Origin of the sequence: Acinetobacter sp. 1130196 (genome assembly GCF_000588095.1) — a bacterium.
Taxonomy (GTDB): Bacteria; Pseudomonadota; Gammaproteobacteria; order Pseudomonadales; family Moraxellaceae; genus Acinetobacter; species Acinetobacter nosocomialis.
On sequence record NZ_JFWX01000031.1, the window covers coordinates 1 to 47,401 of the forward strand.

44 protein-coding genes and 2 pseudogenes are annotated in these 47,401 nt (G+C 39.9%); 15 read left to right on the plus strand and 31 right to left on the minus strand.

The features are described from left to right. Window positions 1–27: 27 nt before the first annotated feature. The 4 genes and pseudogenes from J671_RS18400 to J671_RS18415 all read right to left on the minus strand — a co-directional run bounded on the left by J671_RS18400 (window position 28) and on the right by J671_RS18415 (window position 4,259). Complete coding sequence (locus J671_RS18400) at window positions 28–960, minus strand: IS5-like element ISAha3 family transposase (RefSeq protein ID WP_004812228.1); 933 nt, start codon at window positions 958–960, stop codon at window positions 28–30. Window positions 961–1,015: 55 nt separating this feature from the next. Further along, window positions 1,016–2,014: pseudogene (locus J671_RS18405) on the minus strand (saccharopine dehydrogenase family protein); the annotation flags it as partial. A 15-nt stretch (window positions 2,015–2,029) separates the two neighbouring features. Next, complete coding sequence (locus J671_RS18410) at window positions 2,030–3,268, minus strand: NADH:flavin oxidoreductase/NADH oxidase family protein (RefSeq protein WP_031983042.1); 1,239 nt, start codon at window positions 3,266–3,268, stop codon at window positions 2,030–2,032. A 160-nt stretch (window positions 3,269–3,428) separates the two neighbouring features. Further along, window positions 3,429–4,259: an alpha/beta fold hydrolase gene (locus tag J671_RS18415; RefSeq protein ID WP_000542615.1), complete on the minus strand. Its 831-nt coding sequence runs from the start codon at window positions 4,257–4,259 to the stop codon at window positions 3,429–3,431. 317 nt (window positions 4,260–4,576) lie between these two features. On the opposite strand from J671_RS18415, the gene J671_RS18420 reads away from it, so the two are divergent. Further along, window positions 4,577–5,473 (plus strand): hypothetical protein, encoded by an 897-nt coding sequence (locus tag J671_RS18420; protein WP_031983043.1) that lies wholly within the window; start codon window positions 4,577–4,579, stop codon window positions 5,471–5,473. A 52-nt stretch (window positions 5,474–5,525) separates the two neighbouring features. Here J671_RS18420 and J671_RS18425 read toward each other — a convergent pair whose 3' ends face one another. From J671_RS18425 to abaQ, 3 genes are read right to left on the minus strand one after another with little or no spacing between them, the layout of a single operon-like run. Further along, the gene (locus tag J671_RS18425) at window positions 5,526–7,100 is read right to left on the minus strand and encodes an aldehyde dehydrogenase (NADP(+)) (RefSeq protein WP_031983045.1); all 1,575 of its coding nucleotides are present in this window, start codon (window positions 7,098–7,100) and stop codon (window positions 5,526–5,528) included. Between the two features lie 11 nt (window positions 7,101–7,111). Further along, complete coding sequence (gene araD1, locus J671_RS18430) at window positions 7,112–8,110, minus strand: AraD1 family protein (RefSeq protein WP_031983046.1); 999 nt, start codon at window positions 8,108–8,110, stop codon at window positions 7,112–7,114. Window positions 8,111–8,120: 10 nt separating this feature from the next. After that, window positions 8,121–9,425, minus strand: coding sequence for a multidrug efflux MFS transporter AbaQ (abaQ, locus tag J671_RS18435; RefSeq protein WP_031983047.1), 1,305 nt, complete (start codon window positions 9,423–9,425; stop codon window positions 8,121–8,123). Window positions 9,426–9,594: 169 nt separating this feature from the next. Here abaQ and J671_RS18440 point away from each other — a divergent pair, with 169 nt between their 5' ends. Continuing rightward, entirely contained in the window at window positions 9,595–11,328 is a 1,734-nt protein-coding gene (locus J671_RS18440) for an IlvD/Edd family dehydratase (RefSeq protein ID WP_031983048.1), read from the plus strand. An 83-nt stretch (window positions 11,329–11,411) separates the two neighbouring features. Then, the gene (locus J671_RS18445) at window positions 11,412–12,128 is read left to right on the plus strand and encodes a FadR/GntR family transcriptional regulator (protein ID WP_000029961.1); all 717 of its coding nucleotides are present in this window, start codon (window positions 11,412–11,414) and stop codon (window positions 12,126–12,128) included. 63 nt (window positions 12,129–12,191) lie between these two features. Here the strand turns inward: J671_RS18445 and J671_RS18450 are convergent, their stop codons facing one another. Further along, the gene (locus tag J671_RS18450; RefSeq protein ID WP_031983049.1) at window positions 12,192–12,986 is read right to left on the minus strand and encodes a TorF family putative porin; all 795 of its coding nucleotides are present in this window, start codon (window positions 12,984–12,986) and stop codon (window positions 12,192–12,194) included. An 81-nt stretch (window positions 12,987–13,067) separates the two neighbouring features. Beyond that, a complete protein-coding gene (locus J671_RS18455) occupies window positions 13,068–13,982 on the minus strand; it encodes a LysR family transcriptional regulator (protein ID WP_031983050.1) in 915 nt (304 codons plus the stop codon). A gap of 100 nt (window positions 13,983–14,082) precedes the next feature. On the opposite strand from J671_RS18455, the gene J671_RS18460 reads away from it, so the two are divergent. The 7 genes from J671_RS18460 (at window position 14,083) to pcaD (ending at window position 20,469) form a co-directional block, all read left to right on the plus strand. Then, on the plus strand, window positions 14,083–15,189 hold the full coding sequence (locus J671_RS18460; protein WP_004747037.1) for a muconate/chloromuconate family cycloisomerase: 1,107 nt from the start codon (window positions 14,083–14,085) through the stop codon (window positions 15,187–15,189). Window positions 15,190–15,212: 23 nt separating this feature from the next. Continuing rightward, complete coding sequence (gene catC, locus J671_RS18465; protein ID WP_031983051.1) at window positions 15,213–15,503, plus strand: muconolactone Delta-isomerase; 291 nt, start codon at window positions 15,213–15,215, stop codon at window positions 15,501–15,503. Between the two features lie 160 nt (window positions 15,504–15,663). Then, a complete protein-coding gene (gene catA, locus J671_RS18470; protein WP_031983053.1) occupies window positions 15,664–16,584 on the plus strand; it encodes a catechol 1,2-dioxygenase in 921 nt (306 codons plus the stop codon). A 134-nt stretch (window positions 16,585–16,718) separates the two neighbouring features. Then, the gene (locus J671_RS18475; RefSeq protein ID WP_017394060.1) at window positions 16,719–17,390 is read left to right on the plus strand and encodes a 3-oxoacid CoA-transferase subunit A; all 672 of its coding nucleotides are present in this window, start codon (window positions 16,719–16,721) and stop codon (window positions 17,388–17,390) included. Between the two features lie 18 nt (window positions 17,391–17,408). After that, window positions 17,409–18,062, plus strand: a complete 654-nt coding sequence (locus J671_RS18480) for a 3-oxoacid CoA-transferase subunit B (protein WP_031983054.1) — start codon at window positions 17,409–17,411, stop codon at window positions 18,060–18,062. Between the two features lie 402 nt (window positions 18,063–18,464). After that, a complete protein-coding gene (pcaF, locus tag J671_RS18485) occupies window positions 18,465–19,679 on the plus strand; it encodes a 3-oxoadipyl-CoA thiolase (protein ID WP_031983056.1) in 1,215 nt (404 codons plus the stop codon). Window positions 19,680–19,689: 10 nt separating this feature from the next. Next, window positions 19,690–20,469: a 3-oxoadipate enol-lactonase gene (pcaD, locus tag J671_RS18490; protein WP_031983058.1), complete on the plus strand. Its 780-nt coding sequence runs from the start codon at window positions 19,690–19,692 to the stop codon at window positions 20,467–20,469. 63 nt (window positions 20,470–20,532) lie between these two features. On the opposite strand, the gene J671_RS18495 is transcribed toward pcaD, so the two are convergent. The 13 genes and pseudogenes from J671_RS18495 to J671_RS18550 form a co-directional block, all read right to left on the minus strand. After that, window positions 20,533–22,020 (minus strand): NAD-dependent phenylacetaldehyde dehydrogenase, encoded by a 1,488-nt coding sequence (locus tag J671_RS18495; RefSeq protein ID WP_031983060.1) that lies wholly within the window; start codon window positions 22,018–22,020, stop codon window positions 20,533–20,535. Between the two features lie 33 nt (window positions 22,021–22,053). Beyond that, window positions 22,054–23,271: a hypothetical protein gene (locus tag J671_RS18500; RefSeq protein ID WP_081404931.1), complete on the minus strand. Its 1,218-nt coding sequence runs from the start codon at window positions 23,269–23,271 to the stop codon at window positions 22,054–22,056. 142 nt (window positions 23,272–23,413) lie between these two features. Then, entirely contained in the window at window positions 23,414–25,729 is a 2,316-nt protein-coding gene (gene tynA / locus J671_RS18505) for a primary-amine oxidase (protein WP_081404928.1), read from the minus strand. A 208-nt stretch (window positions 25,730–25,937) separates the two neighbouring features. Beyond that, window positions 25,938–26,852, minus strand: a pseudogene (feaR, locus tag J671_RS0104820) (transcriptional regulator FeaR). A 198-nt stretch (window positions 26,853–27,050) separates the two neighbouring features. Then, window positions 27,051–28,007 carry a p-hydroxyphenylacetate 3-hydroxylase reductase component gene (locus J671_RS18510; protein ID WP_006580873.1) on the minus strand — a complete coding sequence of 319 codons (957 nt, stop codon included), beginning with the start codon at window positions 28,005–28,007 and terminating at the stop codon, window positions 27,051–27,053. 45 nt (window positions 28,008–28,052) lie between these two features. Further along, complete coding sequence (locus J671_RS18515; protein ID WP_031983066.1) at window positions 28,053–29,006, minus strand: PDR/VanB family oxidoreductase; 954 nt, start codon at window positions 29,004–29,006, stop codon at window positions 28,053–28,055. Between the two features lie 34 nt (window positions 29,007–29,040). Next, on the minus strand, window positions 29,041–29,778 hold the full coding sequence (locus J671_RS18520) for an SDR family NAD(P)-dependent oxidoreductase (protein WP_031983068.1): 738 nt from the start codon (window positions 29,776–29,778) through the stop codon (window positions 29,041–29,043). A gap of 10 nt (window positions 29,779–29,788) precedes the next feature. Then, window positions 29,789–30,274, minus strand: a complete 486-nt coding sequence (locus J671_RS18525) for an aromatic-ring-hydroxylating dioxygenase subunit beta (protein ID WP_031983070.1) — start codon at window positions 30,272–30,274, stop codon at window positions 29,789–29,791. 10 nt (window positions 30,275–30,284) lie between these two features. After that, a complete protein-coding gene (locus J671_RS18530; protein WP_031983072.1) occupies window positions 30,285–31,562 on the minus strand; it encodes an aromatic ring-hydroxylating oxygenase subunit alpha in 1,278 nt (425 codons plus the stop codon). A 29-nt stretch (window positions 31,563–31,591) separates the two neighbouring features. Further along, on the minus strand, window positions 31,592–32,119 hold the full coding sequence (locus J671_RS18535) for a nuclear transport factor 2 family protein (RefSeq protein ID WP_031983074.1): 528 nt from the start codon (window positions 32,117–32,119) through the stop codon (window positions 31,592–31,594). Between the two features lie 10 nt (window positions 32,120–32,129). Further along, entirely contained in the window at window positions 32,130–32,489 is a 360-nt protein-coding gene (locus J671_RS18540; RefSeq protein WP_000387550.1) for a hypothetical protein, read from the minus strand. Window positions 32,490–32,517: 28 nt separating this feature from the next. Continuing rightward, window positions 32,518–33,666, minus strand: a complete 1,149-nt coding sequence (locus tag J671_RS18545; RefSeq protein ID WP_081404932.1) for an acyl-CoA dehydrogenase family protein — start codon at window positions 33,664–33,666, stop codon at window positions 32,518–32,520. A gap of 36 nt (window positions 33,667–33,702) precedes the next feature. Continuing rightward, entirely contained in the window at window positions 33,703–34,812 is a 1,110-nt protein-coding gene (locus tag J671_RS18550; RefSeq protein WP_031983078.1) for an amidase, read from the minus strand. Between the two features lie 149 nt (window positions 34,813–34,961). Between J671_RS18550 and J671_RS18555 the strand changes: the two genes are divergently transcribed. The 3 genes from J671_RS18555 (at window position 34,962) to J671_RS18565 (ending at window position 38,560) form a co-directional block, all read left to right on the plus strand. Then, entirely contained in the window at window positions 34,962–35,429 is a 468-nt protein-coding gene (locus J671_RS18555) for a MarR family winged helix-turn-helix transcriptional regulator (RefSeq protein ID WP_022574408.1), read from the plus strand. A 411-nt stretch (window positions 35,430–35,840) separates the two neighbouring features. Next, window positions 35,841–37,190, plus strand: a complete 1,350-nt coding sequence (locus tag J671_RS18560) for a spinster family MFS transporter (RefSeq protein ID WP_031983080.1) — start codon at window positions 35,841–35,843, stop codon at window positions 37,188–37,190. Between the two features lie 113 nt (window positions 37,191–37,303). Beyond that, window positions 37,304–38,560, plus strand: a complete 1,257-nt coding sequence (locus J671_RS18565) for an OprD family outer membrane porin (RefSeq protein WP_031983082.1) — start codon at window positions 37,304–37,306, stop codon at window positions 38,558–38,560. A gap of 34 nt (window positions 38,561–38,594) precedes the next feature. Here the strand turns inward: J671_RS18565 and J671_RS18570 are convergent, their stop codons facing one another. From J671_RS18570 to J671_RS18585, 4 genes are read right to left on the minus strand one after another with little or no spacing between them, the layout of a single operon-like run. Continuing rightward, complete coding sequence (locus tag J671_RS18570; RefSeq protein WP_031983083.1) at window positions 38,595–39,338, minus strand: SDR family oxidoreductase; 744 nt, start codon at window positions 39,336–39,338, stop codon at window positions 38,595–38,597. A 15-nt stretch (window positions 39,339–39,353) separates the two neighbouring features. Next, entirely contained in the window at window positions 39,354–40,052 is a 699-nt protein-coding gene (locus J671_RS18575) for a histidine phosphatase family protein (RefSeq protein WP_031983084.1), read from the minus strand. Next, the gene (locus tag J671_RS18580; RefSeq protein WP_031983085.1) at window positions 40,049–41,170 is read right to left on the minus strand and encodes a phosphotransferase family protein; all 1,122 of its coding nucleotides are present in this window, start codon (window positions 41,168–41,170) and stop codon (window positions 40,049–40,051) included. The genes J671_RS18575 and J671_RS18580 overlap by 4 nt, the downstream gene beginning before the upstream one ends. 17 nt (window positions 41,171–41,187) lie before the next feature. Further along, window positions 41,188–42,429, minus strand: a complete 1,242-nt coding sequence (locus tag J671_RS18585; RefSeq protein ID WP_031983086.1) for an acyl-CoA dehydrogenase family protein — start codon at window positions 42,427–42,429, stop codon at window positions 41,188–41,190. Between the two features lie 88 nt (window positions 42,430–42,517). Between J671_RS18585 and J671_RS18590 the strand changes: the two genes are divergently transcribed. Both J671_RS18590 and pcaU read left to right on the plus strand, forming a co-directional pair. After that, window positions 42,518–43,438: a LysR family transcriptional regulator gene (locus J671_RS18590; RefSeq protein WP_031983087.1), complete on the plus strand. Its 921-nt coding sequence runs from the start codon at window positions 42,518–42,520 to the stop codon at window positions 43,436–43,438. A 42-nt stretch (window positions 43,439–43,480) separates the two neighbouring features. Next, a complete protein-coding gene (pcaU, locus tag J671_RS18595) occupies window positions 43,481–44,293 on the plus strand; it encodes an IclR family transcriptional regulator PcaU (RefSeq protein ID WP_000030961.1) in 813 nt (270 codons plus the stop codon). 89 nt (window positions 44,294–44,382) lie between these two features. On the opposite strand, the gene J671_RS18600 is transcribed toward pcaU, so the two are convergent. The 5 genes from J671_RS18600 to J671_RS25295 all read right to left on the minus strand — a co-directional run. After that, window positions 44,383–45,249, minus strand: a complete 867-nt coding sequence (locus J671_RS18600) for an MBL fold metallo-hydrolase (RefSeq protein ID WP_031983088.1) — start codon at window positions 45,247–45,249, stop codon at window positions 44,383–44,385. Between the two features lie 4 nt (window positions 45,250–45,253). Next, on the minus strand, window positions 45,254–45,667 hold the full coding sequence (locus J671_RS18605; protein WP_031983090.1) for a DUF6691 family protein: 414 nt from the start codon (window positions 45,665–45,667) through the stop codon (window positions 45,254–45,256). Between the two features lie 4 nt (window positions 45,668–45,671). After that, window positions 45,672–46,085 (minus strand): YeeE/YedE family protein, encoded by a 414-nt coding sequence (locus tag J671_RS18610; RefSeq protein WP_002048868.1) that lies wholly within the window; start codon window positions 46,083–46,085, stop codon window positions 45,672–45,674. A 134-nt stretch (window positions 46,086–46,219) separates the two neighbouring features. Next, window positions 46,220–46,687, minus strand: coding sequence for a DUF6438 domain-containing protein (locus J671_RS18615; RefSeq protein ID WP_002048825.1), 468 nt, complete (start codon window positions 46,685–46,687; stop codon window positions 46,220–46,222). A 398-nt stretch (window positions 46,688–47,085) separates the two neighbouring features. Beyond that, window positions 47,086–47,401 (minus strand): IS30 family transposase (locus J671_RS25295; RefSeq protein ID WP_032021853.1); only part of this gene is annotated, 316 nt, incomplete at its 5' end.

The window sequence follows — 47,401 nt, forward strand, 5'->3', positions numbered from 1 at the left end:
GCTGAGTTCTCCCCAATCCATTCAAATTTAAGACACAACTTGGGTGCGAGGTCTACCTAATTCCGTAAATCTATTCAGAACTGCCACACGCGCATGAATTTCATTGACCTGACTTTGAAAATGTCTTGCCGTCAGCCTATCACCTAATAATTTGATGCAATGCATCTTGGTTTCCACCAAACTACGACGGTGATAACCCGACCATTTTTTCCATAGGGTTCTGCCTAAATGTTTAACCGTTTGAAGTAACTCATTTCGTTCTATTGAACTTATTTTAGAATCTTTCCAGGGCTTGGCATTCTTTCTGGGTGGAATTACTGCATGTGCTTGACGATCTGAAATCACTTTTCTGCAGCACTTCGTGTCGTACGCGCCATCGGTATAGACAGAATCTATTCGCTCATCTAGTGGAATTTGATCCAGTAAATCACCTAGTACTTGTGAATCACTGACATTATTTGTAGTAAGCTGAACGGCACGTATTTGCAGTGTTTCAGCATCTATACCAATATGCAGTTTACGCCATTGCCGACGGTATTCAGGCTGATGTTTTTTACGCTTCCATTCGCCTTCACCTAAAAACTTTAAACCCGTAGAGTCGACAAGTAGGTGTAACCCATCATGACTTTTCTGATAGCTTATCGCAATATCAATATGCTTTTGTCGTCTACAAAGGGTGGAGTAATCTGGTGCTGTCCAATTCAAGCCACAGAGTTTAATCAGGCTTTGAACAAAGCCAGTAACCATACGTAAAGAAAGACGGAATAGAGATTTGATCATTAAACAGCATTGAATCGCTGTATCGGAATAAGTTTGATTTCGTCCTTGCTTGCCTTGTGGTTGTGCATACCATTGCGTCTTAGGATCAAACCAGATTGAAATATTTCCTCGCTTGATTAAAGCTTGGTTATACGAGGACCAATTGGTTGTACGATAGATTTTAGGTGTAGGCTTCTTCATCTGGAAATTATATTACTGAAGAAGCCTTCAAGAATAGCTTTGTGCAACAAAGCCGTGTATATGTACCGCCTTTCACGATATTTTTAAGTAAATAATTCACCACAGTCAGTGAGCCATTTACGGTAAGACTATAGGCGTTTTCCGTTTGAATACGGGCAGTTTTGATTTCCCCACGTGCATTTCTTGCTTCACCCCAAACATAGGTAGGTACTGTCGCGCGAAGCTCCTCATTTGGCCCCACAACCGTTTTTTCAATACGTGACTTAATAAACTTCTGCACAGCATTGATTTTTAATACTGGGCGTACATAGTTCAGCATTTTCGCGCCAAAAATCATTTTAGGAAATGCAGGTACAAACACCTCAATGTTTGGAATGCCGGTTGTATAGAATGCTGTCGATACGTCTCCCCAAGGAACACTCATGGCACTTTTTTTACCATCACCAAAATCAATAGTCCGGACATAATGTGCTAACGGAACAGTGGTAATTTTTCCGTTTTTACGAATTTTTCCACCTTCGGCCATGCCTTCTGTACTTGTTTTGGCTGTACCCGGTGAAAACCCTGTTCTAGAGTCAAAACCAAGCGCTAAATGGGTCGCATCTGGCAGTGCTTCTTTCAAGGCAGCAGCAACACAGTCTGTTGGAATTACATCGAAACCGACACCCGGACAAAGCACAATATCAGCTTTTTCGGCTTGGCTGTTCAGTGACTGTGCCAATTCAAATACAGCAATTTCACCAGTAATATCTAAATAGTGAGCACCAGCTTTTATACAAGCTTCCATCATGGGTTTTGATGTTGCTGAAAATGGCCCTGCACAGTGCATAACCAGCTTAAAACCTTGAAGTTGCTCACTTATTGCATTTACGTTATCAAGTCCAAAAGCTTTATAGTCAAGCCCTAACTCTTGAGCAAGTGCTTCAACCTTAGCTTTGTTACGGCCAGCCAAAGTCGGTTTTAGACCTTGGCGTACAGCTTCACGAGCGATTAATTCGCCCGTGTAGCCATTTGCTCCATAAACTAACCAGTTTGAATCGTTAAGATTTGTCATAACACAACTCACTTTTTAAGAAGCAAATGAATAGTCACGCATGCCTTTTTTATACTGGCGAGTACGGCATGACATCGCTGATTGTTGCAAAATTAAAGCCCAAGCTGGTGAAACATTTGGTTTTGTTTTTTTACCAGCACTTAAATTACGTAACTGGAATTTGACCACAGCCATATTGGCAAGTGAAGCCAATGTTTTATTTTCCCATGTAATTGGTTTGAGTTCAGGTGAAATATTTTGGCCTTGTTTCCAAGCATTCGGCAAATTAGGTTCAATCGCTAAAGCTGTGGCAATACCGACCATATCTACACCACTTTCAATTACTTTTTCTGCCACTTGTATACGGCGTATGCCACCTGTCACCATAACAGGCATTTTGGCAACTTTACGAATTTCTTGTGCAAATTCTAAAAAGTAAGCTTCACGGGCAAGTGTACGACCATCACGTGCTTGGCCTTGCATTGCAGGCGCTTCGTAACTACCACCTGAAAGTTCAACTAAATCGACTGCCTGCTCATTTAACATTTTAACCACTTGTTGAGCATCTTCAGCGCTAAAACCGCCACGCTGGAAATCGGCTGAATTTAGTTTCACTGCAACCGTAAACTGTGGTGAAACTACTTTACGAACTGCTTCCACAATCTCAATTAAAATACGAGCGCGGTTTTCTAAAGAACCACCCCAACGATCTTGGCGTTTATTGCTGAGTGGAGAAAGAAACTGGCTTAATAAGTAACCATGTGCTGCATGAATTTCTACACCAGTAAACCCAGCTTTTTCACCTAGACGCGCTGTGTTTGCAAAACGCTGAATCACTTCTGCAATCATGGATTCAGTCATTTCAATTGGTGTGTTAAAGCGATTTGACATTTTGCCAAGATCTAGTGAAATAGCTGATGGCGCCCAAGTCTGCTGACCTAGGTTAGCTTGCATTTGTCGACCCGGATGGTTAATTTGAAGCCAAACCTGAGCACCTTTGGAACGGCTAATTTGTGCCCATTTTTTGAAAGTATCTAGATGCTTTTCATCTTCAAGCACTACGCCGCCCGGTCCAGTCATCGCTCGGCGGTCTACCATTACATTTCCGGTAATGATTAGACCTACGCCACCATTTGCCCAAGCCTGATATAAACGCATTAATTCTTCTGATGGTGCATGGTTTAAATCAGCCATATTTTCTTCCATTGCCGCTTTAGCAATACGGTTAGGAACATATGAGCCATTTGGGAATACTAATTTTTCGAACACTTTCATTGGAATGACCTCATTCAGTATGGCTTTACTTTAAGATTAAAGCTAACTTTAATGTCAATACCTTTTATTATTTCTCTATTTATTATTTTTAATTTCAATTGTTTATAAATAAAAAAGAGGCACTTCATAGGCCTCTTTTTTTAAAGTTTAAAGCTTTAAATTATTCGCGAATAAATGCCAATAAGTCCGCATTAATCACTTCATGGTTTACGGTTAACATACCGTGAGAAAAACCTGGGTAGATTTTGAGTTGGCTATTTTGAAGTAACTCAGCAGATTTCACACCAGACGTCTTATAAGGCACGATCTGGTCGTCGTCACCATGTAATACCAAAACAGGAATAGTGATTTTCTTTAAATCTTCGGTAAAGTCAGTTTGTGAGAATGCCACAATACCATCGTAATGTGCTTTTGCACTGCCTGTCATACCCTGACGCCACCAGTTAGCAATAATACCTTCAGATGGTTTCGCATCTGGTCGGTTAAAACCATAGAATGGGCCAGATGGAAGGTCTCGGAAAAATTGTGCACGGTTGGTGAGAACCTGATTTTGAAGGTCATCAAAAACTTCTTTTGGTAAACCTTCAGGATTATTTTCAGTTTTAACCATAAGCGGTGGTACTGCACTGACAAGAACAGCTTTCTTCACGTTTTCTTGACCATGGCGAGCAATATAGTGAGCCACTTCACCGCCACCTGTTGAATGGCCAATATGAATTGCATTTTTAATGTTCAGATGTTTAACCACTTCTGCAACATCATCTGCGTAATGGTCCATATCGTGACCATCCCATACCTGACTCGAACGCCCATGTCCACGGCGGTCATGAGCAACTACACGAAAACCTTCTTTAAGGAAAAAAAGCAATTGTGTATCCCAATCATCTGAACTCAAAGGCCAACCATGATGAAAAAATAGAACTTGGGCATCACGTGGTCCCCAATCTTTATAAAAAATCTCTACACCGTCTTTTGTCGTTACGTATCCCATCTTTGTTCTCCTGTTAAACAACTACTTATAGATTGGTTATAAAATTTGAATATTGATACTAAGCTTAAAGTTAACTTTAAGGTCAATTACTTTAATTGTATTTTTAAAATAAAATTTATATGAAAGCACGGCCTTAAACTCTTCTCATCTTTCCCCTTTTTTATTTCATTTAAATGTCAAAGCCTTTAGCCATCAAAATTAAAATCTTGACTTTAAAGTGAACTTTAAACTTATAGTTTCTGTAGTGGTTCTAAATTAACACGTCTTCATATGGACAGCATTAGATACTCGGTCAATTAATGTAAAGGTGAATTTTCATGAATATAAAACAACAATTTACTGAGGTTGAATTTGGACAACAAAAAATCAAAGTACCCAAAGGTGGTTATTATGACCGTTTTAGAATGAATCCCGATTTAGATGAAGTCGCTCAAGACCCTGCTGCTGGTAATATCGACTTTTTCCGTCATATTCCTAAAAAAATTGTGGAGTCCCGTGTAGGTCCTGTTTGGGCACCCAACTTTTATTATCGTAGTGCAAATGTGCAACTGCTGATGCTTGCACCTATTAAACAGATTAAAGCAAAACTTCCTGCTGACTTAACACCATTACAACCATTTCCGGGCTATGGGTTGGTCGCTGTTACGTTCTTTACCTATTCGGTTTGTGACAATGACCCTTATAACGAAGTGTCGATTGCGATTGTGGTACGCAAGCCTAATGCACATGGGCCACATATTGCAGAACTAATGAAATCGATGCGCCAACGTCATTTTTATGCACATGTTTTAGCGTTACCTGTCGATACAGAAATTGCCAGAGTGCGGGGTGTATATGGTTATCAATTACCGAAATGGCTGACTAAAATTGACGTGAACATTAACTCAAAAAGCGTTAAAGCCAATATTTTTGATCTTAATGGTAAGTTAGATTTAAGTTTAGAGACTGCTGTCCCCCCTTTAAAACATGTTGACTCTGAAACACATATTAATAAAGCAACCATGCTACATGTTGTTGATGGCAAATGGCACCAGACAGAGGTTCAATCAAACATTCTTTCTTTCGCGCAAAAACTTTTTCCAAAGAAAGTACGACTTGTGAAAAACGAAGGCCCTTTAACAAAGCTATTAAATGAACTAGGTGCTTCAAAAATTTTGCGTTTAGATGTTATAGAAGATGCGCAAGTCGTCCTTAATTTGCCTACTCCGCTATAGATTTATTATTCGAAATACAAAAAGAGACCAACATATGGTCTCTTTTTATTTTTTAGATCGCTTCTCTAGTCATCTCACCATTCACCAGTCTTAAAATCTGCAATGGGTTGCTGTCTTTTAAGGCTTCTGGCAATAAACTTTGCGGATAGTTCTGGTAGCAAACAGGTCTTAAGTAACGGTCAATGGCCAAGGTTCCAACTGAGGTGCCTCTTGCATCTGAAGTGGCTGGGGATGGCCCGCCGTGTACCATCGCATCACAGACCTCAACACCCGTTGGGTAGCCATTTATAAGTAATCGACCGGCTTTTTCCTCTAAAACTGGCACTACATCTGCAAACTCGGTTAAGTCAGCTTCATCGGCAATTAAAGTCGCAGTCAGTTGACCATTCATGCTTTGTAGCGCCTGAATGAGTTGGGCTTTATCTTCAACTTCAATAATGACTGTGGTTGGCCCAAAGATTTCTTCCTGTAAAAGCTGGTCACCTGCCAGTAAAAGCTCAACATCCGCTTTAAACAGTTGCGGCTGCGCCTGATTACCTTGTTGAGCCTGACCTGCCAAATGCTTAATACCTTGATGCTGGGTTAAGTGCTCAAGACCAGCGGTATAACTTTTTAAGGTGCCGGCATTGAGCATAGTTTGCGCAGGCTTAGCGCCCATAATTTCAGTCAGGTTGCTAATGAGCTGGCTAAATTCGGCCGATTTAATACCCAAGATTAAACCCGGATTGGTACAGAACTGACCACAGCCTAAAACCACTGAATCTGCCAAGTCCTGTGCAATTTTTTCACCACGGTTTTTTAAGGCTTCATGCAACATCAGCATTGGGTTAATGCTGCTCATTTCAGCAAACACAGGAATCGGTTGTGGACGGGCTGCGGCCATGTCACATAAAGCTCGTCCGCCACGCAGTGAACCCGTAAAACCCACAGCCTGAATTAAAGGATGCTTAACCAGTGGTTCACCTACGCCATTACCATAAATCATGTTAAATACACCTTTAGGCATATTTGATTTTTCGACTGCATGTTCAATAGCCTGCGCTACGAAATCTGCTGTGGCCATATGTCCACTATGGGCTTTTACCACTACAGAGCAACCTGCTGCCAGTGCCGAAGCAGTATCACCACCTGCAGTTGAGAATGCTAAAGGAAAGTTACTTGCCCCAAAGACTGCCACAGGGCCTACACCGATTTTAATCTGACGCAGGTCTGGGCGTGGTAAAGGCTGACGCTCAGGTAAAGCAGTATCAATACGCGCCCCTAAAAAATCACCACGGCGCAACACTTTGGCAAATAAACGCATTTGTCCACTGGTACGGGCACGTTCACCTTGTAAGCGTGCAAGTGGCAAAGCAGTCTCCTGTGACACGATTTCAAGAAAATCTGTACCTAATGCATCGAGTTCATCGGCAATATTTTCTAGAAAAACAGCACGCTGTTCAGGAGACGTATGACGGTAAGTCTTAAACGCTTGACTGGCTGCTTCACAGGCCTGATTCACTTCCTGTTCGGTTGCATGGTGAAACTCATAAGGCAAAGTTTCACCAGTCGTAGCATTTACACTTTTCAATAAGCTTGTACTTTGTGCGCTACGTGAACCGCCAATAAAGTTGTGTCCAATGACCATTTTTATATTCCTTAGAGAGTAATAACTGAACCGATCGGTAACTCGGGTTGCATATGAGCAAGTTTATTTCTGAGTGGATAACCAAACTCTTTCATTTCTATTTCAAACTCATCATTAACTTGCGCTTGAATACCATCGGCAAAAGATAGAGTCGCTGTACCGAAATAATGGATATGAACATCGCCTGCTTTTAAGAATTGTTGATACTTAAAGTGGTGATATTCGAGATTTGCCAAGCTATGACACATATTGTCTTCACCTGACAAAAACTCTTTTTCCCAAATAGTTTGTCCATTACGACGCAAACGGCTGGTTCCAACTAAATGTTTTGGTAATTCGCCTGTCCGTAAAGCTGGACCAAAACTACAAAAACGTAATTTTGAATGGGCCAGATATAAATAATTACGACGCTCCATTACGTGATCAGAATATTCATTACCCAGCGCAAACCCGATTCGGTAAGGCTTTAGGTCTTCTCCAATAACATAGAGGCCTGCGATTTCAGGTTCTTCGCCGCCGTCTTCGGCAAATGGTGGTAAAGGTAATTCAGCTCCCGGTCTTACCACAATTGAACCATCGCCTTTATAAAACCATTCTGGCTGTGCCCCGATCTGACCTTCTGCTGGACGCCCCTTTTGTAGCCCCCATTGAAATATTCGCATGGTGTCGGTCACCGAGCTGTCATCACTTAAATTTTGTTGATGCATTTTGTCTCGTGCAGATGCAGAACCTAAATGGGTTAAACCTGTACCGGAAATTAAACAATGCGTTGGATCTGGATGATCTAAAGGCGGCAATACCTTTAAGTCTGCTAATAACGATGAATAATCATAAGTTTCGGACTCAAACCCTAACGCCTCAACTTGTTGTTCCAGTGAAACTTTATTGCGGATTGCTAAAAGTGCTAAATCACGAACCGATTGAATATCTTTAACCGGATATGCCATGTTGCCTTCTACTTTCGCGACGGCACGTTGATTTGCACGATTCTCAAATTGAATAATTTGCATGTTTTATTCCTTACAAAGACTTTTGAATATTCACTGTTTGTGTTTTTTGGCGTTCGAGCTTGGCATAGACGATGTAAGTCAGAATCAAGCCAAAAAGCATGACAATAGATAAGAAATACAAACCAGCAGCCATATTTCCCGTGTATTCTTTTAACAGTCCGATCCCAAATGGCCCGACATAGCCACCTAAATTTCCAACAGAGTTAATTAAGGCGATACCAGCCGCTGCACTTGCACCTGTTAAGAAACGACCAGGTAGTGTCCAAAACACGGCAGTTGATGAAAATAGACAGAACGCAACTACAGCCAAAGCTGCCAACTGCATAACCGGAGAATTTAGCCAACCACTTAAAAACATTGCACAAGCACCTAGTGCATATAGAAAACTTAAGTGTCCGTAACGATCGTTCAGGCGGTCAGTACTACGCGGAATAATGAGAAGTCCAATAATTCCAAAAATATAGGGAATGCTAGATAAGAACCCAATTTGAATATCACTACCTCCGCCAAATTGCTTAATAATGGTAGGAAGCCAGAGATTTAAACCGTAAATACTTAAAGTTACCGGTAAATAGTAGAGTGCTAATAAAAGTACGCGTTTGTCTTTCAAGGCATGTAGTGGATTGGCATGTCGAGTTTGGTCGTATTCAGCTTCATCTTTAACGAGTTCATTTTTAAGCCATTGTTTTTGTTCAACGCTTAACCACTTTACTTTATCAATGTTATCGGGCAGCCACAAAAATGTAGGTAAAGCCAATAAAACCGCGGGCAAGCCAACTGCAACAAACAACCATTGCCAGCCGTGCAAATTTGCAATGCCATCCATTCCAAGTAATAGACCCGCTAAAGGCCCTGCAATCATCATGGCAATCGGTTGTGAAAGCACAAACATTCCCATGATTTTTCCGCGATGCCGCACCGGATACCACTGTGTAATTAGGTATAAAACACCAGGGAAAAAACCTGCCTCTGCTACACCAAGTAAAAACCGTAAGAGATAAAAACTTTTAGGGCCTTGAATAAGCGCCATGGCCATGGTGATGAGGCCCCATGTTAATAAAATGCGGGTAAACCATTTACGAGCACCAAATTTGTCTAAAAGCAAATTACTTGGAACTTCAAAAAGAAAATATCCAATAAAAAATAAGCCAGCTCCTAGACCATAGGCAGCATCACCAATTCCTACATCGGCACCCATATGCAAATGAGCAAATCCGACAGCGGCCCGATCAATGTATGCTACCAGATATAGTATGACTAATGCAGGTATCAGCTTAAACGTGACCGTCCGTATTACATCCTTTTCGAAATCCATGTTCGACTCCATTTCCTATTATTTACTTATAGAGCATCTTGCTCGTAAATTATCCTTTCAATTTAAAATATAGTAATACTATTTAAATTTCAAACCTTTTAAAAATAAAATTTATAGTGTATTTTTAATTAAATTAATTCTAATAGTAATACTATATAGGGAAATTTATATGAATAATAAACAAGTTCTTCGTTCGGCTGCCTGGTTTGGTACAACGGATAAAAATGGCTTTATGTATCGTAGCTGGATGAAGAACCAAGGAATTCCAGATCATGAGTTTCAAGGCAAGCCCATCATTGGAATTTGTAATACGTGGTCTGAACTCACCCCATGTAATGCGCATTTTCGAAAAATTGCCGAACACGTAAAAAAAGGAATTTTAGAAGCGGGCGGCTACCCTGTTGAATTTCCAGTATTTTCAAATGGTGAGTCGAATTTACGTCCTACCGCCATGTTTACCCGTAACTTAGCCAGTATGGATGTCGAAGAAGCTATTCGTGGTAACCCTATTGACGGTGTGGTCTTACTAACAGGTTGTGACAAAACCACGCCTGCATTATTAATGGGAGCTGCAAGCTGTGATATTCCAGCCATTGTAGTGACTGGCGGTCCCATGCTGAATGGTAAGCATAAAGGTAAAGACATTGGTGCAGGTACTATCGTTTGGCAAATGCATGAAGAACTCAAAGCAGGCAAAATTGATTTAAATGAATTTTTATCTGCCGAGTCTGGTATGTCTCGTTCGGCTGGTACATGTAACACCATGGGCACAGCCTCTACAATGGCGTGTATGGCTGAAGCCCTAGGCACTTCCTTACCCCACAATGCGGCCATTCCAGCAGTAGATTCTCGCCGTTATGTGTTGGCTCATCTTTCTGGTATGCGTATTGTTGATATGGTCCATGAAGATTTACGCCTTTCTAAAATCTTAACCAAAGAAGCCTTTGAAAATGCCATTAAGGTCAATGCAGCTATTGGTGGTTCAACCAATGCCGTAATTCACTTAAAAGCAATTGCCGGACGCATTGGGGTTGATTTACAACTCGATGACTGGAACCGTGTTGGCCGCGGCATGCCAACCATTGTCGACTTACAGCCTTCAGGTCGTTTTTTAATGGAAGAGTTCTATTATAGCGGCGGCTTGCCAGCCGTGATTCGTCGCATGGGGGAAGCCAATCTCTTGCCAAATCCACAAGCTTTAACCGTAAACGGTCAAACCATTTGGGAAAACTGCCAGCAATCACCTATTTATAACGATGAAGTAATTCGAACAATTGATAACCCAATTCGACAAGATGGCGGCATGTGTATTTTACGCGGAAATTTAGCGCCTAAAGGTGCGGTGCTTAAACCATCTGCTGCCACACCGGAGTTGATGAAACACCGCGGTCGTGCAGTCGTATTTGAAAACTTCGATGATTATAAAGCCCGTATTAATGACCCAGATCTAGATGTTGATGAAACTTGTATTCTTGTGATGAAAAATGCCGGCCCTAAAGGCTATCCGGGCATGGCCGAGGTAGGAAATATGGGACTGCCACCAAAAATTTTAGCCAAAGGCATTACCGACATGGTCCGTATTTCCGACGCACGTATGAGTGGAACAGCTTATGGCACTGTAGTTTTGCATGTTGCTCCAGAAGCCATGGCAGGTGGCCCTTTGGCTGTAGTTCAAAATGGTGACTTTATTGAACTGGATGCCTATGCTGGAAAACTTCACCTAGAAGTGAGTGATGAAGAACTTCAGCAACGTCTTGAAAATTTAGCGCCTCCAGCTCCACCAAGTTTTATTGGCGGCTACCGTAAGCTCTATGTAGAACATGTTTTACAAGCCGATGAAGGCTGTGATTTTGATTTCTTGGTCAGTTGCCGCGGCTTGGAAGTTCCACGTCATTCTCATTAATATTTATTCTTGAAAAAGATGATCTTGTTAAAAGACAAGGTCATCTATACCATAGGATATTCAACATCTCGTAATAGTGAAATATGAGTAAAGCTGACTATAAAAATCCTATTCCAAGCAAAAGCCAACATGCATTAATTGTTCAACAATTGGGATTAAAAATCGTTTCCGGAGAAATCTCAGAAAATGAAAAACTCCCAAGTGAAGTTGATTTATGTGAAGAATATAAAGTTAGCCGCCCTGTCTTTCGCGAAGCCATCCGTGTTTTAAATGCTAAAGGTTTAACTTACTCAAGACCTAAAATCGGGACTGTGGTTAGACCGAAAGAAGAATGGCATTTACTCGATCCGGATGTATTGTTTTGGTTGATTCAAACGACACCTGAGCACGAGTTTTTTAAAACCCTTTCTACTGTACGACGAGTTTTAGAACCAGAGCTTGCTTATATCGCGGCAAGTACAGCAAATGAAGAGGATATTGAGCGCATTAAACAAGCCTATGAAGGCATGGAAAAAGCGACAACAGTTGAAGAGTTTATAGAACCCGATATTCAGTTTCACTTAGCAATTGCTAAAGCAACGCATAATGATTTGTTGGCTTATATGTCAAAAATGTTGGTTTTACCTTTGCAGCAATCAATTCAAGTAACAAGCCTACGTCCAAATTTACAAGGCCATTCGCTACCAAGACATAAAGCAATTTTGACAGCAATTGAAAATAAAGATCCGCTCTCTGCTCGCCATGCTTCACTCGTTCAGCTAGATGACACTAAGATGGCGTATGATTTAATTAAAAAATAATTTTGTATATGAAATTTTTAAAGCCTGATAACAAAAAGTGATCAGGCTTTTTTTATTTATAAATTAGAAAACTTTTTTTACAGAGACAGTAAAAGTTGAATCAATTGGATTTGAAATAGGTGCACCCGGCTCACCATTGCTATACTTTTTATAATAAGCATTTTTATCCCATGCCTTGGTATAGGCTAATCCTGTACTCCAACCATCACCTAAATCTTTAATTACTTCGGCTTTAACATCTTGAAAGTTCGACTCTGAAAAGTTTTTGATTCTTTCATAGCCATAGTGGGCACCAAAAGTCCAAGTTTCACTGATCGGCTGGGTAAAGTTAACATCTAAATAACTTGATCCTCTTGACCTTTTACCAGCAGGTCCACCCATGGTTTTAGAGTTATAACCAGCATAATCTGGCGTGTAAGTCACAAAGTATTTGAGGCTTAAAGGACCATAGCCAATTTGAGGTACGATTTCACCATAGTTATAACTCGTATTTCCCGTTTCTGGTGTACTTTTCGCGCCTGGATAGTAATAATAAAAAATAGACATACCAATCGAGAATTTATCGATTGTTTTTAAATAACCTGTATAAAAATCCCATTCAACTGAAGCATCTCGCAGATAGTTGGAACTTACACTTGATGCCCAAGTTCCTACAAAAAAACCACTAGGATTGGCATAATCCAGTCCACCTTGTAAGGCTGGTTTACCCCAAGTTTGTTGGAAACCACGTGAAATATATTGACTAGCAAAAGTCACATTCGCGCTATAAGGAGAAGTTTTTTCTTGTTCTTCTAATTGTTCCGCATGTAAAACGCTAGTAGACATAATAAGTGAAGCTAAACCTAAAATTTTTCTCATTCAATAATTCCTTTTACATATTACCTATAGGTTTAAAGTTTTAAAATAACATGAAATATCCAGTTTAAGAACCTTAAAAGTTTATAAATTCAAGTTTCTAGACACATCTTCTTCGCTATAGATCTCTTCAATGCAATCTAAAATTTTAGGAATATAGGAACTTTGGTCCATGTTGCGCATGGATAGAGAGATGGGACTATAGGCTTCTAGGTCTAAGATATTTAAATAAGTTAGATTCTTCATTCCAATGTTGCAGGCGCTTTCCGGAATAATACAAATACCCTCTCCGGACGCCACTAAGCCAAGTGCCATATGAATTTCTCGTACTTCAGTCAGCTTGGCTGGGACAAGACCTAATTTGGTAAATAAAGCTTGAATAGTGGTCGAAAAATTTGGTTTAGGTGTGGTTGGATAAGAAAAAATTGTCTCATTAATAATTTGAGATAAATAAATTCCTGACTCTTGGAAATCACTTAATGGGTGTTTTTTATGGATTGCGAGTTTTAATTTTTCTTTTCTGAGTAGAAGTCGCTTAATGGCTGGATCACTAATTGGTAATCGACCAAAACCTAAATCAATTTTACCGAGTTTTAATGCTTCTACCTGATCTCGTGTACCACATTCAATAAGCTCGACATGAATGTCAGGATTTTTTTGTCTAAATAGATAGATGACCTGTGGTAATCGCCCATAAAGAAGCGAACTCACATAACCAACTTTAACAACGTTCTCGACCAGCTTCATTTTTTTAGCCATCGAAGCAGCTTGAGCGGTGTGCGTCAAAATTTGCACCGCATGCTGGTAAAAAAACAGCCCTGCTTCCGTTACTTTTAATGGACGAGAGCCTTTTTCGAATAAATCGATCCCTAATTCTTCTTCTAGTTTTTTGATTTGGCGTGTTAAAGGTGGCTGAGCAATAAAAAGCTTTTCTGCGGCTTTCGTCAGACTCTGTTCTTCAACAACGGTAACAAAATAACGTAGATGTCTTAATTCCATTAATATACCTTTTTAGTATCTTAAAATACCGTTCTATATCTATTTTAGGCTATTACATTCTTCTATGGTATACAAACAAGTTCGTAATAGTTGAAACTTCATGTATAGAACCATAGAAACCATACTTGTGGATATTCCAACTATCCGTCCTCACCAGTTGTCTGTGACTACTATGCGTACCCAGACTTTGGTACTCGTTAAAATTACGACCACGGATGGTATTGTCGGTTGGGGTGAAGCCACCACCATTGGTGGGCTGAACTATGGTGAAGAAAGTCCTGAGAGTGTCAAAGCCAATATTGATACCTACTTTGCACCATTACTGACATCAGTTAAAGATTTAAATGTTGCACAAACACTCAAACTGATTCGTAAAAATATTAATGGTAACCGCTTTGCCAAGTGCGCCATTCAGACTGCCCTACTTGATATTCAAGCCAAACGTTTAGGTGTGCCATTAAGCGAAGTTTTAGGTGGACGTCTGCGTAATAGTTTACCTGTGCTTTGGACGCTTGCGTCTGGTGACACGGAAAAAGATATTGCTGAAGCTCGCAAAATGATTGAGCTAAAGCGCCATAACACGTTCAAACTTAAAATTGGTGCACGTCCTTTACAGCAAGATGTTGACCATGTGATTGCGATTAAAAAAGCATTAGGCGCTGATGTTAGTGTACGTGTAGATGTAAACCGTGCATGGTCAGAACTTGAATGTATTCATGGTATTCAACAGCTCCAAGATGGTGGAATCGATTTAATCGAACAACCATGTGCAATTCAAAATACCGAAGCACTTGCTCGCCTCACCCATCGTTTTGATGTAGCCATTATGGCAGATGAAGCTTTAACTGGACCTGACAGTGCATACCGTATTGCAAAAAATCATGGTGCAGATGTATTTGCCGTAAAAATTGAACAATCTGGTGGCCTGATCGAAGCGTGTGAAGTTGGCAAAATTGCTGGTTTGGCTGGTATCGACCTATATGGCGGCACCATGCTTGAAGGTCCTGTAGGAAGTATTGCATCGGCCCATGTATTTGCAACCTTTGAAACATTAGCGTTCGGCACTGAATTATTTGGTCCGTTATTACTGACCGAAGAAATTTTAAAAGAGCCGCTACGTTACGAAAACTTTGAATTGCATTTGCCAACAGCTCCGGGCTTAGGCATTGAAATTGATGAAGATAAAATTGAGAAATTACGTCGTTAAGGCAACAGGATAAGGAGTTTCCCATGTTATTTCATGTACGTATGGATGTGCATATTCCACTTGATATGCCAGCCGACAAAGCAAATGAAATTAAGGCCGTTGAAAAAGCTTATTCGCAAGAATTACAACGCCAAGGTAAATGGCGCCATATCTGGCGAATTACAGGCCAATACTCGAACATCAGTATTTTTGATGTAGAGAGCAATGAAGAATTGCATAACATTTTACAGGGTTTACCTCTCTATCCATACATGGACATTGAAGTGATGGCAATAAACCGTCACCCATCTTCTGTTCGTGATGATGATTCGTAAATCCAAAGAATGTTTTAAATGTGATCTCTGAAGTCCATTTATAAACCAAGCATATTATTCAGAAGGTAACAAGGAACGTGGTAGCAACTATTTGCTAGCAAAACAGAATGCCCGCAGTGCTACCACCCAAAACCGTATTGCATACTTAAGGAGTTTTAGTATGAACCGTCAACAAATTGATGCGCTTGTAAAACAAATGAATGTCGACACAGCAAAAGGTGAAGTCGATGCACGTGTTCAACAAATTGTAGTGCGCCTTCTTGGGGATTTATTTCAAGCCATCGAAGATTTAGACATCCAGCCTTCTGAAGTTTGGAAAGGTTTGGAATATTTTACCGATGCAGGTCAAGCAAATGAACTTGGTCTTTTGGCTGCTGGCTTAGGTTTAGAACATTATCTTGACTTACGTGCAGATGAAGCAGATGCCAAAGCTGGTGTTACTGGCGGCACACCACGTACTATCGAAGGCCCACTTTATGTAGCTGGCGCGCCTGAATCAGTTGGTTTTGCACGTATGGATGATGGAACTGAGACTGGCAAAATCGATACCTTAATTATTGAAGGTAAAGTAACTGACACGGATGGCAATATTATTGAAAATGCTAAAGTTGAAGTATGGCATGCCAACAGTTTAGGTAACTATTCATTCTTTGATAAGTCTCAATCTGACTTTAACTTACGCCGTACCATTTTCACTGATGCAGATGGTAAATATGTAGCGTTAACCACTATGCCAGTTGGTTATGGATGCCCTCCTGAAGGTACAACACAGGCTCTTCTTAACAAGTTAGGCCGTCATGGTAACCGTCCATCTCACGTTCACTACTTCGTTTCTGCACCGGGTTACCGCAAGCTGACTACTCAATTCAACATTGAGGGTGATGAGTACTTATGGGACGACTTTGCTTTCGCAACCCGTGATGGCTTGGTGGCAACAGCAGTTGATGTAACTGACCCAGCTGAAATTCAACGCCGTGGTTTAGATCACGCTTTCAAACACATCACATTTAACATTGAACTTGTTAAAGATGCCGCTGCTGCTCCTTCAACTGAAGTTGAACGTCGTCGCGCTAGCGCTTAATTGAAATTGTATGTGAGTTAAAAGTTCGCTTTTGACTCACAAAATTTACTCCATTTATTACTACCATTAAGAATTTCAATAAATTTTTAGCGGTAGTAATACATCACGTTACCTCATGCTCTAAGGTTTCTCACATGATTGACAAAAGTAAGTCCTCACTAAGCGAGGTTCTATCGCAGATTAAAGATGGTGCAACCATCCTGATTGGTGGTTTCGGTACCGCAGGACAACCCGCTGAACTCATTGACGGTCTGATTGAACTCGGTGTTAAAGATTTAACGATTGTCAGCAATAACGCCGGTAATGGCGATTACGGTCTGGCTAAACTGCTTAAGGCTGGTTCGGTTAAAAAAGTGATCTGTTCTTTCCCACGTCAGTCAGATTCTTATGTGTTTGATGAACTATACCGTGCCGGAAAGGTGGAACTTGAGGTTGTACCGCAAGGTAATCTGGCTTGTCGTATTCAAGCTGCAGGTATGGGTTTAGGTGCTGTATTTACTCCAACAGGCTTTGGAACTCTTTTGGCCGAAGGTAAAGAAACTCGTGAGATTGATGGTAAAGATTACGTACTTGAATATCCGATCAAGGCTGACTTTGCCCTGATTAAAGCTTATAAGGGCGACCGCTGGGGCAATCTGGTTTACCGTAAATCTGCACGTAACTTTGGCCCGATCATGGCCATGGCTGCGGATGTCACCATTGCTCAGGTTTCTGAAGTGGTGGAGCTGGGTGGATTAGACCCTGAGCACATCATCACCCCAGGTATCTTTGTACAGCATGTTGTACAAGTACAGCCCGCACAGTAAGCAATAAGGAGAAATAACATGAGCTATCAGAAACTCAGCCGTGACCAGATTGCACAACGTGTGGCACAAGATATTCCAGATGGTGCCTATGTAAACTTGGGCATTGGCTTACCAACCAAGATTGCCAGCTACTTACCTAACGATAAAGATATTTTCCTTCATTCTGAAAATGGACTATTGGCATTTGGCCCACCACCAGCTGCAGGTGAAGAAGACCCTGAACTGATTAATGCGGGTAAAGAGTTTGTGACCATGCTTGAAGGCGGCAGCTTTTTCCACCATGGTGACTCATTTGCGATGATGCGTGGTGGTCACCTTGATATTGCCGTGCTTGGTGCCTTTCAGGTGGCAGCGAATGGTGACTTGGCGAACTGGCACACCGGTGCGCCGGATGCGATTCCTGCGGTGGGTGGTGCGATGGATTTGGCAGTTGGTGCCAAGAAAGTATTTATCACCACAGACCACGTCACCAAACAAGGTGAACCGAAGATTGTGGCTGAGCTGAGCTATCCGGTAACGGGTAAACACTGTGTTGACCGTATTTACACCGATCTTTGTGTAATTGATGTGACCAAAGACGGTTTAAAGGTAATTGAGAAAGTAGAAGGTCTTAGTTTTGATGAGTTACAGGCTTTAACGGGTGCAACTTTGATTGATGCGACTCAAGATTAAAATTTAAAACAGCAGTAACTATTGTGACAGGCGACATGGATGTCGCCCGTTGGACAGGGAGGCATGGAAGCCTCCTCTGTTCAACAAAGGTTTTTGTTACTTTTGACCTTTCAAAAGTAAGGTATCGCTTATGCAACAGACCTATGGATATCACAGTGTATTACAGCCGTGATGTTATTCGTTGATATGAAAATTTATAAATCATTACGACGGAGTCTTATCTGTTTAAACCAGATGCCGACAGCTAATTCGTGTCACTTTTTTAAAAAAGTAACCAAAAACCTTTGTTACTCAGACACAACCTCCCTGTTGTGCTGAGCAACGAGGCGACATCCATGTCGCCACCGCGAAATACTTACGGAGAATGGCTAAAAAGGCCTGAAGTAAAGGACAAAAGTTAGAATGAAAAACGCTTATATCATCGATGCCATCCGTACTCCATTCGGCCGTTACGCAGGTGGCCTTGCTCCTGTCCGTGCCGATGACCTTGGCGCTGTGCCGATTAAAGCCCTCATGCAGCGTAACCCTAGTGTAGATTGGGAACAGGTCGATGATGTGATCTATGGTTGTGCTAACCAAGCCGGTGAAGACAACCGTAATGTCGGCCGTATGTCAGCACTGCTTGCGGGTTTACCTTATCAGGTGCCGGCAACCACTATTAACCGTTTATGCGGTTCATCACTCGATGCCATTGCCATTGCTGCCCGTGCCATTAAAGCAGGTGAAGCTAACTTGGTGATTGCAGGTGGTGTGGAAAGCATGAGCCGTGCACCCTATGTGATGGGTAAGTCTGACAATGCTTTTGGCCGTAGCCAGAAGATTGAAGACACCACCATGGGTTGGCGCTTCATTAACCCAAAACTTAAAGAATTGTATGGTGTAGACACCATGCCCCAGACTGCCGAAAACGTGGCTGAACAGTTTAACGTCAATCGTGCAGATCAGGACCAGTTTGCCTTGGTGAGCCAACAACGCACCGCAAGCGCGCAAGCCAAAGGCTTTTTTTCTAAAGAAATTGTGGCAGTTGAAATCCCTCAGCGTAAGGGCGATGCTGTTGTGATTGATACCGATGAACATCCACGTGCATCAACCACACTTGAAGGCTTAAGCAAACTTAAGCCTGTTGTGAAAGCAGATGGCACAGTCACTGCAGGTAATGCTTCAGGCATCAACGATGGTGCAGCCGCATTGCTGATTGCTTCTGATGATGCAGTTCAGGCTTACAACTTAAAACCACGTGCCAAGATCATTGCTTCAACAGCAGTGGGTGTAGAACCACGTATTATGGGTTTTGCTCCAGCACCCGCCATTAAAAAATTACTTAAACAAACCAACCTGACTTTAGAGCAAATGGATGTAATTGAGCTGAATGAAGCCTTTGCTGCACAAGCTTTAGCAGTCACCCGTGATTTAGGTTTGCTAGACAACTCTGACAAGGTAAATCCAAACGGTGGAGCAATTGCATTAGGTCATCCACTTGGTGCATCAGGTGCACGCCTTGTGACTACAGCCCTAAACCAGCTTGAACAAACAGGCGGCCGTTATGCCTTGTGTTCGATGTGTATTGGTGTAGGACAAGGCATCGCATTGATTATTGAACGTGTTGAAGCACTTTAAGGAGAAACAAATGCCATCTTTTCAATCTGCCGATGCACAAATTAACTATCAAACTTTTGGCGAACCTTCTTCCCCTGCTCTGGTGTTTTCCAATTCTTTGGGCACTAACTATGGTATGTGGCAAAAACAGTTTAATGAGTTAGAAGATCAATTTTTTGTGATCTGCTATGACACACGTGGTCACGGTTTATCCTCTACGCCTGACGGTCCATACACTGTAGAGCAATTAGGTGAAGATGTTGTCCGTTTACTCGACCATCTAAATATTAGCAAAGCTGCTTTTTGTGGTATTTCAATGGGCGGTTTAACAGGTCAATGGCTTGCGATTCACTACCCTAACCGTTTTAGTCATGTCATTGTTGCAAATACTGCCGCTAAAATCGGACAAGAACAAGCATGGCTTGACCGTGCAAAATTAGTACGTGAGCAAGGTTTACAGCCAATCGCAGCTACAGCAGCTTCACGATGGTTTACAGATCCCTTTATCCAAAGTCATCCTTCAATTGTCAACAACCTGTGTAACGACTTAAGTGCTGGCAGCGCAATAGGTTATGCCAATTGTTGCGAGGCTTTGGCTAAAGCGGATGTCCGTGAGCAGTTAAAAGATATCAAAATTCCTGTATTGGTGATTGCTGGAACTCAAGACCCTGTAACGACTGTTGCAGATGGTGAGTTTATGCAGCAACGCATTCCACAATCACAACTTGCAGAGATAGATGCTTCTCATATTTCCAATGTAGAACAGCCCGAAGCTTTTAATAAAATTTTAAAAGATTTTTTATTAGTTTAATTTTAATGATTCAAAAAATGGCCTATAGAGGCCATTTTTTTATATCTCGTAGAATCTTTGAACTTAATACCGAATCATGACCGATTTTAATTCGGTGTAATCTTCAATAAATGCATCTGAAAACTCTCTGCCAATTCCCGAAGCCTTCACTCCACCAAATGGAACTGAGGGATCTAAGAACGTATGCATATTCACCCATAAGGTGCCTGCTTCAATTTTAGGAATTAAACGTAAAGCTTTAGACAAATCATTTGTCCAAATACTTGCGGTTAAACCAAAGCGCGACTGATTCATCAGTTGAATAAGTTCTTCATCAGTTTCGAATGGCATTACCCCGACTACTGGACCAAAAGTTTCTTCTAAAAATAAAGGATCATCCGTATTTTTAAAGGAAATTAAAGTCGGCTGTACAAAATACCCTGTCTGATCTAGAGCCTCACCCCCTGCAATAATCTGGTTGTTGGCTTTAGCCATATCTAAATAATGTTTCACTTTATGAAAGTGTGGCTGATTAGAGAGTGGACCAAACATACTTCCTTCATCCATAGCCGATCCAATTTTGAAACTAGAAAGTGCTTTCGAGAGTTTCTCGACAAGTTCATCTTGTTTTGTATGATGTACAAAAAAACGCTCTGGGGATGCACAAACTTGACCTTGATGCACAAAAGTTGCTTGCAACAAAGTTGGTAAAATCTCATCAATATTTGCATCAGCTAAAACGGCAATCGCATTTTTTCCACCCAGCTCCAGACTTACGCGGGTTAAATCACTACTCATCGCGAGCTTACCAATCGCAATGCCGGTTGGAACTGAACCTGTAAATGAGACTTTCTTAACGAGCGGTGACTCAATTAAATATTGCCCTGTATCGCCCTTACCTGTAACCACATTAATTACGCCAGCCGGAATACCTGCCTCAATGGCAAGTTCGGCTAAACGTAATAAAGATAAGCTGGCAAACTCACTTGGTTTAAGCACAATGGTACAGCCTGTTGTTAAAGCTGAACCGATTTTCCAAACGCCAATCATCAGTGAAAAATTCCAAGGTACAATCCCTGCAACCACACCCACTGGTTGTCTTAAAGTAAAAGCTGTATATTTCTCACCTTGCATAGAAGGAATAGAGGGTTGCATGGTTTGACCATTAATTTTAGTTGCCCAACCCGCAAAATATCTCAAGAAAATAACAGATTGTGCGACTTCAAGATGCCGTGAAATATTGATAAGTTTTCCAGTAGATAACGACTCGAGCTGTGCAAGTTCTTCACCATATTGCTCAATTAAATCGGCTAGCTTGTTCAGTTTAACACCACGTTCATACGGCGTTGTTTCAGCCCAAGCATTTTGAAAAGCATGTTCAGCACTTTTCACTGCAATTTCAACGTCTTGTTGACTACCAATACTAATTTGAGCAACAACTTGTTCAGTCGATGGATTCACAATATCCACTTTATCTAAAAGCTCGGCAGCAACTAATTTTCCATCAATAAAATGTCCATGTTGACGTGCCATAAATTGCTGCACGCTTTGTAAAATCTGAACTTCACTCATTTTTATTTCTCTCAATTTATTTAAAAGGATCTATTAATAGATGTATTGCAGAATCAACTGCGCATAGACATTGGTCTTGTCATCGTAGTTTTGAGTACCGCCACTATGGATATCGTGTTTTGGTTTATAGAGTCCCACTAAAGGAATAACATTGAATTTTTTATTGACCGACCAGACTGAAAAGACATCCAGCTCATGTCCATCCACATTGGTTAAAGACTTATTTACCGTTTTGAACTTATAGGCCAAAGCACCCAACATAAAATTTTCTTTCAAGTTCATCATGTAAGAAACTTGATGAATATCTGCATTTTTATTGAATGGACCAGCATAGTTTCCGGCTACCTCCCCCTGAAACCACGTACCGAACCCGACCGTATTTCCATAAAACATAGGGTCATATTGGTCTGAAAAATGGCTAAAGCGGTAGCCTAATGAAGGCGTATATTTTGAAGATAAAAAGTTATAGTTCAGTGCTAAGTAGCCAGCATTTTCGTGGCCATCTTTTTTATCTTGAACTACAAACTCAGTTTTAACTTGTAGTTCTGGTAAGGGCTGATAATTCAAACGTAAAGCATAATTTTTAAGGTCTTGTCGTCCTGAAACCTGTTCAGTATCTTCTAGGTCTAATACATTTAAATAGGTAAACCCGACGCCCTTATCTTTAAGCTGATACATCAGATCAGTCACAAAGAGTTCTGGGGAAAATTGTGCTTGATTATCTGACTTTAAATAAGCCAGCTTTAGCGTTGTATTCTCTTGCGGTTTGTATTGAAGCAAACTTGTAAAATCAAAGCTTCGACGGGCTGCCAGATAATATGCGCCGCCCCGATCGAGTGCACCATCCGCCGGCACTTTACCGAGGTTTAATGCATCACCCGCGATAAAGAACCCGTCACCAATCATGATATTTTGTCGACCGATACTTAAATCATAAGTCGTCAACTCATCTTTATTGGTGCCATCTTTAAAGCCAATGACCCATTCATTTATATCTGTTTTACGTTCTTTGCCATTACTATTTTGGCCTGCGTCGCCATCACCAAATGTTGCCGAGCTAATACCGCTCAAGCTTGCATAGAGTTGATTGTTTTTAAAGGTATATTGCCCTTTAGCGCCATATTTAAGAAGGCCTTCTTGCCAATTGATTCTTTCATCCTCTAGGTTTTCACCGTTATAGCTTTTACCACTACTAAAAGCCCCAAAAGTTGCTTCAAAAGTTGGCTTAATTTCAAGCTCACCAGCATGCACAGTTGAAAAAAATGAGACAAAGAGAGTCCCTCTCATAACCTGAGAAAATAAATTTTTCATTTAGAAATTCCTTTTGCGAACGGCCTAACCGTGCTCACGTATGGGTAACCGATTCGTTACCCATCCTCGTTCATGTTTGTCTTTAGTGATGGTCGTGCTGCGTGCTTTGCTCTTCTTCACCCAAGTTTAAAGTCGGGGTGTTGTCAAAGAAGTTCCAAGGTTTGATTAGGGTATAAACCCATTCTGTCGGCATAATTGGCCATTCTTCAGCACGTGCCACATGGGTTGTGCCTGTTGTCATCCACACCACAAGGTCTTTATTTTCGATATTTTCGTTGTTACCAATGAACTGTCCTAAGCCTGTATCATGAGTTGATCGATTTGAATATTTCCCTTCAGGGTAGCGTTCATCCGGATTATATTGCGTCACCCAAATTTGTTTATCCATAAAGTTCAAACGTTTAAATAACCATTCATCTTTAGAGAAATTGGCTCCTTTCGCCACTGGGTGTGTTCCACCTGCAAAAGGAATGAGCTGGTAAGAAACAGGATTACCTAATTTATTTTCCTTGTTGAAATTCGTGAGTAAGCGAATAGTGGATGGATCAAATTTTTCAGCTGCATTTTGCTCATTCGTAATGACTTTACTGTCAATTTGCATTGAGCTTGTACGGACACCACTTTTGTCATTGGCTTTCACCACAGGGTCCATATGCATAAAGCTGTTGTTTTCCCCATCTACATCCATGTCTAAGCGGAAGTTATAGATGTGCTGATGCGTTGTACCCACAATATTATGGTCAATTAAAGTTCCATATTTAGTGTCTTCTTTTGCGGTACTGTCATGCATGGTGCGTGATTTAACACCTTTAACAGCTTCAATACCTGTTGCACCCGCATTAATCCCAATTACACCATTTTGGGCAAATACCCAGTCAAACATGTAATCGTAGTTTCCAACCGTACTAATCCAGCGCACGACAAGTTCACGGCGTGCTTCACTGGCATCTTGGTTACCAAAAATTTCGTGATGTTTATATTCAGGTCCGGCATAACGTTCAAACACAGCAATGGCATTTGGAATTACTTGTGGTTGGCCTTTGTAGTCTGCAATCACGGCATCAAGTAAAACAGCGTTGTCGGGTGCATCTGTTCCAGGAAGAATAGATGAAGTAAGTGTTCCCATACCATATTCGCCAGAGTCCAAATAAGATTTGAAGTACCAACCAATATCAGGGTCACCATATGGAACCACCATTCCACCGAGGTTACCTTCATACATGACTTTACGCTTCACACCTTTATCTTTGTAGGTCACGGTTGAAAGCTGTAAGCCAACACGAGAGTCTAACGCCACATGCAAACACCAATTCCCCCAATGTATGGTTTGACCGGTAATGCTAAAGTTTTTGCCCTCAGGTTCAATAATATTGAGTGGTTTTAGCTTACTTGCTACGGGCTTATTCGACATATAAGGTCGATTTGCCATTGGCACAGGAATGATCGCGCCTTCTTCAATCTTGATAATTTTTTCTTTATCTAAGTCGACTACAGCAACTAGGTTCTCAATAGGATGTGCCCAGTAGTTACCATCGCCGACATCGAGGTAAGCGACGACTTTTAATATATTGAGTTGTTTATCCAGACCATCTTTACCGCCAAAATATCCAACAGTTAGCGGAGTAGCAATCACTTTCTTCACATCAGTAATGCCACGTTTGCGTAACGCATCTTGATATTCTTTACTTGTCTCAATTACACGCTGCACGGCTTCAAAATTATCTAGCAGCACCATACCATGAGTATCTTTAAGTACATTCCATTTTGTGACTTGTTGAGTATTAAGATTAACTTCACCTTCAATCGCTTGATTGCCCTTTAATAAAATAAATGAGGCAATACGATCTTCTTTAAAATCTTTATGATTAATAAAGTAATCCCATACTTTGGCTTTTTCAGGTTCTTTAAGCTTTAACTCGGCAAAACGCATATTTTTATAAGCGTATTTCGAGCGATTAATCACATCAAAGGTCTTTTTGATTTCGTCAGAATTTAAGCTATTGAGCGGGTGAAAGGTATTTTCAACTTTAAAAGTTTGATCTAACCCCGACTGGAAGACTTCATTAAAAAAATCTTTTCCAATAACAGGTTTACCATCTTTAATTAATAAAGGCACACTGAGTTTGAAAGGTTTGCCATTCACCAAAACCTGATCTGAATTGGGTTTAGCTCGAACCACCATAGAACCTTTGGTAATTATATAGGTATTGGTAAAGTCATCTTTAACAACTTTAGCGCCTTGCTCACTCATGTTTTGATAAAGTGAGACCATTTCGGCATGTCCACCATGGGCAAACGCTTGAGTATTGAATCCCCAAAAGCTTGCAGCGATTGATAAGTTAAGTGCCAGTATTTTTTGTATGTCATTCAATAATCGTTGTTTACGCATTGGTTTCATCCTTTTCATCTATCCCTGTACTATCTGAATCAGACAGTTAAAATGCACTTTCCTGTGAGTGAAATTTATTAGACCAACTTAATAGTTTTATGGTTATTAAGCTTATCTAACCTGTTCTAATGAATTTAATTTCAACACAGTTACATTGGGCTAGCTTGTTCAAGAATGACGTCGAACTTGTCTAAAAATGACATTGAGAGTTAAAAATTTAAACTGACATACCCTCTCTAAATTCTTTAGGAGAGATACCATAAGTCTTTTTAAAGATTTTTGAAAAATGAGCACCGTCCCAAAAACCCCATTTCAAGGCAACTTGGGTAATTGAGCTTTGTTTGTTCTTTTTATCAAGCAAATCTGCTTTGACTTTTTCTAGGCGCTTAAGCTGTATATATTTATTAATAGATAAATTTTCTTGAAGGAACAAACGGTAGAGATGACGCAGTGACACTCCAATATGCTCTGCAATTAATTTAGGTGTTAAATCTGGTTTTGCTAAGTTTTCTATAATATATCGCTCGGCTTTTTCCATCAGGTTATTGGAGCTATTAATATTTTTATAATTGATTGTGGGTTTGATTAAAGCAATTAACGCATCTTCAAAAGCATTCCCATCTTCGGTTGCGTACCAAAGTTTGATGTTTTCAGCAGACATATTTTTCAAAATATTTTTAAGTAAAAAACCACTCATATTTTAAGTAATCAGTTTTCCAAAATATTCGGTGCTAATATTTTCTTTCAGTAATTTTTCACGCGACAGATGGACTGAAATCTGGCTCACCAAGCCTTGCGGATACATCGAAATAGTTTCGACTGGGTCGACCAAAACAATATCGCCTTCATTCAGACTTAGAGTCTCATTTTTATACTCGAGCAGCATTTTTCCCGAATACTGCAAAATCAAAAAACAAAAACGATTATTCACTCGATCGATTTCATCGGCTTTTCGGACAATTTTATTGGCATTGTTTTTAATAAAAGCAATTTCGGTATCGCCCAATAAAAAGCACTGAACTTCACCAATGAATAAATTACGGGTTCCGTCAAAATCGGTTTCAAAATTGCCGCACACATTTTTAATATGGTGCGTCCATGTGAGTAATGCATCGCTTACATATTGGTTCATCCCTTACCTCTCTATACATGTGCCACCGCTCAAAATTTTGCTTATGTGGTGGTGCACTGTCTTGGCATATTTGCAATCATGTTTTATTGATAAACAAATTGTGTGCCAAAAATTCCTTGTCCTTGGAATTGTTTTAATGATAGTCAGCTAAATGTAAAGAAGCTGATAAATCAATTCAATTTATCAGCTTAATGGGGCTTATGCTACTCCCGCAAAGTCTCGCAGCATGGTAATAAAAATATCCTTTTGTTCCTCAGAATACTTTTTAAACACTTCATTTTGGTGGCTATCAGCAATATCAAACAAATACTGCGCTGTTTGTTTGCCTTTCTCGGTTAGTGCATACAAATTATCGTGATCGACCAATAATCCTTCAAATTTTAAAATTTCAGCCGATCTTTCCACCTCTTGCATTGGCATAGCAATATCTCGTGGTAAATCCTCCTTACTTGAAGCAGTACCACTTGCCAAAACAAGCAAAAGACGTGATTCACTGGTACGGAAACCCGAAGCCATTTGCTTTGGAATATAGTCGGTTTGATAAGCTTTAAAAGCACGGCTCATTAAATAACATACATTATTATATAAATGCCCATAATGTGTTTGGTCTACACCGCTCTGTTCTGTTTGTTTAACTTGAAGGCTTGGATGCGGCATGACACAAGAATATGCACCTTGATGGTAAACCAACGGGCTTCGGCCTTGGTCATGGAAACGAACCACCTTACCAATAATAATCCAGTGGTCACCACCTTCAATCACTTGATAACGTTCGCACTCAAACACCGCAGAACAATTTTCTAAAATGGGTGCGCGTCCTGCGCCAAGTTGAAAATTTGTGTCAGCAAATTTATCAATATTGCGTCTCGAAAACTTATTAGACAGCTCAATTTGCGTGCCCGATAAAATATTGACTGCAAAATGTGTTGCTTGTTCAAATACTGAAAAACTTGAAGATTTTTTATCAATGCTCCACAAAATAAGTGGTGGGTCGAGCGATACCGAGTTAAAACTATTTGCAGTAACTCCTACTTTTTCACCTTGTGCATTTTGTGCGGTAACAATGGTAACGCCTGTTGCAAAATTTCCTAATGCCCGTCGGAACTGTAGTGGATCGACCGTAAACTCATCTATTTGTTGTAATACATTCATCATCTTTCTCCTAAACCTTCTCTTACATCCATATAAATCGCGAGAGCATTAGATATCTAAAACTAATCTCGGTGTTTTAGAGCGCGAACAACACACCAATATTTGTTCATTGCTGGCTTTTTCTTCATCAGTAAAATAAACATCTCGATGATCAGGTTCACCTTCAATCACATCGCACATGCAGGTTCCACATACACCTTGCTCACAAGACATTTCAATCTCAATGCCTTCTTTAGCCAAAGCCTGCAAAATGGTTTCGCCAGCTTCGACCATAATGATTTTCCCGCTACGCTCAGCCACCACCTCAAATGAATCTCCAGAGGTGTCAGTTTCAACTTGAAAGTATTCTTTGTGGATTTGCTGCTCAGGAAAATCGTGAGTCGTGGCAAGGTTAATCACCCAGTCCATAAAACCGACTGGACCACAGGTATAAATATGACTTTCAGGGTCAATATCTTTAATGGCAGATTCAAAAAATACTCTGTTGCTTGCACCTTCGGATTTAAAATGGAAAGTTGTGTATTTTGCTAACACACCATTTTTAATTTCATCAACAAAAGCACATTTTTCAGGGCTAGCACCACAGTAGTGAAGCTCAAATGATTCACCTTCATGTGCAAGTTGATATGCCATCGTAATTAATGGCGTAATCCCGATTCCACCGCCAATCAACACACTGTGCTTGGCTTTTAAAAGTGGAAATAAGTTTTTCGGCTCACTGACCTGAATTTGCATACCATCTTTAATTTCATCAAATGCAGAAATCGAGCCACCACGTGATTCAGGATCACGTAAAATTCCAAGACGAAACTTACCTTCATCATTTGGATTTTGGCAAAGTGAATATTGGCGCACCATGCCATTCGGTAAGTGCACATCAATATGTGCACCCGCTTCAACCTTTGGTAATGTAGCAGAAGTTGCAGATTCAAATTCCATAACTGCAATATTTCCACCTTCCACATGGCGATTTTTAACGACAACATCATAAAGTGTAGTCATGATTTAACTCCCTTTTCATGGTTAAGCGATTGGCTTAACGCATGAATAAACCACCGTTAATATCCCATGTTGCACCAGTCACAAAACTCGCATTTGGACTCGCAAGCAACCCACAAGTTTCAGCAATAAAATGCATACTTCCTAAGGCTTTAACCGGAATATTCTGGATGAACTGTTCCATTTTTTCGTCTGGCACCACACTATGAACGATTGGTGATTCCATCGGTCCCGGTGCAATCGCATTGACCGTAACACCTTTTGCCGCAAACTCTTTGGCAAAAATTTTGGTTAATGTCACAATAGCCCCTTTGGTTGCCGCGTAGTGTGCACCCGTTGCAGTACCGCCGTTTTGTCCCGCCAAAGACGCCATATTAATGATGCGTCCATAATCTTTTTTGGCCATGTATTGACCAATAATTTGACAAGCTTGAAAGGTGCCGCGTTGGTTAACTTGGGTCACCCAATCAAAATCGGCTGCGGTAATTTCTAATACGGATGTTGCTTTAGTGACGGTAGCATTGTTAATTAACACATCAAGTTTAGAAAATTTCTCTTCAATCCATTGCACCGCTGCATGAAAATCTGCCTCGACCGAAATATCCAGCTTTAAAGGAAACATATTTTGGGCATACTGACTTTGTGCTTTGGCATTTTCGGCTTTTTCAAGCGTACTTGCCGACAAAATCACTTGATGACCTTGGCTCGCAAAATATTCAGCAATCACATTACCGAGTCCAGAAGCAGCACCTGTCACTAAAACAACCTGTTTCATGTTACCGCTCCTAAAGAATGTAGCTAATACCAGCTAAGGTATCGGTTGAGTTAACCAAGTTAATGATTTTACGGTTAATCTTAAAACCAGTATCGGCATTACGGGTTAGATGGTACGTAATATCGGCCGTGTAATGCTTGAGGTTTTCTTTACGGAATTCACGTAAATTTTGAGCACAGCGTAAAACGATTTCATCATCTTGATCTTGAATCACTCGTACTCGCGAAATACTGCGTACCGTATTCGCCTTTGGTGCCGTCGAAATTGCCTCACCATTTTCGAGTCGTTCTACACGTAACTTACGCATATGATTATCGTCATAGGCATAATTTAAGTTGTTTTCGTAGTCTGTGAGGTTTGGGTCAATCGGAATGATATAAACACCCTTTTCATTCCATAAATTGAGCCATTCACGATACTCGCTATGGTCTAACATATCTGCTTCGGCCCAGATGAAAGCAGTGACTTCATTTAATAATTGCAGATTCATATTCATTGCTCTCTCCTTAAGCTGTCATCATCTTTTTCCATTGCTGATATGCTGCACGCATACCTGTTTCAGCACTGACATCACTTTTTAAGCCATCTTCAGTTTTGACTTCGCCCGGTAAACCGCGGTTGAGCATAATCCATAAATCATTACCCGCATTGGCACCATGTTGTACGCGTTCCCAAGCTTCCGAGTCATCTGGCGTACCAAAACCAAATGGACCTTGGAAATGTTCATGCAAACGTAAGCGGTATTGGTTGGCAATTTGTGGACCGCCGTCCATCGTAATCACCGAGTGATGAATTTCTGTTTCAGCAACTGAAATTGGCTGTAACACACGGAAGAACGCCATTGAACATGCAATATTCGGGAATAAATTTAAGTTAAAGCCAGAACCACCGACTGCACGAACAATACGGCGTACTTCTAACTCTTCATGACCTTCGTCGCGCAAAGCTTGAGCCAAGTCTTCAAAACGTTCTTGTATTGGTCGCTCCATTAAGTCTTCGTCTAGATCAACTAGTTCAGGAATCATCACCATAACACTGTGACCATTACCTAAGTCTTCAACAAAACCCGGCTGGTTTTCGAAGTTAAAGAGTTCTTCGGTTTTTTCATCTACAGAACTTAAGAATGACTTGTGTACCAATGGGAAGTGATAGGCATCGGTGGTATTTTCAAGCTGGATTTTCCAGTTACCCGGGAAACGGAAACGGTGTTCGCCCAACACTTTAATTGGATAACCCGCACCTTGTTTCATAAACAGGTCAATCCATTTTTTCGCCGGCCCAAGGAACTCTTCAAGCGGTTGAATGTCTTCTTTAAATGAAGCGAAGATCATACCGTTATATTCTTCTACCCGTAGGCTCACCAGCGGTAATTCTGACTTATCTAAACAATCGCCGTAACTTTTCGGAGATGGCACACCACGTAAACTACCATCAAGTGCATAACTCCAACCGTGATATGGGCATACAAAACTGTTGGTTTTTCCTTTTTTATGTTCGCATACGGTTGCTGCACGGTGACGGCAACGGTTTAAAAGTACATGGACTTTCTTTTTACGGTCACGTACCACAACCACAGGCTGTTTACCAATGTTAATGGTTTTATAGCTTCCGCCTTCCGGAATTTCGCTGGCATGCGCAACCCACACCCAAGTGCTATAAAAGATTTTTTCCATCTCTTCATCAAAAATGCGTTCATCTTTATAAAGAGAAGTATGGGCACGGTCACTTTTAACTAAAGCATCGTAATCAATGCCAATGTTATGCGTTGGTATAATACTGTTCATATCAATAGTCCTTTTAAATATGTCCTGGGTCATTCCTGGGAAGGTACCGGCAACTCGGCTTCACTGTGCCAATGCGATACGGGACGACTGAAAATATTCTGTGTTTGGAAATGCTTAATTTTCCATGTTCCATCTACTTGCTTTTGAAACTTCACATTGAGCTTTGCTGCATTCAGATGACTACGGCCATCTTGAAAAGTTGAAGTTTGCAACATCAGCCATGAAGCACTTGCATCATTTTGATTTACATAGATTTGTTCTGAATTTACAAAGTGTGCATTCATAACAAAGTGAGATTCTTTTTGTGTATAGCTTTTAAACATGTCGTAAATCGACTGCCAAGAATCATAGCGACCAAAGGATTTGGCATATTTGTCACCAATACCTTCCCAAATACAGTCTTGATCAAAAAGATTCATCAACTCATAAAGATCTGTATTTGCATTGAGCTCGTCGCAGATCTCCATATAACGGTTTATGCAGTTACGGATAGCATTGCGTGCTTCCAACTGTTCTAGCCGTTCTATGATTTCTGCAATATTCACTTTGTCAGTCATTGCGGTCGCCTTAACGTTGAATAATCAATTCACGCCCAACACGAGCTTCAACTTTGCAATATTTCCAAAGTTTGTATGGCCCTTCACCCACCACGGTCGTTCTAAACAAGTTACAAGCTGCATGTACTGTCTCAATATCCGGAACATCTGCAAGCAAATAAGTGGTCCAAGGCCAGCCCGTACTTGCACCCACCATGCTTTGATCATCATCAAGATTCCCGAATACATGCACACCAGGTAGGTCATGAATGCCATTCCACATTTCACCAAATGCTGCCCAAACCGCTTTTGCTTCAGCAGGTTCTGCATCAAAAAAGTTCTGGTTAATACCCATGCAAAACAACACGCGTAATGGTTTTTTAGCTTCCATCTCAATATTCCTTTTTCAAAATTTAAACTTATAGATAACCTGGGGTTGGCTTTAACCCAAAACTGACTAAACCTGCATTTTGTAAAGTTGCATCACCCATAAAGGCATGCTGGGTCACCACGTTGGTGTCATTCACAAAACGGCTAAATGGATTGTTGGTATAAATCGCTGTCATACCCGCGAGCATTTGCATTTTTCGGGTCACTTTGGCGCAAACGCGAGCTGCATGCGTACATGCCAGACGCATATCGCTAATCTGTTCAGCAGTTGCTACACGACCAGCAATAATTTCATTCCACACAATATCCATGGTTTGATAAAACCAAGACTTTGCAGCCTGAAACTCTGCATCAGCTTGAGCAAACTCATATTGAGTCACTGGGCGGTTGGCAATTTCTGAACCACCCGTAATAGATGCTTTACCCGGTGCTAATTTTTCAAATTCTTCTAATGCAGCAGCTGCAACCCCGATACCCACCACGGTTAAGACTTGAGTGGCTAAAGACAATGATGGATATTTAAAAAATGGCTCGCTGAGTTTTGAAGGTTCACCACGTACAAAGGTCCATTTCTTTTCGACCAATACATCTTCAACCACTAAATCATGGCTTCCGGTACCTTTTAGGCCAACAGTGTCCCATGTCATTTCGATTTTGGCTTTGTTGGCAGGCATCACAGCCATACGTGGTAAACCTTGCATTTCATTGTTTTTAAGAGGTGAAATCCCCACACCAACAATGTCAGCGCCCATACAGCCGCTGGAAAATTTCCAACGTCCACGCACCACTACACCTTCATCGGTAATTTCGGCAGGCTGCGGCGGAAAAATACCTCCGGCAAACACGACATCTGGCCCATTTTGGTACAACTCTTTCAGCGTTTCTTCCGGCAAACTTCCTAAATACGCAGGGCTCATACCGAAACTTGCCACCCAACCCACTGAACCATCAGCTTTAGATAAAGTTTCGATCAACTCACAAAACTGCCGCGGTGACCATTCTTCACCACCAAAACGTTTAGGCACTAAGGCACGGTAAACACCAATTTTTTTAAGCTTTTCGATAATGTCTTGGCTCACATAGGCCTGATTATCAAATTCACCTGCACAGGCACGCTCACGAATTTCTTGACACAAAGCATCTAAGTCTACGGCTTGGTCTTGAGAAGCAAACTCCATTTTAGACAACTTATTCATCATCTAACTCCTTGTAATTTATTGCATTTCATCAACACAAAATTTGGCTATTGCGCATAATTGCTCATCTTTTTGATGCTTTGATACGATCTGTAAGCCCACAGGCAAACCTTCACTGGTTTCAAGTGGCACTGAAATAGCTGGATGTCCTGATAAATTAAATGGTCGAACTAAACCGGTTAGGTTCAAAAAAGCGACCGTGTTTTCAGCTTCAGAAACTTTGGGTGGAATTTGCGGTAGTGTCGGCAGAATCAATGCATCATATTTGTCTAATAGTGCATCGAGTTCTTGGGTGAGCTGCGCTCTCACAACTTCTGCTTGTTTTACTTGCTCTAAAGTGGTGTGTGCTGCTTTTAATAACCGATTATTTACATCAGAACCAATTAAGCCAGTTTGGGTTAATTCACCAAAAGCTTGCCAGTTTTCATAGTTAATAATCTGCATACCTGCATCATAAGCTGCTTCAAAATGTTCAACTTTTTCTAAAACGGTCTCTAAATTTGCTTTTTGAAGTGCTTGATATATACAGTTCCAAACAATCTCATCTGCTTTGACATCGAGCAGCGCAAGTTTTGGTGTATGCGTATATTCAGCTGGCTTAAAAGTTGGATCAATAATTTGCATGGCTTTTTCAATCATCTCGACTGAATTTGCAAAAGGACCAACGCAATCTAAAGAACTTGACGGCGGGGATACGCCTTTGCGACTTACCCGACCGAAAGTCGGTTTTAAACCAAAAACTCCACAGCATGCAGCGGGCATACGAATAGAGCCGCCTGTGTCTGTCCCTAAGCTAAAGTCAGCTTGTTTTGCTGCAACTGCTGCGGCTGAACCACTCGAAGATCCGCCCGGAATAAGTTCAGGATATTTAGGATTGATAGGTGTACCAAAAGCGTGGTTAATGCCTGTAATTCCAAAAGCCAATTCGTGCAAATTTGTCTTACCAATAATTTTGCAATCAGCTTTTAAGATGTTTTTAACCACCTCAGCATCATCGTGCGCGGGTTCAACTTCTAATAGAGCTTTACTGCCAGCAATGGTTTTTAGACCTTGAATATCTATAGTGTCCTTCACCATCACCTTAAGTTTGCCGCTTCCTTTTTGCACACTTTGGCTAATAATATTCATTCACTTTTCCATGTATTTTTATCCATTAATTAAAATATCAGAAAATTTGATGGAATTGTCAAGTAATTTTTCTAATGTGTGTTCAGGGAAATATGCAAAATTTTGTTTATAATAGGATTACCCTTTTTTTACTAAGTTATTGCTTAGCTATGCTTGATCATTTAGAACAATTTCTTCCCAATAAAGAACCGTCGAGTATTCAAAACTTCCCCTTTTTCTGGGTTTCCCAAGTTAATGGTAAATATTCACAACTTATTGAAAAATCTATAAAGAAACTTGGCATTGATAATACTCGCCGTAAAATTATTTTAAGTACCAATGCGCTTGGGGAAGCCAGTATCACTGACATTGCCAATCTTTCTACTTTAAAACTCACGACAGCGACAAAGGCTGTATATCGATTGGTAGAAGATGGAATTGTGGAAGTCTACTCCTCTACCACTGATGAACGGATTTCGATGGTGAAATTAACGGCCAAAGGTGTTGAGCTGGTTGAACAGATTAATCAAATTAGTGTGGTTACCTTAGCTGGGATCCTCAATGCTTTTTCAGAAGACGAGCTACACAATTTAAATTCTCAGTTAAAAAAATTATTTGATCTCATGCCATCCAGTTAATTATTTCCATCGACACTAAATTAACTTGGCTCTAGAGCAGTTAAAGCTAGTCATTCTTTAGCTGCTTACTATAAAAAGTCCAATACTAAAAATAAAAATAAGTAAAATCATATTTTTATTTAATTAAATTCTTCCAGTAGCTCACTTAACATACTTTTTAAGTATCTAAACATACTCAATAAGTAATGGAATTTTACATATAAAAAGAAAATAATTATTCAACAATCTACCCAATCTTACTATTTCCGTTTGTACTAGGATCTCTTCTTCAAGGTCCTTTACCAAACCAAATTCAATCATTTCTAGCCGTTTCATTATTCATTTCAAATGGGGACGTATCAAAAATTTTGAGGATGAATAGAAGCTAGAAATCAATTTCTTTAAAGCGTTTTATACATAAGGATTAAGTGTATGAACCAAAGTAATATCGCTGTTGAAAGGATACAAAAGAAAACCAATGCATATGCATGGTATGTGGTCATACTTTGTATGTTGGCCTATATATTTTCATTTATTGACCGTCAAATTCTGGCGTTGATGATTGAACCCATCAAAGCAGACCTTCAACTTTCAGATACTCAATTTAGCTTGTTACATGGCCTTGCCTTTTCACTATTCTACGCTGTGATGGGCTTACCATTAGCCTATATTGCCGACCGTTTTTCCCGACCAAAACTCATTTCAATCGGAATTATTGTCTGGAGCTTGGCAACGGCCACTTGCGGTTTAAGTAAAAACTTTATTCAACTATTCCTAAGCCGTATGGCTGTGGGCGTTGGTGAAGCAGCTTTATCTCCAGCGGCCTATTCAATGTTTAGTGACATGTTTAGTAAAGACAAACTAGGCCGCGCGGTCGGGATCTATTCAATTGGTGCTTTCTTAGGTGGAGGTATCGCTTTTTTAGTTGGCGGTTACGTGATTAACCTGCTTAAAGGCGTGACACTCATTCAAGTTCCTTTATTGGGTGCACTTAAAGCATGGCAAATTGCCTTTTTAGTGGTGGGGTTACCCGGCATTATTATTGGTTTGTTATTTATTTTGACAGTTAAAGACCCTGCACGTAAAGGGCAACAGCTCAACCAAAGTGGACAAGTTGACCAAGTTAAATTCACGCAGTGCCTTCAGTTTATCAAGAAACATGCAAAAACTTTTGCTTGTCACTATTTAGGTTTTACCTTTTATGCAATGGCACTCTACAGTCTGACTAGTTGGACACCAGCATTTTATATTCGTAAGTTTCAACTCGCACCGACTGAAACAGGCTATATGCTCGGCAGTATATTGCTAGTTGCAAATACTTTAGGTGTATTTTGTGCAGGATGGCTAAACGACTGGTTTATTAAAAAAGGACGCCAAGATGCACCGATGTTCACGGGTGTGATTGGTATTATTGGCCTGATTATTCCAATTGCATTTTTCACCCAAACAGATCAACTCTGGCTTTCAGTAACTTTGCTCATTCCTGCAATGTTCTTTGCCTCCTTCCCCCTTGTGATCTCGGCAACAGCATTGCAAATGTTAGCACCCAACCAATTTAGAGCACGCCTTTCTGCCCTATTCCTTTTGGTGAGTAACTTAATTGGACTAGGTGTTGGTACAACATTAGTGGCAATTATTACAGATAAGGTTTTTGGCAATCCATTAATGGTGGGTTCTTCTTTATCTATTGTGGGTGGTTTGTCCTGTGTACTGGCTTTGGCTCTACTTTTTAAAGGCTGCAAATCCTTTAGTGAAAGCATGAAGCTTGAAAAATTACATTAATTGAAGCAACAGCCACTAAAAACAGGAGTTCCCTTTAAACAATTTAGGGAACACCACACCAATATTTCACAATACGTAATGCCGAGGACTGGCATATATCTTGGAAATGGATTATGGAATTATTTCACCGCTTTCAACCACATACTTTAGCTGTTGCCACTTTAATACTTATGTGTAGCAGCTCATGGGCTGCAAATCCAAATCAGCAACCTGAAGATGAATGGAAATTCACTTTAAAAAATGCCTATATCAACCGCGATTTTGATAATGACGCCCTTAAAGATACCGGTAGCTGGTCTCAGGCAGCATCTTTATTTTATAAATCGAAAATGCATGACACTCCACTAGTCATAGCAGATAAACCGATTACGATTGGGGCCGATGCTTCTGTGCAATACGCCGTGCGTTTAAGTTCTGACAAACATGTCGCAGATACGGTTCTACCTTTTAATAAAGAAACGCAATCTCAAGCATCTGACTATCTAAAATACGGCGCGACCTTAAAGCTAGGTTATGACAAAACACTTTTAAGTATCGGTGAACTCTGGTTAGATTTACCTGTAACAGCAGTCGATGCTAGCCGTCAGTTACTCACTTCCTATTGGGGCACTAACCTTAAGTCACAGCTTTCAGATCAGCTCTATGCAGAAATTGGTCGAGTTGAAAAAGTATCTCCGCGAAATGAAGAAGATTTTAAAAAATTTTCTTTCACATCCAATGGAATTACTAAAGAGTCTGATGGCTTAAATTATATTGACTTGCGCTATCAATTCACGCCGTCACTCAAGGGTGAATATTACTTTGGCAATTTAGAAGATCTGTATAACAAGCATTATATTGGACTTGAGCATACGTGGAAACAACCAACTTTTGCTCTAACTTCCAAATTTAAATACTTCAATGCGAAAGATGACGGCAATACTTTTAATATTGATGCCCAGAACATTGGTTTACTTGAAACTGTTAAAGTAAAAAATCATACTTTTGGTTTGGGTTACCAACACATTATTGGAGAGTCGGCTTACCCGCTACCAGATGGTTTCTTACCAGAAACCTATTTCATTAACTGGAATGCCACAGGCTTTTTCAAAGAAGATGAAAAGTCTTACCATGTCATGTACGGCTATGACTTTAAAGATTATGTACCCGGCTTAAACGCGATGGTGAAATATGTTTACGGTCATGATTTTAAAGCAGCCAATGGTGAGAAAAACCATGAAACCGAATCAAACATCATTTTGAACTATGCATTTCAACAGCCTTTCTTAAAAGGCTTTGCCCTGCAATATATTCGTATTGACTACAACGTTAAACACGGCAATGACTTTGGCGAAGACCGTTTATTTGTCAATTACACCAAAAAATTCTAAATAAAAATTACCCCCTAAATTTTGGGGGTATTTTTTATCCTAATTTATTAACCAACTTTAACGGCAAAACTTTCATGGCAATACTCATTGGTAGCCATGGCCATTGTGGTACATACGCTTTGACAGGTTGTTTTTCAATCGCTTTGACTAAAGCTTTACATCCTGTTTTTGCGTCAACTTCAAAAGGTAAATGTTTTGCACCTTCGTTCAATTCAGTACGAATGTAACCCGGAAAAATGGTTGAGACTTTAATTGGAGTATCCAGTAACTCAGCGCGAATACCTTCGGCCAAGTGAGCAACTGCAGCTTTGCTTGCTGCATAAGTCGATAAGTGTTTTGGTAACCCACGCATCGCACTCATGGATGATATCACGACCAAATGACCTGCATTTTGCGCTCTAAAAATTTCAATCGCTGCCTCACACTGCGCTAAAGCAGAAATAAAGTTTGTTTCAGCTGTGGCTCTGTTAATTTCAAAATTACCTTTACCAATACGGCGGCCATTTCCGACTCCGGCATTTACAATAATTCGGTCTAAATAGCCAAATTCTTGTTTAAAGGCACGAAATACTTCAAAAACCTGATCGTAATTAGTTACATCCAAGCTTTTTGCAATTACTTTAATACCGTACTGATTTTCAAGTTCAGTTTTTAAAGTTTCTAATCTGTCTAAACGGCGTGCACAAATCGCCAAGTTATAACCTTTCGCTGCAAATTCATGCGCCATACCTGCGCCTAAACCAGAACTTGCACCTGTAATTAAAATTGTCTTTGCCATGCTTTATCCTTATTTTTAAATCCATGTCAGTAAATCTGGACGCTCAGCTTTTATAAAATGATGTTCATTTAAACTTAAAACCTGAGCTTCGTTGCCAACTAAACGTAAAGTGGTGAGGCTTGTATTGGTAATTGCCCAATTCAAAGCAAAAGTTCGATTGGTGCTCAGTTCAAGCAGCTTGCCAATTGCTACGGAAATCACCCCACCAGAGGTAAAAACGACTGCATAACGAGGTTTGGTTTTTGCCAACTCATCACAAAGTTGCTGTAGTGCTGTTTCAACTCTGCTTTTAAAATGCGGCCAAGACTCATCATATTCATGATGAAAATCTCCGTCGGTCCATCGTTCAATCGCACCTTCAAATATTTTTGCAAGATACGCGCGAGGGTTATGCTCTTTTGCGACATCGGCTTTTAACAGTTCAGGCTGTTCAAAACGTGGCTCATAACGGGCAAAAACCTGTTGATGGTTAAACTCATTCCATAAATTATTATGATGAATTACCGCATCTGGAAAACATTCTTTTAGTGCGAGCTGTGCAGTTTGTTCATGGCGCTGCATAGTTCCTGCAACTACATAAGGTTGTTCTTTCAATATTTTCTTAAAATATTGGCCTAATAAAGTCGCTTGAGCTTCACCATTTTCAGACAACTCATCATAGTTACTTTTACCAAATGATGCCTGTCCATGTCTTACCAGATAAATTGTGGTCATCTTCTTAAAATACCCTGTATTTTTTGTAGAGATTGCTGAGCAAATTCCGATTCTTGCAATTTTTGCTGCGCGATAAGTTTTAAAGCTCTGATATGTAGTGCATGGATCACGATCCAGAAATCTTTAAATGCAGGGTTTCGGGTCTGTTTATGGTAATAACGGTAATAGATTTGCTGAGCGATCACTGCTAAACGGAATACACCGAAGACTTCATAAAAAGTCCAGTTTTGAGGTTCCAGACCAGTTTTTTGCAAATAATAGTCAACGACTTCTTTGCGAGAGAACATTCCCTTTAGGTGAGTAGGCTGACGGCGTGTTGACCTGAAGATCATATTATCCGTAGGCTCAACCCAATAGGCCAAAGCACTACCTAAATCCATTAAAGGATCACCTAAAGTCGCCATTTCCCAATCTAGCACCCCAATCACTTCAGTTGGATGTTTTGGATCTAAAATTACATTATCAAAACGCCAATCATTGTGAATAATGCAAGTTGTAGAGTCTTGAGGAATATTATCGTTTAGCCATTTTCGGACATATTTAAATGAAGGAACGTTAATTGTGCGGACTTTTTCATAACGTTTATCCCAACCCTCAACTTGTCTACGGCAATATCCTGTACCTTTGCCAAGTTCAGCTAAAGGTGTGTTCTCATAAGGAACTTGATGCAGCTCAATGAGCTTATCAATAACATTTACACAAAGCTCATGAACATCTTCTTCATTAAAGCCAAGCTCAGGCGGCAATTTTGCACGAGGAATGATGCCTTCTATGCGTTCCATGACATAAAAATCACAGCCAATGACCGCTTCATCCTGACAAAGTGCCACCATTTTAGGAAGTACTGGATAATAAGGAGCAAGGTTTTTCTGCACCATATATTCACGGGCCATATCGTGGGCTGACTTGGCTTTTGTTCCTTTTGGTGGACGTCGTAAAATTAAATCCGTATTTTCATACTTTAAACGATAAGTCCAATTCGATGCCCCGCCTGTATATTGAGTAACGACTGCTGGGCCAACTAGCTCAACACCTTGGTTTTTTAACCAGTTTTCAACTGCCCCAATATCAAGTTCTTCACCTTCACGTACTTCACCGCCTACATCAATTACCGACATATTGTTTTCCTTTAAACTTATACTTTCTTATGACGACCATAACCACGTTTGGCCAACTCTAATTTGGCAATCATGCCTTTATGTACTTCATCTGGACCATCAGCTAAACGTAAACTGCGTGCTTGAGCAAAGAAACCTGTTAATGGTGTATCTCGTGAAACGCCTGCACCGCCATGCAGCTGAATTGCCATGTCGACTACTTTTTCTAATACACTTGGAGCGACCACTTTAATTGCAGATATTTCTGTTAAAGCGGCCATATTTCCTAAAGTATCCATTTTATAAGCAGCATACAAGGTTAAAAGTCTAGCTTGATCTATGGCTACTCGCGCATCGGCTACACGTTCGAGGTTCCCACCAAGTTTTAAAATTTCTTTGCCAAACGCCGTTCTAGACATGCCTCTATCAATCATAAGTTCTAGTGCTTTTTCAGCAGCTCCGATACAGCGCATGCAATGGTGAATACGTCCTGGCCCTAAGCGACCTTGTGCAATTTCAAAACCTTGGCCTGCACCACCAATAAAGTTTTCAAGAGGTACTCGAACATTGTTAAAGTGAACTTCACCATGTCCATGTGGTGCATCATAGTCACCAAACACAGGTAACATACGCTGAATTTCAACACCCGCTGTATCAATCGGTACTAAAACCATAGAGTGTTGGTGATGGCGATCTTTGGTTTCATCTGGGGTATGCGCCATAAAAATAATGACTTTAGCATTTGGATCACCTAAACCAGACGACCACCATTTTTTGCCATTTAAAACAATTTCATTACCGTCAATGAGTGCAGTTGCTTGCATGTTGGTTGCATCGCTTGACGCAACATCAGGTTCAGTCATGCAAAAAACCGAACGAATTTTTCCGTCCAATAAAGGCTCTAACCATTGCTGTTTTTGCTGCTCACTGCCATAGCGCCATAACACTTCCATATTTCCCGTATCTGGTGCATTACAGTTAAAAACCGTGGGCGCCAATAAACTACGACCAGTTAATTCAGCAATATGCGCATATTCTTGAACTGATAACCCTGCACCTAGCTTTTCATCGGGTAAAAACATATTCCAAAGACCAGCTTGTTTAGCTTTAGATTTTAGAGTTTCTAAAAGCTCGGGCCACTGCCATTTTTTCCAGTTTCCATCTGGATTTAACTCATGAACTTCTTCCCAAAATTTTGCTTCGACAGGTTCTATTTCTTCTTGAATAAATTTTATTGTTCGCTCAGTAAAATCCTGAGCTTTTTTTGAGAGTTCAAACATTCTTTTTCCTTTACATCGTTATCTGGTCTTTACATCAACATAACTTGAAACTTAATATGAATGAAATGATTTTATTAAATAATGTCTCATGAATAATATTCATAACCTACATGGCCTAGACTTAAGTTTTTTTCACCGAATTGATATCAATTTATATCCGCTTTTTATCGCGATTTATGAGCAAAAAAGTATTTCAAATGCAGCAAGCAGTCTCAATATTACACAGTCAGCAGCAAGCCATGCTTTGCAGCGTTTACGCCAGCAAATTGAAGATGATGTATTTATACGTGTAGGTAATAAAATGTCTGCAACGCCTTTTGCAGAACAAATTTATCCAACTGTTAAGCAAGCACTTTTAACCATTCAAAATATTAGCCAACAGAAACATGTGTTCGACCCAACAAGTTTAAAAAGCTTAAAAATCGCCGTGCATGATGAAATTGAACCGATTATTCTTCCAAGATTGGCTCAACATTTTCAAAATCTTAATTTAGATTTGAAGTTTGTGAGTATGAAACTCGATCGAAAACATATTATGACTGACTTGGCGACACAACAGCTCGATTTCGTAATTGACCTAGAACAATATTTATCTCCAAAAATTACCTTTGATCTTCTGGTCACAGATGAGTTCGTTATTTGCAGCCAACTTAAAGAAGTCGATTTAGCTAGTTATATTAATGGACGGCACATTGGTGTTTCATCACGCCGTACGGGTGCTTTACTTGAAGATATTTATTTAAACCAACACCAAAAAATTTCAAGAAATGTATTTCTGCGCTGTCAAAACTACTCAACCGCGTTACAAGTCTTGGGAGCCCAAGCCGACGCAATACTCACCATGCCCCGTATGATTTTGCAGCATTTATCTTATAGCCCTAAGATTCGGTTACATTCTCTACCTTTTGAGATGACCAATATTAAAATGGGTATGTTTTGGCACGAAGATTTAAGGGATAATTTAAGGCATCAATTTTTGCGACATGAAATTATTAAACTTTTTCAGTAAAGCAAATTGATCTACTAAGCTTCTATCGTACAAGGACCAGTAATGAGTAAAGATGAACGGATAATCCAGAATCAGGACAACAAAAAAACGATTCGTCATGAAGATTACATTGCTGGCATTGGTAAAGGCATGGCGATTTTAGATAGCTTTAGTAGTAATCAACATCGTTTAAATATTTCTATGGCGGCTGAAAAAACCGGACTCACCCGAGCAGCAGCAAGACGTCACTTATTAACTTTAGAATATTTAGGGTATCTTGAGTCAGATGGCCACTATTACTATTTAACTCCAAAAGTACTCAAATTTTCAGGAGCTTATTTAGGTGCAGCTCAGCTTCCAAAAGTATCTCAGCCTTTATTAAATCTTCTAACTAACCAAACCTCTCTCATTTATTCAGTGATGGTACTTGATGGTTATGAAGCCATTACCATTGCCCGTAGTGCTGCCCACCAACAAACTGACCGTGTAAATCCATATGGTTTGCATTTGGGTAACCGCTTACCTGCTCATGCAACTTCGGCGGGGAAAATTTTATTGGCACATTTAAGCCAAGAAGAACAATTGGACTGGCTCCAAAAATATCCACTTCAGCGTTTAACTAAATATACGCATGTCGAAAATGATAAATTTTTAGAGTTACTAAAAGAAATCCGAGAACAAGATTGGTGTTATTCGCGTGAAGAACACGAATTAGGTGTTCATGCGCTCGCCGTACCGATTTATGGACAAGACTTTAAAGTGGTGGCTGCTTTAAATATTGTTTCTCCAACCATGAGAACAACTGAAGAATATTTAATTCAACATATTCTGCCATTATTGCAAGAGACTGCGAGGGATTTAAGGCAAGTTCTTTAAATCTTACTTAGGCTATTTTCATAAAATGAATTTTATTTGCTTAGGCTATTTGAGAACCTAAAATGATTGAATGAATACTTAGGCTATTACTAAAAGTAATTAAATGGGATTTTTAAATAGCGGATACCATTTGCTTCAGGTTCCGGAAATTTTCCACCGTTCATATTAATTTGAATTGAAGGCAGAATTAATTTTGGCATTGCCAAAGTCGCATCTCTTTCCTGACGCATTTTTATGAATGAATCTTTGGAAACTCGTCGATTTAAATGGATATTGCTTTGTTTTTGAGTTTTTATATCAGTTTGACAGACATATTCATCACGACCTTCGGGCTTATAGTCATGACATAAAAACATACGCATATCGTCGGGAAGTGTGTAAAGTTTTTGTACCGAATCATAAAGTGCAGCAGCACTTCCTTTAGGAAAGTCGCATCTGGCCGAACCATAATCAGGCATAAATAAAGTATCACCTACAAAAACAGCATCACCGATCACATAGCTTAAGCAAGCGGGTGTATGCCCTGGTGTAGGAATGTTATAGGCTTCTATCTCCCCTATTTTGAAATGTTCATAATCTTCAAACAAATAGTCAAAGGGCTGATTTTCATTAAATTTCTTAAAATCAAAATTATAAATAGCCGAAAATGTTTCTTGTACAACTGAGATTTTTTGACTAATCGCAACTGTACCACCCAATTTAGATTTTAAATATTGAGCCGCAGTCATATGGTCGGCATGTACATGGGTTTCTAAAATCCATTGTACTTTGAAGTTTTGCGCCAAGACATAATCAATAATTAAATCAGCATTAGTCGTTTTTGTAGTGGCCGACGCGGGATCATAGTCAAGCACACTATCAATAATGGCGCATTGACGAGTCGCTAAATCCGCAACAACATAGCTAAAAGTATTGGTATTTTCATCAAAAAAATCTTTTACTAGAGGTTGTTGCATATCTTTAATTTCCTTTATTTAAAATTCGGAAAATAAACATTCCTACTAACATCGCGACAATAAAATAAAGTGCTTCAAAATGTCCTAATCCAACAAGAGTTAAGGCAGGCGCTGGACATATACCTGCTATTCCCCAGCCTATACCGAAAATAAAAGCGCCTACAATTAACCTTTGGTCAATCTGTGTATTCATTGGTAATTGAATTTGTTCATTAAAAATCGTTTTTGGTTTTTTAATAGCCCTTTGAAACGGAATAAATGCCACAGCAATTGCACCTAGCATCACAAACATTAAGCTAATATCCCATTGCCCAAAAATATCTAGAAACCCTAAAACCTTTGCAGGGTTAGACATACCAGAAATCATTAACCCCAATGAAAACAAACCACCAAATATAAAAGCAAAGACATTTTTCATAAGATTACCCCAACACATGGCGAATGATATAAACGGTTAACATGCCAGCAAACATAAAAACTGCTGTCGCTATTATTGAGCGTTTTGAGAGCCGACTCATACCACAAATACCATGACCACTTGTACATCCAGAGCCTAGCCGTGTTCCAAAACCAACAAGTAACCCTGCCAGAATAAGTGCAAATGAATTGGCTTTAATTTCAATGTCGGGCTGATAAAAATAACTGTATATGAAAGGCGTAATTACGAGACCTGCAATAAACCAGAATGCAGAACTTTTAAAAGTATCTTTAGTTGGTCTAATAAGTTGTGCCATCAAACCACTAATTCCGGCTATACGACCATTTATATATAAATATCCAACTGTTGCGATGCCGAGTAATAAACCACCCAAAAAAGCATAGACAATATTTGACATATAGCTACTCTTAACAATATATGTTTTTGTAATCTGTATTATACGCTGATTCTTTTAGAAATACTTAATATAAAACTTTTAAGTCTATAATTCTTCTTAACAAGAAAAAGCCCCAAGATTTTGGGGCTTTATCATTAAATTAGATCTTTAATGCCTAATTGTTCAGGTAACTTTTCCATGACTTTATTTAATCTATTATTTGCTGGAGAGATACAACCTGTGTAATGGCTTAATTTTGTTTCTGTACCATTTGGTTGAATCCAAGTAATGTAATAGCTAGACATGTCAGTTGCAGTTTGCTGGCAACCCGCAGTTTTAGATTGAGTTCCTGTTTGTGGACGATAAGTTTTTAATTCATCAGCAAGTTTTTGATAATCTTTTACGCTACCTTGGATTTCTTTAACACCAAGTGTTTTTGTATATTGTTTACCTTCAAAACGAATTAAGCCTGTAGGCGCCACTTCTACTGAATAAATTGGACATGCGCCGAAACATGGACTAGAAGCATAACGAATGGTTTCTTGTGTATTAGGTGCTTGCTGAACAGAAGCACAACCCATTAAAGCCAAACCGGATAAAGTTGCAAGAACTAAAAATCTCATTACATCACCTATTATTATCAAGTGGCTTTAATCTAACAAATCAGATCCAAATTGTCATTAAAGACTCATTTTTCATATTTTTATTTAATAAGACTAGGCTATTTTTAATTTTATAAAGAAATTGTAATACAAAGCACATAAAAAAAGGCCCATCGTTCGATGAGCCTTAAGCCAATTAAAGCTTAAATTCCTGAAATACAAATTATTACTGGGTAGTAATAACCTGCGCCAACCATTCTATAGTAATGCAATACATTATTTAAATATAATATAAGTATATATTTACGCTTGTTTTTCCAACAAAAAAAACATGTTTTTCAAGCCTAAAAAGCTAATAATGTTTATTTTTAATTAAAATTCACAATCTTAAGTTAAACAAAACTTAATAAACGGCGAATTCAAACATGAGGTGCGACAGTTTCAAAAGCCATATGATAATCAACAAGCTGAGCAAATTTCTCTAATGGTGTAAGCCAATCTAACGCCTTTCTAGGACGAGTATTCAGTGACATGGCAACTTGATTTAAATAATGCTGATCTGCCTGATTTAAATCAATCCCTTTAGGTAAATATTGCCTAATTAAACCATTCATATTTTCGCATGTGCCTTTTTGCCAAGGTGAATGTGGGTCACAGAAATATACATCTATGCCTAAATCTTCTTCGAGTATTTTATGTTCTGACATCTCGCGTCCACGGTCATAGGTCAACGTT

Bases quoted from the DNA above. Each gene is read 5' to 3' on its own strand.
- J671_RS18400 (WP_004812228.1), bottom strand. From the start codon at position 960: ATGAAGAAGCCTACACCTAAAATCTATCGTACAACCAATTGGTCCTCG.
- J671_RS18410 (WP_031983042.1), bottom strand. From the start codon at position 3,268: ATGAAAGTGTTCGAAAAATTAGTATTCCCAAATGGCTCATATGTTCCT.
- J671_RS18415 (WP_000542615.1), bottom strand. From the start codon at position 4,259: ATGGGATACGTAACGACAAAAGACGGTGTAGAGATTTTTTATAAAGAT.
- J671_RS18420 (WP_031983043.1), top strand. From the start codon at position 4,577: ATGAATATAAAACAACAATTTACTGAGGTTGAATTTGGACAACAAAAA.
- J671_RS18425 (WP_031983045.1), bottom strand. From the start codon at position 7,100: ATGGTCATTGGACACAACTTTATTGGCGGTTCACGTAGCGCACAAAGT.
- araD1 (WP_031983046.1), bottom strand. From the start codon at position 8,110: ATGCAAATTATTCAATTTGAGAATCGTGCAAATCAACGTGCCGTCGCG.
- abaQ (WP_031983047.1), bottom strand. From the start codon at position 9,425: ATGGATTTCGAAAAGGATGTAATACGGACGGTCACGTTTAAGCTGATA.
- J671_RS18440 (WP_031983048.1), top strand. From the start codon at position 9,595: ATGAATAATAAACAAGTTCTTCGTTCGGCTGCCTGGTTTGGTACAACG.
- J671_RS18445 (WP_000029961.1), top strand. From the start codon at position 11,412: ATGAGTAAAGCTGACTATAAAAATCCTATTCCAAGCAAAAGCCAACAT.
- J671_RS18450 (WP_031983049.1), bottom strand. From the start codon at position 12,986: ATGAGAAAAATTTTAGGTTTAGCTTCACTTATTATGTCTACTAGCGTT.
- J671_RS18455 (WP_031983050.1), bottom strand. From the start codon at position 13,982: ATGGAATTAAGACATCTACGTTATTTTGTTACCGTTGTTGAAGAACAG.
- J671_RS18460 (WP_004747037.1), top strand. From the start codon at position 14,083: ATGTATAGAACCATAGAAACCATACTTGTGGATATTCCAACTATCCGT.
- catC (WP_031983051.1), top strand. From the start codon at position 15,213: ATGTTATTTCATGTACGTATGGATGTGCATATTCCACTTGATATGCCA.
- catA (WP_031983053.1), top strand. From the start codon at position 15,664: ATGAACCGTCAACAAATTGATGCGCTTGTAAAACAAATGAATGTCGAC.
- J671_RS18475 (WP_017394060.1), top strand. From the start codon at position 16,719: ATGATTGACAAAAGTAAGTCCTCACTAAGCGAGGTTCTATCGCAGATT.
- J671_RS18480 (WP_031983054.1), top strand. From the start codon at position 17,409: ATGAGCTATCAGAAACTCAGCCGTGACCAGATTGCACAACGTGTGGCA.
- pcaF (WP_031983056.1), top strand. From the start codon at position 18,465: ATGAAAAACGCTTATATCATCGATGCCATCCGTACTCCATTCGGCCGT.
- pcaD (WP_031983058.1), top strand. From the start codon at position 19,690: ATGCCATCTTTTCAATCTGCCGATGCACAAATTAACTATCAAACTTTT.
- J671_RS18495 (WP_031983060.1), bottom strand. From the start codon at position 22,020: ATGAGTGAAGTTCAGATTTTACAAAGCGTGCAGCAATTTATGGCACGT.
- tynA (WP_081404928.1), bottom strand. From the start codon at position 25,729: ATGAAACCAATGCGTAAACAACGATTATTGAATGACATACAAAAAATA.
- J671_RS18510 (WP_006580873.1), bottom strand. From the start codon at position 28,007: ATGATGAATGTATTACAACAAATAGATGAGTTTACGGTCGATCCACTA.
- J671_RS18515 (WP_031983066.1), bottom strand. From the start codon at position 29,006: ATGACTACACTTTATGATGTTGTCGTTAAAAATCGCCATGTGGAAGGT.
- J671_RS18520 (WP_031983068.1), bottom strand. From the start codon at position 29,778: ATGAAACAGGTTGTTTTAGTGACAGGTGCTGCTTCTGGACTCGGTAAT.
- J671_RS18525 (WP_031983070.1), bottom strand. From the start codon at position 30,274: ATGAATATGAATCTGCAATTATTAAATGAAGTCACTGCTTTCATCTGG.
- J671_RS18530 (WP_031983072.1), bottom strand. From the start codon at position 31,562: ATGAACAGTATTATACCAACGCATAACATTGGCATTGATTACGATGCT.
- J671_RS18535 (WP_031983074.1), bottom strand. From the start codon at position 32,119: ATGACTGACAAAGTGAATATTGCAGAAATCATAGAACGGCTAGAACAG.
- J671_RS18540 (WP_000387550.1), bottom strand. From the start codon at position 32,489: ATGGAAGCTAAAAAACCATTACGCGTGTTGTTTTGCATGGGTATTAAC.
- J671_RS18545 (WP_081404932.1), bottom strand. From the start codon at position 33,666: ATGGAGTTTGCTTCTCAAGACCAAGCCGTAGACTTAGATGCTTTGTGT.
- J671_RS18550 (WP_031983078.1), bottom strand. From the start codon at position 34,812: ATGAATATTATTAGCCAAAGTGTGCAAAAAGGAAGCGGCAAACTTAAG.
- J671_RS18555 (WP_022574408.1), top strand. From the start codon at position 34,962: ATGCTTGATCATTTAGAACAATTTCTTCCCAATAAAGAACCGTCGAGT.
- J671_RS18560 (WP_031983080.1), top strand. From the start codon at position 35,841: ATGAACCAAAGTAATATCGCTGTTGAAAGGATACAAAAGAAAACCAAT.
- J671_RS18565 (WP_031983082.1), top strand. From the start codon at position 37,304: ATGGAATTATTTCACCGCTTTCAACCACATACTTTAGCTGTTGCCACT.
- J671_RS18570 (WP_031983083.1), bottom strand. From the start codon at position 39,338: ATGGCAAAGACAATTTTAATTACAGGTGCAAGTTCTGGTTTAGGCGCA.
- J671_RS18575 (WP_031983084.1), bottom strand. From the start codon at position 40,052: ATGACCACAATTTATCTGGTAAGACATGGACAGGCATCATTTGGTAAA.
- J671_RS18580 (WP_031983085.1), bottom strand. From the start codon at position 41,170: ATGTCGGTAATTGATGTAGGCGGTGAAGTACGTGAAGGTGAAGAACTT.
- J671_RS18585 (WP_031983086.1), bottom strand. From the start codon at position 42,429: ATGTTTGAACTCTCAAAAAAAGCTCAGGATTTTACTGAGCGAACAATA.
- J671_RS18590 (WP_031983087.1), top strand. From the start codon at position 42,518: ATGAATAATATTCATAACCTACATGGCCTAGACTTAAGTTTTTTTCAC.
- pcaU (WP_000030961.1), top strand. From the start codon at position 43,481: ATGAGTAAAGATGAACGGATAATCCAGAATCAGGACAACAAAAAAACG.
- J671_RS18600 (WP_031983088.1), bottom strand. From the start codon at position 45,249: ATGCAACAACCTCTAGTAAAAGATTTTTTTGATGAAAATACCAATACT.
- J671_RS18605 (WP_031983090.1), bottom strand. From the start codon at position 45,667: ATGAAAAATGTCTTTGCTTTTATATTTGGTGGTTTGTTTTCATTGGGG.
- J671_RS18610 (WP_002048868.1), bottom strand. From the start codon at position 46,085: ATGTCAAATATTGTCTATGCTTTTTTGGGTGGTTTATTACTCGGCATC.
- J671_RS18615 (WP_002048825.1), bottom strand. From the start codon at position 46,687: ATGAGATTTTTAGTTCTTGCAACTTTATCCGGTTTGGCTTTAATGGGT.